This is a genomic window from Helicobacter equorum, from assembly GCF_900198655.1.
In the GTDB taxonomy this organism is placed as follows: Bacteria; Campylobacterota; Campylobacteria; order Campylobacterales; family Helicobacteraceae; genus Helicobacter_F; species Helicobacter_F equorum.
The window spans coordinates 1-51,486 of the sequence record NZ_FZPO01000024.1; the positions used below are offsets into that span (position 1 = coordinate 1).

At 38.5% G+C, this 51,486-nt stretch carries 65 protein-coding genes and 2 tRNA genes; 30 read left to right on the top strand and 37 right to left on the bottom strand.

The window, feature by feature from the left end; all coding sequences use genetic code 11:
- Nucleotides 1-125: 125 nt before the first annotated feature.
- Nucleotides 126-200, top strand: a tRNA-Val gene (locus tag C6H22_RS04810).
- A gap of 22 nt (nucleotides 201-222) precedes the next feature.
- Here the strand turns inward: C6H22_RS04810 and C6H22_RS04815 are convergent.
- The 12 genes from C6H22_RS04815 to C6H22_RS04865 form a co-directional block, all read right to left on the bottom strand.
- Complete coding sequence (locus C6H22_RS04815; RefSeq protein WP_104694204.1) at nucleotides 223-1,509, bottom strand: radical SAM protein; 1,287 nt, start codon at nucleotides 1,507-1,509, stop codon at nucleotides 223-225.
- A 3-nt stretch (nucleotides 1,510-1,512) separates the two neighbouring features.
- The gene (locus C6H22_RS04820) at nucleotides 1,513-2,478 is read right to left on the bottom strand and encodes a glycosyltransferase family 8 protein (RefSeq protein WP_104694205.1); all 966 of its coding nucleotides are present in this window, start codon (nucleotides 2,476-2,478) and stop codon (nucleotides 1,513-1,515) included.
- Complete coding sequence (locus C6H22_RS08630; RefSeq protein WP_158654624.1) at nucleotides 2,475-2,627, bottom strand: hypothetical protein; 153 nt, start codon at nucleotides 2,625-2,627, stop codon at nucleotides 2,475-2,477. The genes C6H22_RS04820 and C6H22_RS08630 overlap by 4 nt, the downstream gene beginning before the upstream one ends.
- 46 nt (nucleotides 2,628-2,673) lie before the next feature.
- Nucleotides 2,674-3,135: a hypothetical protein gene (locus C6H22_RS04825; protein WP_104694206.1), complete on the bottom strand. Its 462-nt coding sequence runs from the start codon at nucleotides 3,133-3,135 to the stop codon at nucleotides 2,674-2,676.
- A 95-nt stretch (nucleotides 3,136-3,230) separates the two neighbouring features.
- Nucleotides 3,231-4,274 carry a cytochrome-c peroxidase gene (locus tag C6H22_RS04830; RefSeq protein WP_104694207.1) on the bottom strand — a complete coding sequence of 348 codons (1,044 nt, stop codon included), beginning with the start codon at nucleotides 4,272-4,274 and terminating at the stop codon, nucleotides 3,231-3,233.
- Between the two features lie 111 nt (nucleotides 4,275-4,385).
- The gene (msrA, locus tag C6H22_RS04835) at nucleotides 4,386-4,889 is read right to left on the bottom strand and encodes a peptide-methionine (S)-S-oxide reductase MsrA (protein ID WP_104694208.1); all 504 of its coding nucleotides are present in this window, start codon (nucleotides 4,887-4,889) and stop codon (nucleotides 4,386-4,388) included.
- Nucleotides 4,886-5,638 carry an ABC transporter ATP-binding protein gene (locus tag C6H22_RS04840; protein ID WP_104694209.1) on the bottom strand — a complete coding sequence of 251 codons (753 nt, stop codon included), beginning with the start codon at nucleotides 5,636-5,638 and terminating at the stop codon, nucleotides 4,886-4,888. The genes msrA and C6H22_RS04840 overlap by 4 nt, the downstream gene beginning before the upstream one ends.
- Nucleotides 5,639-6,739 (bottom strand): MlaE family ABC transporter permease, encoded by a 1,101-nt coding sequence (locus tag C6H22_RS04845; RefSeq protein ID WP_233707047.1) that lies wholly within the window; start codon nucleotides 6,737-6,739, stop codon nucleotides 5,639-5,641.
- Nucleotides 6,736-7,662: a lipid A biosynthesis lauroyl acyltransferase gene (locus C6H22_RS04850; protein ID WP_104694210.1), complete on the bottom strand. Its 927-nt coding sequence runs from the start codon at nucleotides 7,660-7,662 to the stop codon at nucleotides 6,736-6,738. The genes C6H22_RS04845 and C6H22_RS04850 overlap by 4 nt, the downstream gene beginning before the upstream one ends.
- A complete protein-coding gene (waaC, locus tag C6H22_RS04855) occupies nucleotides 7,656-8,732 on the bottom strand; it encodes a lipopolysaccharide heptosyltransferase I (RefSeq protein WP_104694211.1) in 1,077 nt (358 codons plus the stop codon). Before waaC ends, C6H22_RS04850 begins: the two co-directional genes overlap by 7 nt.
- Before the next feature lie 8 nt (nucleotides 8,733-8,740).
- The gene (locus C6H22_RS04860; RefSeq protein ID WP_104694212.1) at nucleotides 8,741-10,213 is read right to left on the bottom strand and encodes a Ppx/GppA phosphatase family protein; all 1,473 of its coding nucleotides are present in this window, start codon (nucleotides 10,211-10,213) and stop codon (nucleotides 8,741-8,743) included.
- Nucleotides 10,213-10,464, bottom strand: coding sequence for a YfhL family 4Fe-4S dicluster ferredoxin (locus tag C6H22_RS04865; RefSeq protein WP_095628275.1), 252 nt, complete (start codon nucleotides 10,462-10,464; stop codon nucleotides 10,213-10,215). Before C6H22_RS04865 ends, C6H22_RS04860 begins: the two co-directional genes overlap by 1 nt.
- A gap of 131 nt (nucleotides 10,465-10,595) precedes the next feature.
- Here C6H22_RS04865 and C6H22_RS04870 point away from each other — a divergent pair, with 131 nt between their 5' ends.
- Nucleotides 10,596-11,651, top strand: coding sequence for a Gfo/Idh/MocA family protein (locus C6H22_RS04870; RefSeq protein ID WP_104694213.1), 1,056 nt, complete (start codon nucleotides 10,596-10,598; stop codon nucleotides 11,649-11,651).
- On the opposite strand, the gene C6H22_RS04875 is transcribed toward C6H22_RS04870, so the two are convergent.
- From C6H22_RS04875 to rplM, 6 genes are all read right to left on the bottom strand, one after another.
- Nucleotides 11,614-12,213 carry a DUF2393 family protein gene (locus C6H22_RS04875; RefSeq protein ID WP_104694214.1) on the bottom strand — a complete coding sequence of 200 codons (600 nt, stop codon included), beginning with the start codon at nucleotides 12,211-12,213 and terminating at the stop codon, nucleotides 11,614-11,616. The genes C6H22_RS04870 and C6H22_RS04875 overlap by 38 nt on opposite strands.
- A gap of 3 nt (nucleotides 12,214-12,216) precedes the next feature.
- Complete coding sequence (gene hisIE / locus C6H22_RS04880) at nucleotides 12,217-12,993, bottom strand: bifunctional phosphoribosyl-AMP cyclohydrolase/phosphoribosyl-ATP diphosphatase HisIE (RefSeq protein ID WP_104694215.1); 777 nt, start codon at nucleotides 12,991-12,993, stop codon at nucleotides 12,217-12,219.
- Nucleotides 12,994-14,109, bottom strand: a complete 1,116-nt coding sequence (locus C6H22_RS04885; protein WP_104694216.1) for a prohibitin family protein — start codon at nucleotides 14,107-14,109, stop codon at nucleotides 12,994-12,996.
- A gap of 11 nt (nucleotides 14,110-14,120) precedes the next feature.
- Nucleotides 14,121-15,044 (bottom strand): branched-chain amino acid transaminase, encoded by a 924-nt coding sequence (locus C6H22_RS04890; protein WP_104694217.1) that lies wholly within the window; start codon nucleotides 15,042-15,044, stop codon nucleotides 14,121-14,123.
- 108 nt (nucleotides 15,045-15,152) lie between these two features.
- Nucleotides 15,153-15,542, bottom strand: a complete 390-nt coding sequence (gene rpsI / locus C6H22_RS04895; protein WP_104694218.1) for a 30S ribosomal protein S9 — start codon at nucleotides 15,540-15,542, stop codon at nucleotides 15,153-15,155.
- Between the two features lie 2 nt (nucleotides 15,543-15,544).
- Nucleotides 15,545-15,988, bottom strand: coding sequence for a 50S ribosomal protein L13 (gene rplM / locus C6H22_RS04900; RefSeq protein ID WP_104694219.1), 444 nt, complete (start codon nucleotides 15,986-15,988; stop codon nucleotides 15,545-15,547).
- A 389-nt stretch (nucleotides 15,989-16,377) separates the two neighbouring features.
- Between rplM and napA the strand changes: the two genes are divergently transcribed.
- From napA to C6H22_RS04930, 6 genes are read left to right on the top strand one after another with little or no spacing between them, the layout of a single operon-like run.
- Complete coding sequence (napA, locus tag C6H22_RS04905; RefSeq protein WP_104694220.1) at nucleotides 16,378-19,164, top strand: nitrate reductase catalytic subunit NapA; 2,787 nt, start codon at nucleotides 16,378-16,380, stop codon at nucleotides 19,162-19,164.
- 4 nt (nucleotides 19,165-19,168) lie between these two features.
- Nucleotides 19,169-19,915: a ferredoxin-type protein NapG gene (gene napG / locus C6H22_RS04910; protein WP_104694221.1), complete on the top strand. Its 747-nt coding sequence runs from the start codon at nucleotides 19,169-19,171 to the stop codon at nucleotides 19,913-19,915.
- Nucleotides 19,915-20,835, top strand: a complete 921-nt coding sequence (gene napH / locus C6H22_RS04915; protein WP_104694222.1) for a quinol dehydrogenase ferredoxin subunit NapH — start codon at nucleotides 19,915-19,917, stop codon at nucleotides 20,833-20,835. The genes napG and napH overlap by 1 nt, the downstream gene beginning before the upstream one ends.
- Nucleotides 20,836-20,843: 8 nt before the next feature.
- Nucleotides 20,844-21,380 carry a nitrate reductase cytochrome c-type subunit gene (locus tag C6H22_RS04920; protein WP_382275704.1) on the top strand — a complete coding sequence of 179 codons (537 nt, stop codon included), beginning with the start codon at nucleotides 20,844-20,846 and terminating at the stop codon, nucleotides 21,378-21,380.
- Nucleotides 21,381-21,385: 5 nt separating this feature from the next.
- Complete coding sequence (locus tag C6H22_RS04925) at nucleotides 21,386-22,351, top strand: WD40 repeat domain-containing protein (RefSeq protein ID WP_104694223.1); 966 nt, start codon at nucleotides 21,386-21,388, stop codon at nucleotides 22,349-22,351.
- Nucleotides 22,348-22,683: a chaperone NapD gene (locus C6H22_RS04930; protein WP_104694224.1), complete on the top strand. Its 336-nt coding sequence runs from the start codon at nucleotides 22,348-22,350 to the stop codon at nucleotides 22,681-22,683. Before C6H22_RS04925 ends, C6H22_RS04930 begins: the two co-directional genes overlap by 4 nt.
- On the opposite strand, the gene C6H22_RS04935 is transcribed toward C6H22_RS04930, so the two are convergent.
- From C6H22_RS04935 to C6H22_RS04955, 5 genes are all read right to left on the bottom strand, one after another.
- On the bottom strand, nucleotides 22,684-23,130 hold the full coding sequence (locus tag C6H22_RS04935; RefSeq protein ID WP_104694225.1) for a MarR family winged helix-turn-helix transcriptional regulator: 447 nt from the start codon (nucleotides 23,128-23,130) through the stop codon (nucleotides 22,684-22,686).
- Nucleotides 23,131-23,249: 119 nt separating this feature from the next.
- A complete protein-coding gene (locus C6H22_RS04940; protein ID WP_104694226.1) occupies nucleotides 23,250-23,633 on the bottom strand; it encodes a winged helix-turn-helix domain-containing protein in 384 nt (127 codons plus the stop codon).
- 22 nt (nucleotides 23,634-23,655) lie between these two features.
- Nucleotides 23,656-24,303 (bottom strand): LutC/YkgG family protein, encoded by a 648-nt coding sequence (locus tag C6H22_RS04945; protein ID WP_104694227.1) that lies wholly within the window; start codon nucleotides 24,301-24,303, stop codon nucleotides 23,656-23,658.
- Complete coding sequence (locus C6H22_RS04950) at nucleotides 24,296-25,738, bottom strand: LutB/LldF family L-lactate oxidation iron-sulfur protein (RefSeq protein WP_104694228.1); 1,443 nt, start codon at nucleotides 25,736-25,738, stop codon at nucleotides 24,296-24,298. Before C6H22_RS04950 ends, C6H22_RS04945 begins: the two co-directional genes overlap by 8 nt.
- A 10-nt stretch (nucleotides 25,739-25,748) precedes the next feature.
- Nucleotides 25,749-26,474, bottom strand: coding sequence for a (Fe-S)-binding protein (locus C6H22_RS04955; protein WP_104694229.1), 726 nt, complete (start codon nucleotides 26,472-26,474; stop codon nucleotides 25,749-25,751).
- Between the two features lie 256 nt (nucleotides 26,475-26,730).
- Here C6H22_RS04955 and C6H22_RS04960 point away from each other — a divergent pair, with 256 nt between their 5' ends.
- The 4 genes from C6H22_RS04960 (at nucleotide 26,731) to C6H22_RS04975 (ending at nucleotide 30,322) form a co-directional block, all read left to right on the top strand.
- Complete coding sequence (locus C6H22_RS04960) at nucleotides 26,731-28,383, top strand: lactate permease LctP family transporter (protein WP_104694230.1); 1,653 nt, start codon at nucleotides 26,731-26,733, stop codon at nucleotides 28,381-28,383.
- A gap of 68 nt (nucleotides 28,384-28,451) precedes the next feature.
- Nucleotides 28,452-28,994 (top strand): phosphatase PAP2 family protein, encoded by a 543-nt coding sequence (locus tag C6H22_RS04965; protein WP_104694231.1) that lies wholly within the window; start codon nucleotides 28,452-28,454, stop codon nucleotides 28,992-28,994.
- A gap of 54 nt (nucleotides 28,995-29,048) precedes the next feature.
- Nucleotides 29,049-29,741 carry an LPP20 family lipoprotein gene (locus tag C6H22_RS04970; protein WP_104694232.1) on the top strand — a complete coding sequence of 231 codons (693 nt, stop codon included), beginning with the start codon at nucleotides 29,049-29,051 and terminating at the stop codon, nucleotides 29,739-29,741.
- 11 nt (nucleotides 29,742-29,752) lie between these two features.
- Nucleotides 29,753-30,322 carry an HP0838 family lipoprotein gene (locus C6H22_RS04975; RefSeq protein WP_104694233.1) on the top strand — a complete coding sequence of 190 codons (570 nt, stop codon included), beginning with the start codon at nucleotides 29,753-29,755 and terminating at the stop codon, nucleotides 30,320-30,322.
- Nucleotides 30,323-30,325: 3 nt separating this feature from the next.
- On the opposite strand, the gene C6H22_RS04980 is transcribed toward C6H22_RS04975, so the two are convergent.
- Nucleotides 30,326-31,531, bottom strand: a complete 1,206-nt coding sequence (locus C6H22_RS04980; RefSeq protein ID WP_104694234.1) for a 2,3,4,5-tetrahydropyridine-2,6-carboxylate N-succinyltransferase — start codon at nucleotides 31,529-31,531, stop codon at nucleotides 30,326-30,328.
- Between the two features lie 337 nt (nucleotides 31,532-31,868).
- On the opposite strand from C6H22_RS04980, the gene ccoN reads away from it, so the two are divergent.
- From ccoN to C6H22_RS05055, 15 genes are all read left to right on the top strand, one after another.
- On the top strand, nucleotides 31,869-33,341 hold the full coding sequence (ccoN, locus tag C6H22_RS04985; RefSeq protein WP_104694235.1) for a cytochrome-c oxidase, cbb3-type subunit I: 1,473 nt from the start codon (nucleotides 31,869-31,871) through the stop codon (nucleotides 33,339-33,341).
- A gap of 15 nt (nucleotides 33,342-33,356) precedes the next feature.
- Complete coding sequence (gene ccoO / locus C6H22_RS04990; RefSeq protein WP_104694236.1) at nucleotides 33,357-34,076, top strand: cytochrome-c oxidase, cbb3-type subunit II; 720 nt, start codon at nucleotides 33,357-33,359, stop codon at nucleotides 34,074-34,076.
- 12 nt (nucleotides 34,077-34,088) lie between these two features.
- Entirely contained in the window at nucleotides 34,089-34,298 is a 210-nt protein-coding gene (locus C6H22_RS04995) for a cytochrome c oxidase, cbb3-type, CcoQ subunit (protein ID WP_104694237.1), read from the top strand.
- Nucleotides 34,299-34,308: 10 nt separating this feature from the next.
- A complete protein-coding gene (gene ccoP / locus C6H22_RS05000; RefSeq protein WP_104694238.1) occupies nucleotides 34,309-35,175 on the top strand; it encodes a cytochrome-c oxidase, cbb3-type subunit III in 867 nt (288 codons plus the stop codon).
- 9 nt (nucleotides 35,176-35,184) lie between these two features.
- Nucleotides 35,185-35,388, top strand: coding sequence for a DUF4006 family protein (locus C6H22_RS05005; RefSeq protein ID WP_104694239.1), 204 nt, complete (start codon nucleotides 35,185-35,187; stop codon nucleotides 35,386-35,388).
- Nucleotides 35,389-35,562: 174 nt separating this feature from the next.
- Nucleotides 35,563-36,159 carry a hypothetical protein gene (locus C6H22_RS05010; RefSeq protein ID WP_104694240.1) on the top strand — a complete coding sequence of 199 codons (597 nt, stop codon included), beginning with the start codon at nucleotides 35,563-35,565 and terminating at the stop codon, nucleotides 36,157-36,159.
- A 7-nt stretch (nucleotides 36,160-36,166) separates the two neighbouring features.
- Nucleotides 36,167-36,742 carry a hypothetical protein gene (locus tag C6H22_RS05015; RefSeq protein WP_104694241.1) on the top strand — a complete coding sequence of 192 codons (576 nt, stop codon included), beginning with the start codon at nucleotides 36,167-36,169 and terminating at the stop codon, nucleotides 36,740-36,742.
- Between the two features lie 8 nt (nucleotides 36,743-36,750).
- Complete coding sequence (locus C6H22_RS05020; protein WP_104694242.1) at nucleotides 36,751-37,035, top strand: hypothetical protein; 285 nt, start codon at nucleotides 36,751-36,753, stop codon at nucleotides 37,033-37,035.
- 2 nt (nucleotides 37,036-37,037) lie between these two features.
- Nucleotides 37,038-37,757, top strand: a complete 720-nt coding sequence (locus C6H22_RS05025; protein WP_104694243.1) for a hypothetical protein — start codon at nucleotides 37,038-37,040, stop codon at nucleotides 37,755-37,757.
- Nucleotides 37,758-37,770: 13 nt separating this feature from the next.
- Nucleotides 37,771-38,127 carry a hypothetical protein gene (locus tag C6H22_RS05030; protein WP_104694244.1) on the top strand — a complete coding sequence of 119 codons (357 nt, stop codon included), beginning with the start codon at nucleotides 37,771-37,773 and terminating at the stop codon, nucleotides 38,125-38,127.
- 66 nt (nucleotides 38,128-38,193) lie between these two features.
- Nucleotides 38,194-38,421: a YdcH family protein gene (locus tag C6H22_RS05035; protein ID WP_104694245.1), complete on the top strand. Its 228-nt coding sequence runs from the start codon at nucleotides 38,194-38,196 to the stop codon at nucleotides 38,419-38,421.
- Nucleotides 38,422-38,438: 17 nt separating this feature from the next.
- A complete protein-coding gene (gene gatC, locus C6H22_RS05040; RefSeq protein ID WP_104694246.1) occupies nucleotides 38,439-38,717 on the top strand; it encodes an Asp-tRNA(Asn)/Glu-tRNA(Gln) amidotransferase subunit GatC in 279 nt (92 codons plus the stop codon).
- Nucleotides 38,714-39,421 carry a uracil-DNA glycosylase gene (ung, locus tag C6H22_RS05045; RefSeq protein ID WP_104694247.1) on the top strand — a complete coding sequence of 236 codons (708 nt, stop codon included), beginning with the start codon at nucleotides 38,714-38,716 and terminating at the stop codon, nucleotides 39,419-39,421. The genes gatC and ung overlap by 4 nt, the downstream gene beginning before the upstream one ends.
- A complete protein-coding gene (locus tag C6H22_RS05050) occupies nucleotides 39,421-39,966 on the top strand; it encodes a tetratricopeptide repeat protein (RefSeq protein WP_104694248.1) in 546 nt (181 codons plus the stop codon). The genes ung and C6H22_RS05050 overlap by 1 nt, the downstream gene beginning before the upstream one ends.
- Before the next feature lie 50 nt (nucleotides 39,967-40,016).
- The gene (locus C6H22_RS05055) at nucleotides 40,017-40,709 is read left to right on the top strand and encodes a triose-phosphate isomerase (protein WP_104694249.1); all 693 of its coding nucleotides are present in this window, start codon (nucleotides 40,017-40,019) and stop codon (nucleotides 40,707-40,709) included.
- Between the two features lie 146 nt (nucleotides 40,710-40,855).
- Here the strand turns inward: C6H22_RS05055 and C6H22_RS05060 are convergent, their stop codons facing one another.
- Genes C6H22_RS05060 through fabD form a run of 4 tightly spaced genes read right to left on the bottom strand, consistent with a single transcriptional unit; the run spans nucleotide 40,856 to nucleotide 43,416 of the window.
- Nucleotides 40,856-41,281, bottom strand: coding sequence for a type II secretion system protein (locus C6H22_RS05060; RefSeq protein WP_104694250.1), 426 nt, complete (start codon nucleotides 41,279-41,281; stop codon nucleotides 40,856-40,858).
- On the bottom strand, nucleotides 41,268-41,774 hold the full coding sequence (locus C6H22_RS05065) for a type II secretion system protein (protein ID WP_233707049.1): 507 nt from the start codon (nucleotides 41,772-41,774) through the stop codon (nucleotides 41,268-41,270). The genes C6H22_RS05060 and C6H22_RS05065 overlap by 14 nt, the downstream gene beginning before the upstream one ends.
- Nucleotides 41,764-42,480 carry a 5'-methylthioadenosine/adenosylhomocysteine nucleosidase gene (locus C6H22_RS05070; protein ID WP_104694251.1) on the bottom strand — a complete coding sequence of 239 codons (717 nt, stop codon included), beginning with the start codon at nucleotides 42,478-42,480 and terminating at the stop codon, nucleotides 41,764-41,766. Before C6H22_RS05070 ends, C6H22_RS05065 begins: the two co-directional genes overlap by 11 nt.
- Before the next feature lie 9 nt (nucleotides 42,481-42,489).
- Complete coding sequence (gene fabD, locus C6H22_RS05075; protein ID WP_104694252.1) at nucleotides 42,490-43,416, bottom strand: ACP S-malonyltransferase; 927 nt, start codon at nucleotides 43,414-43,416, stop codon at nucleotides 42,490-42,492.
- 149 nt (nucleotides 43,417-43,565) lie between these two features.
- On the opposite strand from fabD, the gene C6H22_RS05080 reads away from it, so the two are divergent.
- Both C6H22_RS05080 and C6H22_RS05085 read left to right on the top strand, forming a co-directional pair.
- Nucleotides 43,566-43,656: transfer RNA gene (locus tag C6H22_RS05080), tRNA-Ser, on the top strand.
- A gap of 338 nt (nucleotides 43,657-43,994) precedes the next feature.
- Nucleotides 43,995-44,306, top strand: coding sequence for a TRL-like family protein (locus C6H22_RS05085; protein WP_104694253.1), 312 nt, complete (start codon nucleotides 43,995-43,997; stop codon nucleotides 44,304-44,306).
- An 18-nt stretch (nucleotides 44,307-44,324) separates the two neighbouring features.
- On the opposite strand, the gene C6H22_RS05090 is transcribed toward C6H22_RS05085, so the two are convergent.
- From C6H22_RS05090 to C6H22_RS05125, 9 genes are read right to left on the bottom strand one after another with little or no spacing between them, the layout of a single operon-like run.
- Nucleotides 44,325-45,143, bottom strand: a complete 819-nt coding sequence (locus C6H22_RS05090) for a glycosyltransferase (protein ID WP_267892026.1) — start codon at nucleotides 45,141-45,143, stop codon at nucleotides 44,325-44,327.
- Nucleotides 45,089-45,337 (bottom strand): glycosyltransferase, encoded by a 249-nt coding sequence (locus tag C6H22_RS09010; RefSeq protein WP_267892027.1) that lies wholly within the window; start codon nucleotides 45,335-45,337, stop codon nucleotides 45,089-45,091. Before C6H22_RS09010 ends, C6H22_RS05090 begins: the two co-directional genes overlap by 55 nt.
- A gap of 44 nt (nucleotides 45,338-45,381) precedes the next feature.
- Entirely contained in the window at nucleotides 45,382-46,374 is a 993-nt protein-coding gene (gene pseB / locus C6H22_RS05095) for a UDP-N-acetylglucosamine 4,6-dehydratase (inverting) (protein WP_199769808.1), read from the bottom strand.
- Nucleotides 46,375-46,392: 18 nt separating this feature from the next.
- The gene (gene mrdA / locus C6H22_RS05100; RefSeq protein WP_104694255.1) at nucleotides 46,393-48,174 is read right to left on the bottom strand and encodes a penicillin-binding protein 2; all 1,782 of its coding nucleotides are present in this window, start codon (nucleotides 48,172-48,174) and stop codon (nucleotides 46,393-46,395) included.
- Nucleotides 48,158-48,637: a hypothetical protein gene (locus C6H22_RS05105; RefSeq protein WP_158654626.1), complete on the bottom strand. Its 480-nt coding sequence runs from the start codon at nucleotides 48,635-48,637 to the stop codon at nucleotides 48,158-48,160. The genes mrdA and C6H22_RS05105 overlap by 17 nt, the downstream gene beginning before the upstream one ends.
- On the bottom strand, nucleotides 48,586-49,047 hold the full coding sequence (locus C6H22_RS05110) for an N-acetyltransferase (protein WP_104694257.1): 462 nt from the start codon (nucleotides 49,045-49,047) through the stop codon (nucleotides 48,586-48,588). The genes C6H22_RS05105 and C6H22_RS05110 overlap by 52 nt, the downstream gene beginning before the upstream one ends.
- Before the next feature lie 22 nt (nucleotides 49,048-49,069).
- Nucleotides 49,070-49,567 (bottom strand): RDD family protein, encoded by a 498-nt coding sequence (locus C6H22_RS05115; RefSeq protein WP_104694258.1) that lies wholly within the window; start codon nucleotides 49,565-49,567, stop codon nucleotides 49,070-49,072.
- Nucleotide 49,568: 1 nt separating this feature from the next.
- Nucleotides 49,569-50,180, bottom strand: a complete 612-nt coding sequence (pyrE, locus tag C6H22_RS05120) for an orotate phosphoribosyltransferase (protein ID WP_104694259.1) — start codon at nucleotides 50,178-50,180, stop codon at nucleotides 49,569-49,571.
- 9 nt (nucleotides 50,181-50,189) lie between these two features.
- Nucleotides 50,190-50,876 carry a hypothetical protein gene (locus C6H22_RS05125; protein WP_104694260.1) on the bottom strand — a complete coding sequence of 229 codons (687 nt, stop codon included), beginning with the start codon at nucleotides 50,874-50,876 and terminating at the stop codon, nucleotides 50,190-50,192.
- Nucleotides 50,877-50,969: 93 nt separating this feature from the next.
- Between C6H22_RS05125 and C6H22_RS05130 the strand changes: the two genes are divergently transcribed.
- Nucleotides 50,970-51,476 carry a DUF2147 domain-containing protein gene (locus tag C6H22_RS05130; RefSeq protein WP_233707050.1) on the top strand — a complete coding sequence of 169 codons (507 nt, stop codon included), beginning with the start codon at nucleotides 50,970-50,972 and terminating at the stop codon, nucleotides 51,474-51,476.
- Nucleotides 51,477-51,486 lie beyond the last annotated feature (10 nt).

Sequence of the window (51,486 nt, forward strand, 5' to 3'; positions counted from 1 at the left end):
GGGTGTGATTGTAGCAGAAATTAGCATAAAATGCGTTTTTTGTGCAAAAATATGTGTGAATTGATTAATAATGTTTTTTAAAGGTAAAAGGTGGGATAATTACGCCTCTTTTAGCTATTTTATATGATCGCGTAGCTCAGTGGTAGAGCACTACCTTGACATGGTAGGGGTCGCTGGTTCAAGTCCAGTCGTGATCACCATGGCTTTGGTTTTGCAGTATTATTATTTGTTTGATTCTGGGGTAAGTGGCAAAACCTCTTTTGTTTGTATCGCGATAGGTATGTCTTTTCTGTGCTCCCACATATTTTGGCAATAATCACAGGCTTTAAAATAGTCTTGTGCATAAAATCTCCTAAAATCTGCTTTGCTTGTTTGTGAATCTAGCGTAATAAAATCTCCTTGAAATTCTTCTAATCCTTTTAACCTTGAGAGTGAGCTTGCTATGGGACATATAAAAATATGCCCTATAGCAGGATTTTGCTTAGCTTCAGAGAAGCTCATTGTATGCAGTGGTGCATTGCCATTGAATGATTTATATGTAAAGGATTGCTCCTGCCCCCCCCCCTCATTGCCTTTAGAGGCAAAACTTTCATTACTCATCACACTTACACATGGCATCATGCAAGATCGAAAATTTTTGATAATCCCTGCTGTGTCGCGATTGCGTTTATAGACTCTGCCTGGATCAAACCAAGTGCTTGCGCTGTCTTGCCAAAGAACATGATATCTAACATTATGTTCTTGGAGTTTTTGTATGATTTGAGGTGTTCGAAGCTTGATCTTTAGGTTAGGAGAGACAGAATAATCACTAATACTAACCCAACTTTTATATGACTGACTTAAAATACTTAGTAATTCATCATTTGGTATAATTGTGCCATTGGTAACGATATCAAAGCTTTTAACTTTTGGCTCTTTTTGGAGTGCTTGTGCTACTTTTGCAATGTCTTTAAAAAGTAATGGCTCTCCCCCAATAATACGCACATAAGTGATTGAATCTACGAGATTACAAATTGCTTGCAAGGATTCTAAAATTTTATCGAGGCTACAGGTATAGGCATTTTTGTTCTCAAAATATTGCATAAGATTATTACAAGATTCGCACCGCATCGTGCAACGCGTGGTTAATACAAGTTCAAAATATGGAATATCAACTTTGCCTAAAAGATATCGTAGACTCACATATGGTATGAATAACGCCTCCCTAAGAGGCATAGCTAAAACAAATGCAAGCAAGAATCTGTGTGCAAAAAAAAGTGGTAAGAGATAATATCTTTTTTCACCCTGTATGCGCTTTCTGTAGTTTGCTGTGGCGTAGGATTTGCGAATCTTTGCACGATAGGAATCTGATAGAATCATCTTAGAAACCATTTTTCTTGTTATAAGTGCCACAAGAAAACGCACCTTTTTCTCTGAAAGAAACCGCTTTTTATAATCGATATGAAAAAATTTTTGTGAGATATGTGTGGCATTTCTTTTGATATATCGTTGCCAAGTCATTGTATTCATAATTTATCCTTTAAGAAGATGTTTGAGTTTTCGCAAGAATGGATATAGTCCCGGGATATATGCCTTGGCATATTGACTTAATGTGATATTCAATGAACGCTTGAGATAAGGGTAGAGAATTTGTAGGTAAAACACATTTCTTTGTGCTACACGCCACCAATCTTTATCGTATGGATGTTTATTAAATATTGGCTTACCTTTTTTTGCCCAATTTACCTTTTCCCATGGCTTGTAGCCACCGCATAAATGGACTATCGCAGGATTTTTAAGCGCATCTTGGAATTCTTCGCGACTATATGTACATGGATACACGATTTGATGATTTTTTTCATAAGCTTCTTTTGCATTAAAATCTAGTCGCGAAGGATGGCGCCATATAAAATTCCACTTACAAGGTAGGATATGGATTTCCCCTTTAAATATAAAGTTGATAAAATCTTGATCTGGAAGTTGCATGTAGGTGAAGGTTTGTATATCTTCAAATGGTTTTGTTCTCCATTTAGCAAGATCGATAAGGAGTATACCGGAATTGCAGTATTCTTGTGCATCTACCAAACCATCTCGGACAATATCCACGCCTGCTATATTTATATCACGACTCGCTCCTATTGCTTTGTCGCCTATATCCATCATAAATAACTCTCGAATATCCTTAAGCACGAGTATGTCCGTATCCAAATACACACAGCGTGCAATATGAGAATCCAGCACATCGCCAATTTTTAGGCGAAAATAGGCAGTCCAATTTGGTCCAGATTCCCCCCAAGGGGCAAGATTTTCAAATTCTTTTTGACTTAATGGATGAAAAGCAATAGTGCAAGGATAAATAGCATTAAGTGTAGTTTCTAAAGATTGAAGTTTGTGTTTGGTCTTTTTTTGGAGTGTGTCATGCAAAAGATGAAAAGTAATAGGAAGATTTGGATATCTTGAAGTATTAATTTCATTTGTGGTTAAGGATTTTGTATCTATTTGTGGTTGTGGTTGCCCCCCCCCCTATTAAATGTCTTAGGAGATAGATTCTCAATAATGCTTTGCATGGCTACTGCTGCATATTTAACATAATTGTCATCACACCCAAAAACAATGTGATAACTCGTATCTAGAAAGTTTGTGCGCATAAAAAACCTTTAGGTAAATTTTGTGGCATTATAGCAAATTTATAATTTATATGTGTTTGTGAAATTCTAATTTTTTACTTAGCATAAGGGTATTGTCTGTGTATTTAGCATAGAGTATATATAAGGCATAGATTTCCCCATTGCCTAATCGTGCAAATGGAAAGCGCACATAATATGTATTTTGTTGTTCCTGCGTGGCGGTGGTAAAGTATGCGCGAATCTGCACACCTTTGATTGAGGCAATTTTTAGGGTATTTGTTGCAATTGTTACACTTACATTTGGATATTGTGTGGCTAGTTGTATGTGTAGCGTGTGTGGTTCACTTTTGCATATGAGTGCATATTGTGTTGCATCAAAGGCATAAAAACAATTTGCACTATGAATGTAGAAAGGTTGATATATGTGTGAATCTTGCGTTGCTTGTGGCGTAGATTCTGTATGGGGTTGCAAAACGCTTAGGCTTAATACATGTTGGCTATGTAAAAAGTCCTGTATCGCTTGGTGCATGTATTCCTCTGGTGTATGGATTTTGGTATCAAAATCTCATGAGCTTGATACTTTGAGTTAGGTTCTCCAAACCTTAGAGCTTGGAGATATGAGAATTATTGAAATTCTGGCTTAGGTGTTTTGGCAGTAGAATCTGGAAGCATAGGGTATTCTACCTTTGGTTTGCGTCCTGTAAGGGATTGTAGGAAACTTGCAATTTTTTTTGCTTCTGTGTCATCTATATCTATACCAAGTTGGATACTGCCCATTTCTTTGATAGCATCAGTGAGATTCCAAAACGCACCATTATGAAAATACGGAGCAGTTTGGGCGACATTGCGTAAAGTCGGAGCTTTCACTAATCCATCTTTATTTCCTTTAAACCCACCTAGTGAAGAGAATTGGTAATTTTTTACTACAGCAAATGGTTGCATACTACCGCCGAGATTTATACCGGTATGGCATGTCGCGCAACCTTTGTCCAAAAAGATTGCTAAACCTTCTTTTTGTTCTCTGCTAAGTGCGTTGTTATCGCCATTGAGAAAATCATCAAAAGGCGATGGGGTAATGAGTGTGCGTTCATACACGCCAATTGTTGAGGCAATAAGTTCAAAAGTGATCTTTGTACTTGCACCATAGGCTTTTTTGAATGCATCAACATATTCTGGAATAGAAGTGATACGCTCAACAATAAGATCTTTGGAAGCTGCCATTTCTACAGGATTTTGGATAGGTCCTTGTGCCTGATCAGCAAGATGTGCCGCGCGTCCATCCCAAAACTGAATCTCATTAAAGACACTATTATACACTGTTGGAGAGTTTAGGTGTTGTCCATTGGGTTGCCATTTATGACCAATAGCCGCAGGCACAAGATCCGCACCACCTAAGCCGAGATTATGGCAAGTGTTGCATGAGATGAGATTGCTTTTGGAGAGGCGAGGATCAAAATAAAGCATTTTGCCCAATTCTATTTTTTCTTTGGTGCTTTTGTTGCTTTTGGCATCAGGAGCAGTTTTTTCAATTAGGGCTTGGATTTGAGCTTGTGATTTTGGTATGGCTTGTATGCCATTATCTGTAGCCATTTTGCGTAGTGTTGTATCATTTGGTGTAGCAGCCAAAGCAATAACAATGCTTGCGAGACCTAAACTTAGTTTTTTCATAAAAACTCCTTAACTCTATATTATCCTAATCTTTCTAGCATAAGCAATTTTTATTTAGGATGTGTATTATTGGATAGCCTAGCTTAAGGGATTATAAAAATTGCAGGAAATTTAAGGTTCCATGAGTGCAATTTTGCTTATATCGATATGGCAATAGCCATTAGGGTTTTTGAGCAAATATTTTTGGTGATAAGATTCTGCGGGATAGAAATTTTGCAAGAGCATGACTTCTGTAACGACTTCTTTTGTGTAAAGTGGTGTGATGTATGTGGAGATGAATGTCCGAATCTGTGGCAAAATTTCTGCGTTGTTTGTGTAGATTCCATTGCGATATTGTGTGCCAAAATCATGTGCTTGATAATTGAGTGCCGTTGGATCAACCACGGCAAAAAATCGTCGCAATAGATTCTCTAAGCTTAGCGCCTTGGGGTCATAGATGACATATAGTGCCTCAACTGCATTAGTGCTATGTGAGCAGACTTGCTCATAGCTAGGATTTGGAATGAGTGAGTTCGCGTAGCCTACTTGCGTTTCACATATTCCATTGATGAGATCAAAATATCGTTGTAATCCCCAAAAACAGCCACCAGCTAGGTAAATTTCTTCTCGTGTCATTGTAATATCCTCTTTCCTCGATTGCCAGAAAAAATCTCTGTTTGCATACCACAAGTTCTTAATTCTTCAAGACTGCCACAAAAGGCTATTTTTTTGTTTTCAAGCAAAATAAATCTATCCACGCTATCTCGTATAGAATCTAAATCGTGGGTCACCATAATGATTGTGATATTGAGCATTTCTTTAAGTTGTATAATAAGTGTATCAAAATTTTGGGCACTTTTTGGATCAAGTCCGCTTGTGGGTTCATCAAGAAATAAAATATCAGGGCTTGTGATTAGGGCACGTGCTAAGGCTACACGTTTTTTCATACCGCCACTTAATGCGTATGGATATTTATAAATGTTTTGCAAGGGAAGACCCACGCGATCACACCAAAATGCTGCAATTTCATTGATACTTTTTTGTGGAAGATTTCCGCGTTGTACAAGGGGCATACCGACATTATCTAACACATTCATTGAGCTAAAAAGCGCCCCAAACTGAAACATAACACTACATTTATCTAAAATCATATGGCGCTTAGAATCTTCTAGCTCCCAAATATTGCATCCAAAGATTGTGATTGTGCCACTTAGAGGTTTTTGGAGATAGATCATATTGCGTAAAAGCGTAGATTTACCACTCCCACTCCCGCCTAATATACCAAAGACTTCGCGCTTGTGAATGCTAAAACTAATATCATCGTGTATCGTTACGCCTCGTGTGTATTGTGTAGTGAGATGGCTAACTTCGATAATTTCTGACATTTAGATTCCTAAAGCGGTGGTAAGAAATGAGAATATGGCATTTATCACGATAATCCAAAAGATTGCATTTACAACACTTAGGGTAGTTTGTTTGCCTAGAGATTCTGTATCACCTTGCACTTTTAATCCTCTAAAACACCCTACAAGTCCGATTGCTAAGCCAAAAAATGGTGCTTTGGCGATACCAACCCAAAAATTTGTAATTGCTACATATTCATAAAATCGCTCCCAATATTGTGTGAAGCTTATTCCAGCCTGTAAATTTGTGGCAAGCATTCCAGCAAGTAGACTTATGATATCCGAAAGAAATACTAATAAAGGCATTGTGATAACAAGAGCTAAGATTCTTGGTGTAACAAGAAAATCTATCACACTAAAGCCCATAGTTTTAAGCGCATCATTTTCTTCGTTTAGATTCATAACACCAATTTGCGCACTAAAGCTTGAGGCAGATCGTCCTGCAATAACAAGGGCTAGAATAAATGGTCCTAATTCGCGCAAACAAAGTTTTGCTATTATTTCTACACTCATGATTGGTACACCCATTTTATCTAGCTGTATCACGCCTTGCAGAGCAATAGCATAACTTACGATAAAGCTTGTAGTAAGCACTACAGGCAAAGATTTTAGTCCAGATTCTGAAATGTGGTAAAAAATGGAGGCGATTTTAAAGCGTCGTGGGTTTAGTAAGCTAAGCCCCAAGTAATACAATGCCATACCAAAAAAATGCAAAAAATCTAGTGCGTTTTGGACAAAATCCACCACCCATAACCCTATGCTACTAAAAAAAGCAAACAAAGGAGAGGCTTTGTGCGTGTCTTTGGGCAATGTGATAGAATGATTAAGCGTGGCAACAATTTCTTTGGTGTGATGGTTTAGGTGGGTAAATGTGTAGGTTTTGTGTTCTAAAAGTGAGAGTAGGTAGGCACAAAATGCAAAATCCACAATCGGCTGTGTGCTAAAATCAATTTCTATATGCTGTGCTTTTTGGAGGATTTTTTGGAGGGCGTGTAAGTCTTTTTTGGAAGTTGTATATAGCCACTCTCCACTAAGCATAATGCGTAGAGTAGGTGTGGATTGGAGGATTTGTATAGTATTCATGGGTATTTCTTTTGATACATGTCTGGATAAAATACCTTAAAGCGTTTGTGAAACCAAAACCAACTGCTTGGGCTAGATTCTATGACGCGTTGTGTTATGTGTGCTTGGGCTTGTGTAGCTTCTAGGATATCTTGAGACATATTGTGGGAATTGTTTGCCCTAATTGGTTCATAAAATCTCACTTTATAGCGTGAATAGTCTTTGTTTGGATTAATAAAGACTGGCACAATATTAACACCAAAACGGCGAGAAAGCACGGAGGCGATAGTCGTGTGTGTGGCTCTTTTGCCAAAAAATTCTACTTCGACGCCTTCGTGCAAACTTATATTTTGATCAACAAGGATTCCCACGAGAGCATTTTTTTGCGCATACATTTTAATGAGATGTTTAAACGCGCCTTTTTTATCTATCATACGCACACCATTGTTTTCACGGCGTTTGATAATCATATGGTTGATAGATTCAAATTGTGTAAGCCTCCCAAGGGATGCCATTTGACACATACGATAGCGTGGTGGCAAGATTGTAGCCATTGCCTCCCAATAGCCAAAGTGTGCCGATACAAGCACTGCTCCGCCATCTTTATTAATAGATTCTGTGATGTGGTATTCATCGACAAACTCAAAGCGTTTGGTGTATGTCTGTGGGTTAAGATAGACTACACGAATACTCTCTAATAACACAAAGGCAAAATTTTCATAACAACGGCGAATAATAGCGTGTTTTTCTTCATGGCTAAGTGTCTGCCCGTAGACAAACTCAAGGTTTGCATATGCATCGTTGTATCGGCGTTTATCAAGAATATAAAATATCCAAGCAAGTGCTTTTATATGCCACACAAAACATATATGTGGCATTTTGGCAAGATATAATCCTAAAGCACCACTTAGGAATTCAAGAAGCAAAATGGCAGGTTTTAACATACGATATCCTTGTATTGTATAGCAAGAAGTTGTAAGGCTTGTTGTGCAATATCGCTAGGTGCTATGTTGTTGATCGAAAAGTCTTGTTTGTCGTATGTGGGATTGTCGTTGCCGCTTAAGACAAGGTTATGTTCCCCTAAAAGCTGGAATCTTTTGGCTGGGGTATTGCCATAGAGTGTAATTGACGCCCTTTTTAAAGCCCATGCAAGATGTGTGATCCCTGTGTCTCCCCCAATGACAAGATCCATATGTGCCACAAGGGCTTTGACTTCATCAAGATTGAGGTGATTTAGTGGTGTGATGATGCGTGAATCTTGCAATGTATCTAGGGATTGCATAATCTGTGTAGGCTTATGGGTGTCGGTGTGTGTGAGGAGGAAAATCTGTGCCGATTGTAGGTGTTTGCATAGTATGCTGATGGCTTTGGCAAAAAGTATAGGATCATATGTTTTGGAGGACAAAGAAGATTCTAAAATGCATAATACGTAAGGCTTGCTTTGAAACTTAGCGCTAATATGTGCAAGGGCTTGTGGTGTGTAAGCAAAAGAATGATTTGTATGTGCGATCATATCATGAAGTGTGGGTTGTGATTGGTGTGTGATGTGCAAAAGTTCTTTGGCTTTGTGGAGAAGTAGCGCATTGCGTTTTAGGATATTTTCTTGATATGGGATATGCACACGATGTGTATAAAAAAGTGCACTTAGAGATTCTTTTGCTGATGTAAAGCCAAATCCTATAAAACTATGCTTGTGAATAAATGTTCCTATAAGTGCGGATTTTATAAGTCCTTGCATATCGATAAGCAGGTCAAAGGCTGGGAGTTTTCTAAGTGTTTTGATAAGGTGAAGTTTTTGGCGTAAGGTTTGGTGCTTTAATGTGATGACTTCTAATGAATCTATACAGGGCGAATGTTCTAAAATAGTGCTAAATCGTGAATCTACAAACCAAGTGAGGTGGATTTGGTAGCGTTGTTTGAGAGAGTGCACAAAATCTGCCAAAAATGCCCCACTCACAATACAATCACCCAAGGCTGAGAGGCGGATAATACCTATGCGTAGAGTTTGTACCATTTTGTGCCTTAGTGTATATGGATAGAGAGGTTTGAGATTGGCTTTTGTAAGCGAGATACATTTTCCTTAGCAAGATATAAAGAATGACTAGAGTGAGCATGCAAGGATGTGTGTTTATCGTTTTGTTCCAAGGTTAGGGTTATATGCGTACGCGTGTGTGGGGCTTTTGTAAGACATTGGGCTAATCCCAATATAAAGCTAAGCCACTGAATCTGTGAGAGTGGGGGCAGGGAATGTAGGGTCGGAGGGATTTTTGGAATTTTTTTATCGCTATATTCTATTAACAAAGCAATGAGTTCCCTCTGTGTGTGGGAAAATCCATATTCTAATCCATTGAGTAGGATATATGCACCATGGAGATTTGTTTGATAAAAATTTAAAATAGTGCCAATAGGGCTAAGATATGCCGCGATCCCAAGTATATGACGAAGTTCTGTAGGGCAATTATGTAGCGGAGAGAGTGTATCAAAAAGATCTAGTGCAAGGGATTTTAGTTGGTTTGCATATTTTGTTTGCAACAAAAACCGATCCTGTAAGCTTGCTACAGAAGGATTAAACCCATTAGGAAACTGATAGCATTGGTTGCGTAATAAATCTGCTAAAAACACGCCTTCTCGCACGCCTACACCACTTGTGATAACATTTTTAGCACCCAGATGCTCGACAATACTTGTAAAAATCAGCACGCCACTTGTGATGGTATCGATTCTATCTTGTGGAATATGGAGGTTTTGGAGTTTGTGTGCGGGCGAAGTAATAATTTTTTCAAAAAGTTTTTTGTGCTCTTTAGGACTAAATTCATAGCCATGGATTCTATTAAGTGGATATTGTGTGTGTTTAATGAGCATTTTTGCCACTGCCCTAATTGTCCCACCTATGCCAAATACAGTATCATGCTGGTAGTGTTTTGGGATTTTGGCAAGCTCTTGAATGATATAAGCTCTTGCACTCTCAATGTCATTACGCGTATCAAAAAATAATTCTTTGATACGAATCGTGCCTATATTCAGAGAGATAAGGTCGATAATTTTACCATTTTGGATAAGTGCGCATTCTGTGCTACCACCGCCGATGTCAATGGTAATACCATCTTTTTTATGTACTAAATTTGCACAAGCCACACCTCCATAAAACGCCTCTTTTTGTCCGTCTATGATTTTGATATGGAGATTGCATTCTTTTTTGACACGCGTGAGGAATTCTTTGGCATTTGGGGCATCGCGTATCGCGGAAGTTGCTACGCAAAAAAGCTTAGTAGTTTTATAGCTTTTGGCTATATTCAAAAATTCTTTGAGCGCAAAAAGTGCGCGCTGCATAGGAATCTCTTGAAGCATACCACCGTTTTCATAGCAACCTTCAGAGATTCGCACCTTAGATTTTATTTCGTGGATTAAATGAAATCCAAAGCGACTAGTTTTGCGAAAGATTGCCATCCTCGCAGAGTTAGAACCAATGTCGATGACGCTGGTAACCTTGGCCATTATTCTGACCTTTTGAGTTGCTCGGACTTATAACGGAGTTCTTCAATATTTTCTATGTTATCAGGATCTGGGACTATCGCATCTACTGGACATACTGGGATACAATTTGGCTCATCATAATACCCTATGCATTCTGTGCAACGATCAGGATCTATGACATAAAATGGATCATCTGCATCAATTGCTTCATTTGGGCATTCTTCCCTACACGCATCACAAGCAATGCATTCATCATTAATCATTAAAGCCATTTTTTCTCCTTAAAAAGTGTAAAGAGTGTTTTTAACTAAAAGCCTGTTAATTTTTCCTTAAAATGCCAAAAAAGACAAGTTTATGCAAGGTTTAGTTACAATAAGAATACAATTTAGACGAAGGGCTAGTGATGTTACGATGCGGAGTCGTGGGATATGGATATTGGGGTGTGAATGTTGCGCGCACGCTTAGTGAGCTTAATGGCTTGGAACTATATGCGTTGTGCGAGATAGAATCTGAGCGCGCACACAATGCTCTAGAAGTTTTTCCATCTTTACGAATATATCAAGATTTTGAAGATTTTTTAGGCGATGAAAACATTGAGTGTGTGTTTATCATTACCCCACCACACACACATTTTGCCCTTGCAAAACAAGCTATAGAATCTAAAAAGCATCTTTTTGTTGAGAAGCCACTTTGTATGAATTATGCAGATTCACAAAGGCTTTATGATTTAGCACACAAGCACAATGTTGTGCTTTTTTGCGATCATATATTTTTGCATGCGCCAGCAGTGCAATATCTCAAAACACATATTCATGAGTTTGGTAACATTGTTTCAATTACCGCGCGACGCATTAATTTAGGTTTGTTTCAGAGTGCTACTGATGTCGTATGGGATCTTGCAATCCATGATTTGAGTATCATTGATTATCTTGTGGGGCTTGATGTAAAGCGTGTGAGTGTTTTTAAGCAAAAATATTTACATTATCCAAATGATGCTTTTGCGGTGCTTAACCTTGAACTTAACGATGGTATTGTCGCAATGATTAATGTCTCGTGGCTTTCGCCTATTAAGGTTCGCGAGATGAGCATTGGCGGAAGTAAGCAAACTGCAATCTATGATGAAACACGCGTAGATAAGCTTAGAATCTATACAAGCGGTGTGGTGCTTGAAGAGAATCTACAAACCGATACCTTGCACCAAGCGATGGTAAAATATCGTTTAGGCGAGGTGCAAACACCACATCTTTCTAGGGAATTAGCCTTACACAGAAGTATCAAAGCATTTGCACATTTGGTGTATGCAAAGAGTTATATGATACAACAAGCAAGTGATATAACTTCTTGTTGCACGGATATAAGCACAAGTGAATCTATGATGCCATCATGGGGAGAAGCAGAATATCGCGATCATACACTGCGTGTTATGGCTGTGTTGGAGCGTTTGGAGTGTGCGTATTAGGTTGTGTGTCGTGTGTTTTGTGCAAAAGTTTGTTTAATCCATTGCTATTGTGGCAGTCGATGTAGAGTGTGTAATCAAAAGGTGGAGTGGGCGTAAAATCATCAAAGATAAGTTGAAATCCATCGCTTTGATTTGGTTGGAGTTGCAGAGGAATGGTTTGCTTATAATGCTTTTTTGGATACACGCGACTAAGAGGTTTTAAAAACCCATCGTGTAAAATATCCACGCTAACTTCGCATGTAATAAATGGCGCAAAGCCTGTGTTTGTAACTTTGGCTTGGAGAAAAAACGCGTTGATATATTCAAGGCGTTTGCTTTGCAAGATGTGTATGTCTGTTTTGTAAAGAAAGTGTTGCATACAAAATTGCAACAAAAATGGCGCACTCACAAAGAGCATAAAACTGAGAAAAAAGAAAAATTTTGAGAAAAATCTGCGTCCTCTTAGTAATAATCCGAGCATAAAAAAAAGAACAAAAATAATAAACAATGCACCCATAAGTCCAATTTCATAAAATGCAAAGGTATCAAAAAAATTTTGTATAAGTGTTATGTAATCTTGCATGATTTAGCTTTGGCGAGAGTTTTTCTCCTCTATCCCGCTTATTCCTTCTCTTCTTTGGAGTTCTTGATAGATTCTATCAGGACTAATGCCATAGAGCCCAAGCCCAACGAGCGTGTGATAGATTAAGTCACTGCATTCATAAATAATCTCTTCTTCCTTAGCGTCTTTGAGTGCAAAAGTGAATTCCCCAGCTTCTTCAATGATTTTTTTACAAATGGTGTTGATTCCTTTGGCATACAATGAGGCAGTATAAGAGGTTTTTGGGTTATCTCCACGTTTTTGCAAAATGGTGTGATATAGTGAATCAATAATCCCATAAAGCTTTGTCGTATCTATGATCGGTGTGTGTTCTTGCAAGTCTGTAGAATCTAGTGAATTTAAGGTTGTAAAAAAGCAACTTTTTGCTCCCGTATGACACGCCACACCCACTTGCCGTACCATAAAAAGCAAGGTATCGCGATCACAATCAAGCTTTATAGATTCTATATGTTGGTAATGTCCGCTTTGTTCTCCCTTTTCCCAAATACGTTGTTTGGATCGTGAGAAATAATGTGCTATTTTGCTTGTAAGACTTAGACTTAATGATTCTTGGTTGCTATAGGCTAACATTAAAACAGATTGATCATCTATACTTTGGACAATCGTAGGAATTAGGGGCGATTTTTTCCAATCAATGGCATTAAGAATTTGTGAGAGTGAGGCGCTATGAACTTGGTTTAGATTTTTGGAATCTTGTGGGGTATTTGTTATGGGTTGCAAACTCTGCGTAGTGGGTTTCATCTATTGTGCGCCCACTGTGCTTTGTCGTTTGCTTTTAGAATCCACCCAAATATTTGGCACAGAACCACCTGGTGCTAGAAAAATTTGTGCATTCGTATTTTCTTTGAGTGCTTCGTTAAATTTACCTTGGACTTCGATTTGTCGCAAATCTAAAAGGCGTTGGCTTAGGCTATCGGCAATAAGTTTGTTAGCTTGAGATTGTGCTTTGGCTTCGATTGTGATTGCATCTGCCACACCTTGTGCTTTTACACGATTTGCATCCGCCTCACCTTTGGCAAGTGCAGCTACTTTCTCGGCTTCTTGCTTTGCTCTATCGACTTCATATCGTACTCTTTCGGCTTCTTGTCTCGCGACTTGGACTTGCTCAATTTGAGCCTTGATTTTTTCTGGCAACACAATTTCGCGTAGCTGCACAGAAGTAAGGGTTACAGGGTCATTTTTAAACTTACGAATCTCCGTTTCCATATTGATGGCAATTTCTTTGGCAATATCATCACGCTTGGTTGGCAATTCTTCTGCCGGATAGCGCCCTACGACACTTCGCACTACATCACGCACGACAGGGTTGATGATCTTTTGCTCCCATGAGATTCCATACACGGCGATAGTTAGTGGAGCATTAACATCATTTAGCTGATATTGGACAGTAAGTTCGATAGAAACCGTAAGTCCTCTTGAATCTAGCACGCTAATAGCATCGTTTCTAAAAATACCTTGGTTTTTGGCTATGGCACCCATATCTTCTGTGCGTGAAAAGTTTATTGTTCGCACACGCGTATCAACAATAATCACTTCTTGAAAAAATGGGATAAAAAAATGCAAACCAGGTTGTAGTGGTGTAGGTTCATATTTACCTGTAGTCACTTTGATCCCAACTTCACCGGAATTAATAATAACAAATGGGCGTTCAATGATAAGGATTAAGACAATGGCTACTAAGATAAGCAGAATGGTGAGTTTTTTGCCACTAGGTAAAAAATTACCAATATTGTCAAAATTATTTCCACCACTAAAAGGCGGTTTATTGTTATTATCGTTGCGTTTTGGTTCAGGGCGCTTGTTCTCATTCATTTGTGCGCGTTTGTTTTTGAGGTGTTCGTTAAGATCAATTGGCATAAGAATCCTTTTTAGATAAATGTGAGATATTTTCTGTATTTTTGACTTTTGCCTTGTACGATAGCAAAAAATTCCTCTTGGAGTCTCTTGGTGATAGGACCAGCTTTACCCTCACCAATTACGCGCCAATCTAACTCTCGAATAGGTGTAATTTCTGCAGCTGTTCCAGTAAAAAACGCTTCATTAGCAATATACACTTCATCGCGAGAGATTCTGCGTCGTTGTAGTGGAATGCCAAGATCTTTAGCAAGTTCCACAACGGTGGCTTGTGTGATAGATTCTAGACTATTGTCATGTGGAGGAGTGATGAGCACACCATCACGCACGATAAAAAAGCACTCGCCGCTTCCTTCGGCTATGAATCCATTATCATCAAGGAGTAATGCTTCCTCGCACCCTGCGCTTATGGCTTCATATTTTGCCATTTGAGAATTAAGGTAGCCACCAGCAGATTTTGCTTTACCCATATGAGATTTTGTAGAGCTACGCGTAAAGGAGCTTGTTTTGACCTTGATACCATATTTGAGTGCATCATCACCCAAATACGCACCCCATTCCCAAGCAGCAATAGCGACATTTACCGGCGCGTGGACATGATAAAGTCCCATGACGCCATAGCCTAAATAGATAAGTGGTCGGATATATACATTAGCTTTGTAGTCATCTTTATTAGCACGCAAAAGCTCAATTTGCGCATTTTCAAGTTCTGTTTGTGTATAAGGGCTTTTGATGCACACAATCTTTGCTGAATCTAGAAGACGTCTTGTGTGATCTTGCAAACGAAAAATTGCTAAACCTTCTGGCGTCATGTAAGCCCTTGTGCCTTCAAACACAGCATTTCCATAATGCAGAGTGTGTGTTAGGATATGTGTAGTAGCTTCTGCCCAAGGGATTAGCTTACCATCTTTCCAAATATATTGCGCTTCTTTTAGCATCATAAGCTCCTAAGTTTGAAATCAAATCACTATAGCATTTAGATACAAATGCTAAGGAATGTGCCCAATGTTACACACAGAATCCAAAAATCCAAAAGATAAGTAATCTTATCGTTTAGAGAATTGTGGTGATCTTCTTGCCTTTTTCTTACCATATTTTTTACGTTCTACCACTCTAGAATCTCTAGTGAGCAAACCTTTTGGCTTCAAAATCGCACGGAATGCAATGTCATAACTGTTAAGTGCCTTTGAGATACCATGTCGCAATGCTTCAGCTTGTGCAGAATACCCACCACCTAGAGTGTGAGCGATAATATCTACAGATTTTTCTTGTTTTGTCAAGATAAGTGGTTGCATAACTTTCATTTTGATTGCTTCGTGCCCACCAAGCCAATCATTAAGGCTTTGTCCATTGATAGTAAGCTTGCCACTACCATTTTGTAGCCATACTTTTGCGACTGCTGTTTTTCTTTTTCCTGTTGCATATACCTTTGCCATGATTATTTTCCTTTAGCTACTTTGGTTGATTTGCTAACTTGAGCGTTATGAGGGTGCTCACTGCCTTTGTAGATCTTGAGTTTTTTTAACATCGCTCTACCAAGTTTTGTTTTTGGGAGCATACCACGCACCGCAAGGTGAAAAAGTTTTTCTGGAGATTTTTGTAGCATTTCTTCAAGTGTTTTGCTTTTTGTGCTACCAAAATAGCCAGAATGTGTGAAATATTCTTTATCCTTGAGCTTCATACCAGTAAATTTTACCTCTGTGGCATTGATGATCACAACAAAATCACCACAATCAACATTTGGCGTGAAACAAGGTTTATGTTTCCCTCGGAGAAGTGTGGCTGCTTGTGTGATAAGACGACCAAAGACTTGATCCTTTGCATCAAGCACAACCCATTGACGATTGATATCATCTCGTGCTGCTATTTTTGTAAGTTCCATAGTAGAGTCCTTGCTAACTTAAGTGTTTTAGAGGTATTATTATAAGAGCTTTATAATTAAATATAACTTAAATTAATGTATTTATAAGCTTAAATATCATGAAGCAATATGGTAGCAAATAGTATATATTATTTAATATAGTTTTAAGCTCTCTGGCTTTGTGTTATAATGTTTTTGTTTTATTAAGATTTTAAGAAAAGCTTGTGGTTCTTAAAAGAAGATTCCATAAATCATAACCTTTGGATACTATAAAAAGGGACTTTATGTAAGGACTTCCTTGAAAGAATCTAGCTTCATCAAGATTAAGGAGGTGGAGACAAACGATTTTAGTTGAATATGCCTTTTGTTTTAATTTTGCTGAAATTATAGCTTTGTTTAGAGGAGGAAATATGCAAACAAATGTAAGCCGTCGTAGTTTTATAAAAAGCGCAGCAATTGCTTCAGCTGCTTCCGCTGCTGGATTGGGTGTGCCAAGCACATTGTTAGCAGAATCTAACACCGCTCAAAAATCTTGGAAATGGGACAAGGCGGTATGTAGATTCTGTGGAACTGGGTGTGGGATCATGGTTGCTACCAAAGATGGGCAGATTGTTGCTGTCAAGGGAGATCCAGAAGCACCTGTCAATAGAGGTATAAACTGCATTAAAGGATATTTTTGTGCCAAGATTATGTATGGGCAAGATCGTCTTACGCAGCCTCTTTTGCGCGTAAATGCAAAAGGTGAATTTGATAAAAAAGGAAAGTTTGCTCCAGTAAGTTGGAAACGAGCTTTTGATGAAATGGAAAAGCAATTTAGAAAGGCGTATGAGGAGATCGGACCAACAGGTGTGGCTATTTTGGGTAGTGGGCAATACACTGTGCAAGAGGGTTATGCCTCTGTTAAGTTGATGAAAGCAGGTTTTAGATCCAATAATATTGACCCTAACGCAAGACATTGTATGGCAAGTGCAGTGGTAGGATTTATGCAAACTTTTGGTGTAGATGAGCCATCGGGTTGTTATGATGATATTGAGCTTACTGATACAATTGTAACTTGGGGCGCAAATATGGCAGAAATGCACCCTATTTTGTGGAGTCGCGTAACAGATCGTAAGCTCTCAAACCCTAATAAAGTAAGGATTATCAATCTCTCTACTTTTACAAATAGGACTTCAGATATTGCAGATATCGAGATTATTTTTAAGCCACAAACCGATCTAGCGATTTGGAATTTCATCGCGCGTGAGATTGTGTATAACAAACCAGAATCTATTGACAAGGAATTTGTCAAAAATTACTGCACCTTTAGCACAGGATATGTGAATATTGGTTATGGTATGCGTGATAATCCTAATCACAAAAGCTTTTCCTCTCAAGAAAAGGAAATTGTAGCCAAACAAGTGAGTAAAGTGCTTAGCGACAATGAGGGCATTACACTACAATATCTAGGACTTAAAGCCGGTGATACGCTCACAAACGATAAAGCAAAAGAAGCCGATATACATTGGGAAATTGGTTTTGATGATTTCAAAAAAGCTCTAGATCCTTATACACTTGATTTTGTAGCCCAGCTTGCTAAGGGTGATGAATCTGAAAGCCTTGATTCGTTTAAAGCAAAACTCCAACAGCTTGCAGATTATTACACACAACAAGATAGAAAGGTAGTAAGTTTTTGGACTATGGGCTTTAACCAACATCAAAGAGGCACTTGGGTGAATGAGCAAAGCTATATGGTGCATATGTTGCTTGGCAAACAAGCTAAGCCCGGTAGTGGTGCATTTTCACTCACAGGACAACCTAGTGCATGTGGAACGGCGCGTGAAGTAGGGACATTCTCTCATAGATTACCTGCGGATATGGTCGTAGCAAATCCAAAGCACCGAGAGATGTCTGAAAAAATATGGAATCTTCCTGCGGGGACGCTTAATGGTAAGCCAGGCTATCCATTCTTGGATGTTATGCGAGCGCTAGAGGATCAAAAAGTAAAATGGGTGTGGGTGCAAGTCAATAACCCGTGGCAAAACACTGCAAATGCTAATCACTGGATTAAAGCAGCACGAGAGCTTGATAACTTTATTGTTGTGAGTGATAGTTATCCGGGTATTAGTGCTAAAGTCGCTGATCTCATTTTGCCTTCGGCAATGATTTATGAAAAATGGGGTGCTTATGGTAACGCCGAGAGACGCACACAGCATTGGAAACAACAAGTGTTGCCACAAGGTAATGCAATGAGTGATACTTGGCAGGTGTTGGAGTTTTCAAAACGCTTCAAACTTAAAGAAGTGTGGGGTAAAGAATATGAGGATTTGGGGCTTAAGAATGTATTGCCAGAAGTGCAAGCATTGGGGTATAGTGAAGATTCTACACTTTTTGATGTGCTATTTGCTAATACTAGAGCCAAAAAGTTTAGCAGCAAAGATTCTATGCTTACAAATGGGCTTAATTCTGAAGTCTTTGGAGATAGCCGAAATGTCGTTGGTAGCGATGATAAGGTTTTTGCAGGCTATGATTTCTTTGTGCAAAAATATTTGTGGGAAGAATACAGACTCTTTGGTCTTGGACATGGGCACGATTTAGCAGAATTTGATGTGTATCATAAGGTGCGTGGATTGCGTTGGCCTGTGGTTGATGGCAAAGAAACACAATGGCGTTTCAATGCCAAATACGATCCATATGCCCGTAAATATGGTAATGGCAAGGACTTTGCGTTTTATGGTAATAAGGAAGCCTCGCTTTTTCAAGGTGATTTGAGCAAGCCCGGTAGTGAGAAAAAACCTATCACAAATAGGGCAAAAATATTTTTCCGTCCGTATATGGATCCTTGCGAAATGCCAGATAAAGAATATCCTATGTGGCTCTCAACTGGTAGGGTGCTTGAGCATTGGCATAGTGGGACTATGACTATGAGGGTGCCGGAGTTGTTCCGTGCTGTGCCTGAAGCGCTTTGCTATATGAATGAAGATGACACCAAGGATAAGGGTTTTAAGGCAGGTGATCATGTGTGGGTAGAATCTCGTAGAGGCAAAGTAAAAGCACGCGTGGATATAAATGGTAGAAACAGACCGCCAAAAGGCTTGGTGTATGTGCCTTGGTTTGATGAAAATGTTTTTATCAATAAGGTGTGTCTTGATGCTACTTGCCCACTTTCTAAGCAAACAGATTTTAAAAAGTGTGCTGTGAAGGTGTATAAGGCGTAGTCTTATGGATTTGCAACGTAGAAAGGCTGTGGGTTCTATTTTACAGACAATGGGGCTTGTGGCTATGGGTGGCTTGGTGTGGAGTGCATATGTCTTTGAATCTAAGGCGAATCCTTTGGGATTTTATCCACCTGGTGCGCGTGATAACTTTGTAAGTACATGTATAAAATGTGGGCTTTGCGTGGAGGCTTGTCCGTATTATACGCTTAAGCTTTCTCAAGAGGGTTTGAAAGGCTTGCCAATTTTTGTGCCGCGTGAGATTCCATGTTTTATGTGTGCGGATATTCCTTGTGTGAGGGCATGTCCTACAGAAGCGCTTGATAAGAATCTTGTCAGCACAAATGGCGCACTTGATATTACAAAGGCACGCATGGGCGTAGCGGTGGTTGATACACTAAATTGCATTGCATATGCTGGGATTCAGTGCGATGCATGTTATCGCGCATGTCCTTTGATAGATAAGGCAATTTATCTTGAATATAAGGCTAATGAACGCACAGGTAAGCATTCTATGATTTTGCCTATGGTGGCAAATGATGTATGCACAGGATGTGGGAAATGTGAGAAAGCCTGTGTGACAGCCATTGCATCTATTCGGGTTTTGCCTAGAGATTCTGTGTTAGGAAAAATGGGAACAAACTATATTAAAGGTTGGGAGGAGAGTGATGAAATGCGCTTAGAATCTGCACCGACTAAAAAGCCCCAAAATAGCAAAAAGCAAAATCTTGATTATCTCAATGGAGAACTATAATGTGGTTGAAAAAACATAGATTTTTGCTATTGCGTAGATTCACACAAATAGGAATCTTGAACTTGTTTTTTGTGGCAAATTGCTCATTTGTCTTTATCGATGGCACCAAACATTTTGTAATACAGGGGGATCTTAGCGCATTTGAGAGTGGTGAGAGAAATCTTGCTATAGCGCACAACAAGCACGATATGTTACCCTTTGGGATTTTAGAGGGGAATTTGAGTGGATCAAAAATTTTAGAAACTATCCCCATGAGTGATCCTTTGGCATTTTTACAAATCTTTTTAGCTGGTGGAGCTATTAGTATGGATTTGTTGTTTGGTGTGCTTGTGGTGATGTTGGTGTATGGATTGTTTTTGGGTCGTGGATATTGTGCGTTCGTCTGTCCTATCAATATGGTAAGTGATTTAGCAAACTTTTTGCGCACAAAACTACACATCGAAAATATAAGATTTTTGGCAATTTCACGCAAGGCAAAATTTGGAATTTTGTTTTTAAGTCTTTTACTTTCTCTTGTCTTTGGGGTCTTGGCATGGGAGAGTATTAGTCCTATTTCTATGTTGCATCGCGGTGTTGTGTTTGGTATGGGTGTAGGATTTTTTGGGGTTTTGGGTGTATTTTTGTTTGATTTGTTTGTTCTAAAAAATGGCTTTTGTGGACATATATGCCCTCTAGGTGCAGTGTATGGACTAATTGGATCAAAGGCTATGTTGAGAATTAGGCATAATGTGCAAAATTGCACCAAATGTATGGATTGTGTAAGAATCTGTCCAGAAAATCAAGTCTTGCGTATGGTTGGCAAATATAGTGCACCGGTATCTGATATGGCGTGTATCAAATGCGGTCGTTGTGTTGAAGTATGCAACGATAATGCACTAGGTTTTAGTATTTTAGATTATCAAAAAGGAGAGAAAAAATGAAAACAGCGTTGGTATACAAAGCAATAGCAGTGGCTTTTGGCATAAGTATGTTGTTTGTGGGTTGTGGTGAAAGTAAGGGCGATAAGCAAACAACGGGTATTGATGAGACACAGATAGGATTGCGTACAGCACCACTTGAAAGCGAAAGTGTGAATCTTGTCGATTATACATTTGGCACCAAAGTAGCCGGAGAGAGCGAGAAAATTGAGCGATCTTTTGAAAATGCACCACCTCTTATTCCGCATGATATAGAGGGTATGCTTCCTATCACACAACAAGATAACACATGTCTTGGTTGCCATGATAGAGAAATAGCTGAAGGTGTAGGTGCTACTCCGGTGCCAACATCTCATATCTATGATTTGCGTACAATGAAGCAAGTAGAGAGTGGTGTAGCTGATGCGCGTTATAATTGCACACAATGTCATGTACCACAAGCACAAACAAAACCTTTGGTGGAAAACACTTTTAGTCCAGAATTTAGTAGTGAGTCTCAAAAACACCAATCAAATTTACTTGATGTGTTAAATCAGGGAGTGAAATAGATTTCGTGAAGTTGCTAAGATATGTCCTCATAGTGTGCGTTATGTGCGTGAGTATATATGCCAAAGTGTCGCCCTCACGCATTGTAGATACACACACAGAGATAACTTCCATGCAACAAAGCAATGGGAAATTGTATGTTTGCACTTCACAAGGCGAGGTGCAAGTGTATGCGCTTGATACTTTGAAGTTCTTACAACGCATAAATATACCTAGCTATACAGATTTGTTTGGTTTTGTATTTCGCCCAAAGGTGTTTAACACCGATGTCAATATTAATGGAGAGATTCTTATCGTTGCAGCAGGGGTGAATGGAAGTCGGAGTCTGTATATATATGCCAATGAGAATCTACAGGTTTTGTTGGATGGTATGAGTATTGCCAAGGCATTATGGATTACTCAAACTCAAGTGCTTGTGGCACTCATGAGTCATGAGGTTTTGCTTTTTGACACACAGCAAAAAAAGATTATCTATCAAACGCAAGTTACGCAGGCAAGTTTTAGTGATATGGTGTATAATGCACATGATCATGTCGTATATACCACTGGAGAATCTGGCGTAGTGTATGCGATAGATCCAAGTAATGGCAAGATTTTAGGGCATTATGATATGATTAACAAGGATAAAATTTTTGCCCTTAGTTTTGGAGGGGATAGCCTTGTGGGTGCTGGACAAGACAAGCGACTTAGTATTTATAGATTCCAAAATGGTAGTAAGCTATTAGATTCTGCAATGGTGCGATCAGAATTTTTGATTTATGTTACAGGAATAGATACAAGGGGCGAATATATCGGTTATATGAGTGATGAAAATGGCAGTGTGCAGATCCTGCGTGCCAAAGATAAAAAGCCTCTTGTGTTATTAGAGGGTATTTCTGGGGTTGTAAATAGCATTATCTTTTATGGAGCAAATGTATTTGTGAGTTGTGATGATAACAAGATTTATGTGTTTAATTTACAAGGAGTATTATGAATATTTCAAGCATAATAGTGCGTGCAAATCGCGATGACTGGGAGAATCTATTACAAGAAGTTGGCAAAATTGCATATAGTGAAGTAGCGCTAGAGGACAAAGAAAAGGGAGTTATCATCGTAACCATAGAGGCTCCTGATACAAACTCAGACATACAATCGTTAAAGCAAATAAGTGCTTTAAAGGGGGTGCTTAGCGCGGATATGCACCTAAGCTATACGCAGGATTTAGAGGAATGCAAACTCGATATTAATGAAATTGCTGAACTCATTGACACAAAGCCTATTGCTGAAGTGAGATATTCTGGAGATGTCAATAATCTTTTGAAATAATTATTTATGTGCGAGAGTATGCGTGGTGCTATCTATGGAATAGAAAAATTTCGCAAGGAGCTTATGTAGTGTCGTGAATTCCTTATCGCTAAGGGTGTGTAGTAATTCTCTTTCGTGCTGAAGCGTTGCAGAAAAGATTTTTTTAGCTTGTTTTTTGCCTTCTGGAGTGATTATTATGAGATTTTCTTTGCGATTAGTGGGGTTTTTTTGTCTTTGTAATAATCCCCTTTGTTCGAGATCATCAATGAAAAATCGAGTTGTATTTTTGTCAATTTCCATGATGTTGGCAATTTCTGTTTGGGAAAGTTGGGTATCCATCGCAATAAAAAGTATACCCACCTCTCTGCCATCAGTAAAACCAAATTGTGTTAAAACCATTTCTCTAAAATGAGTTTTTGCAGTATATACAAGTTTTTGACAAAGAAAAAAGATTGATTCCTCAAACATTCAATAAGCCCTTTTTATGATAGTAAAACAAAATTTTAGTATAAAAATATTATTTTACTATAAATTATGTAATGGAAATTAAGATATGAGAGTCTGGCTCTTGTGTCGTGTGACTAGTATTATGGTATCTTGAGGTTTTGTGCAAGTTTTTGGATGCGTTCATTGAGCTCATCAAAATCTTTTGCGCCATCAAGGTAGGTAAAAAACTCATTTTTTAGAATCTGCAGATTTTTAAACGTATCTATGGCTTTTTGCCCTTCTTGTGTAATTTGTGTGCCACTATCTTTGCCTCCACCCGCATTTGAAATGACTAGGGGATTTGGTGCGGAGAGTTTGTTGGCTATGTCTATACTATCCCATGCTGCCTTATAGCTCATTTTCATTTGCTTTGCAGCTTTGGCTATCGAACCACTGGCTTTGATACGCTCAAGTAATTCGATTCTGCCAACTCCTAGATAATTTTTAGAATCTTTTGTGATCCAAAATCGAGAATCTATCTTCATACCCAACCTTCCGCACTAATTTTTAGTATAACACCACATACACCACGCGTGGTCCATGCACACCAAACACCGTTTGTAACTCAATATCAGCAGTGCGCGAAGGACCTGCAACAAAGATAATGTTTGTTGGTAAAATCTCGCTTCCGCTGCGATTTTTCTCATATGTCTTGATACATTCAATACCGGCATAGAGATTCTCTACTATATGATCTTTTTTGAGTAGATAAATGCAATTATTAGTGATAAGTGAAGAAAGTCTAGGGGCTTGTGGATTAGCGCTTAGTCCTACAATGCCTAGATTTGCCACACCACATCGTGCTTCCACGATAGAAGTATCAATTCCAAATAATTCCCCACGCATAGAATCTACGCTTTGTGTGTATGGGATAAATTTGGCTTCCATACCCTTAAAGTCTAATGACACATCAGTGTTATACAGCACTTCTTTAGCCTTGACTTCTCCAAGGGTTTCTGCGATTGTAGATTCTAGAGTATCCAGACTAGATTCACGCACGATAGCCTTATTATTGCTTTGATTAAGCTTGTATTCTTCTAAAAGTTCCTTATGCGTGTAATTCATAGGGTTAGCATACTGCACCTTTGGGCTTGGGATATGTGTATTATTTTTAAGAGAATCTCGCACACGCCCTAAGATATCTGCCTTACTCATAGATTACTCCTTGCATTTGAGATACTTTTTTGTGAAGATTGCCATTGATTTTTGGGAATTCACGATACTTCACCCAATTTTTTAGCAATGGCACAAAAGGTGCAAATACCTTGCCAAGTGGTGCAAAGATATTTGCCATAGTAAGCACAAATCGCCATTTATTAGGGCTTGTCGCTAAAGTAGCAAATTGACTCATTGCTTTGATTTCAACGGGATTTTGTGTGCTTGAATCTGTGCCTACCACACTTTTTCGCCCTTGCCCTACGCGCTCACTTCGCAAATCTCTAATAAGTTCTGCAAGAGGGATTTTCACAGGGCATACTTCAGAGCATCGCCCACATAATGAGCATAAATCTAGCATAGGACTAAATTTATTTAAGCCAAAAAGTTGAGGTGAAATCACCTCACCAATAGGACCAGGATAGGTGCTAAGATAAGCGTGTCCGCCGATTTTATCATATACAGGGCAGTGATTAAGGCAAGTGCCACATCGAATACAACTTAGTGCGCGGTAATAATGCGAATCGCTAAGCATTTGTGAGCGATTGTTATCAAGCAAAATAATATGCACTTCTTGTGGTCCATCAAGTTCGCCTTTTTTGCGAGGGGAAGTGATGATATTGTTATAACAAGTTACTGCCGCACCTGTAGCAGAAGGAATAAGCAAAGCATTAAGCGTAGAGGCATCTTCAAAGCTTTCAATCACTTTTTCAATCCCACAAAACGCAATATGAATATCACAAGCCGTGGTGCTCATACGCCCATTTCCCTCATTTTCTAAAAGCCAAATTGCCCCCTCATTGGCGATGGCAAAATTCACACCGCTAAGTCCGAGTTTAAATTCTTGAAATTCTCTGCGTAAATGTGCGCGCGCAATTTCATTGAGCTTTTCAGGTTCAGATTCAAGCGGAGCACCGAGTTTTTGATGAAAAATTTCACCAATTTGATAGCGATTTTTGTGGATAGCAGGTGCGACGATATGCACAGGTGGTTCGTCAATGAGTTGAATAATAATCTCACCCAAATCCGTCTCAATAGGTTCTAATCCTTTGGCTTTGAGAAAAGCATTGAGGTGCGTTTCTTCACTCGCCATAGACTTACCTTTAAGAATCTTAGTGATATGATTTTTTTGCATGACCTCAAGCACGATATTATTGGCTTCCTCACTATTTTTTGCCCAATGCACGATAAAGCCATTTTTACGCGCATTAGATTCAAAAGTTTCTAGCAATAAATCAAGCTTGGAGAGATTTTTTTGTTTAATCTCTTTACCTTTTTCTCGCAATGCTTCCCAATCCAAAAAACGCGTAGAAATAAGCTTTTTGCGATTGCTTTTTAGTGTATCCATAACATTTAGAAGGTTTTTGCGTAATTGTGCATCTTCAAGTTTGGTATGTATCACATCGTGGTATTGTTGTTTGATACTTGCACCCATTCTCGTCTCCTTATAGTCCGATTCGTTTTGCAAGGAAGTCATATAAATGCATTGGTTTGATATCTACGCCTTGCTTTTTCATCGCACCAGAAATATTGAGCAAACACCCAGAATCTGCACTCAAAAGATATTCTACACCCCTTGATGTTATATCTTGCACCTTTTGAGTAACCATAGCATTAGAAATTTCAGGTTCTTTAACGCTAAAAGTCCCGCCAAATCCGCAACATTCTTCTTCGCGTTCTAGCTCAATTAATTCCACATTGCTAAGGCTTCTTATAAGATTTTTTGCAGAATTAATACATTTTGCTACGCGTAATGCGTGGCAGTTGCTATGCCAAGTTACTTTAGTAGGCATTCCTTTGTCTTCATAGCGCACTTTTAAGACATTATCTAAAAATTCGCTTAACTCATAGATTCTACTACTAAAGTCTTTTGCTTGAGATTCATAGGGCGTGCCCTCAAAAAGCTCGATATAATCTACTTTCATCATTCCTGCGCACGATCCACTTGGTAAAATAATAGGCTCACTGCCCTTAAAGAGATTCATGTTATAGAGGGCAACTTTTTTAGTTTCTTCATAATATCCGGAGTTAAAGCTAGGTTGCCCACAACAGGTTTGATCTTTTTTAAATATTACTTCAATGCCTTCTTTTTGTAAGAGTTTTATGCTATTAACGCAAGTATCAGCAAAAGCTGTTGCACCAATACAAGTCGAGAAAAAATATACTTTCAAAATTTGCTCCTTGCTTTGGATTATTATTTAAAATTTTGTGTGTGTATGCTATCTCAATCCTGCTTAATTAATTAGGAATAGAGTATTTTCCTTGTGAAATTTATTAAGCTTTGTTACAAAATTACATTTTTTGGCAGATTTTCTTGGTTTTTTGGCATATTGGCATATTGCTTTTAGAAAAAACTTGTTAGACTATCCCACTTGAGCAGTATCTGTAGATAATGTTTTGTGAGATCTGATTTATATGGAGGTTTTTATGGAAACTCAAGTTGTTGAGTGGGCACAAAATTATAATCCACTGAATAATATGTGGCTTAGTGCGCTTGTAGCATTTTTGCCTATCGCGATGTTTTTTGTTTCGCTTGTTGTGTTTAAGACAAAGGGACATACAGCAGGGTTTTTGACCGTTGTATTGGCAGCTATTCTCGCGGTGTTTGTGTTTGGTATGCCTTTTAATAAAATGCTTTGGAGTTTTGTGTATGGAGGGCTTTATGGAGTATGGCCTATCGCTTGGATTATTGTTGCAGCGATTTTCCTCTACAAGCTCACAGTAAAATCAGGTTACTTTGATATTTTGCGTGAATCTATTATTGCTATCACACCCGATCAAAGATTGCAGGTAATTTTGATTGGTTTTTGTTTTGGTGCATTTTTGGAGGGTGCGATTGGTTTTGGCGGTCCTGTGGCTATTACTGCAGCATTACTTGTGGGTATGGGTTTAAGACCGCTATATGCAGCTGGATTATGTTTAATCGCAAACACGGCACCTGTCGCTTTTGGTGCGGTAGGGATTCCAATTATCGCTATGGCGGGTGTTGTTGGAATACCTGCGATTGAGATTTCTTCTGTCGCTGGACATATGCTTCCGCCTCTTTCTTTGTTTGTGCCTTTTTTTCTAGTCTTTTTGATGAATGGTATTAAGGGCGTGAAAGAAACTTGGCCGGCACTTTTTGTTGCAGGCTTTAGCTTTGCCCTCGTGCAATATCTCACTGCCACACATCTTGGACCAGAGTTGCCAGATATTGCTTCAGCGGTTGTTTCTATTGCAGCTACAACAATCTTTTTGAAATTTTGGCAACCAAAAAATACTTTTAAATTCGATACAGAAGTAGGTGGCAAACAAACATTGGAAGCAAAGACATATTCTGCAACACAAATCGCTCTTGCGTGGACACCTTTTGTTATTTTGATTGCAATGATTATCGTTTGGACACAAGGTTGGTTTAAAGATGCTTTAGCTTTTACAACTGTGAAGTTTAGTTTTGATGGGCTGAATGGATTGACTCAAATGCCTCCAGCCGTTAATCAAGCCAAAGTAGTCAATGCTGTGTTTTCATTACCATTTGTCTTAAATGCAGGGACTTCAATTTTCATCACTGCTCTTATTACTATGGTGTTATTAAAAGTAAAGGTTTCTACTGCAATAACAACATTTGGCGAAACATTGCGTGAAATGAAATTTGCACTTTTAACTATTACATTAGTGGTAGGTTTTGCATATGTTTCAAATTATAGCGGATTGTCTGCAACTCTTGCTTTAGCTTTGGCGGAAACAGGAAATGCCTTTGCATTTTTCTCACCTATCGTAGGTTGGCTTGGTGTATTCCTCACAGGTAGCGATACGAGTTCTAACTTGCTCTTTGGGACATTGCAACAACTCACTGCTAGACAATTGGGCTTACCAGAAGTCTTATTTCTTGCAGCGAACTCTGTGGGTGGTGTCGTAGGGAAAATGATTTCTCCACAAAGTATTGCTATTGCGTGTGCGGCAGTGGGATTAGTGGGTAAAGAATCTGATCTCTTTAGATTCACAATCAAATACTCTATTATCCTTGTGATAGGTATTGGTATCTTCACATACGCTCTTGCATTTTGGATACCTTGGGCAATTCCTATGGCACAGGTGTAGTGTGATTGCAAGATATGTGTGTAGTGAGGTTTTGTAGGCGATGCACACAAATAGGAGTGCTAAGTCTTATGCTTAGCTCATCCTTTTTGTTTCTACAAGCAAAAAGTGGGCTTGAAGTTTTTGGCGATGTAATGCAAGTATTGCCCTTTATCACGATGGCTTATAGCTATGCTATAGACGATTTTGATGGCGTGAAACAACAGGCACTAGGTTCTGCAGTAACTTTTGCTAGCACACATGTCATTAAACAAGGTTTTGTCATTCTTTCGCGATCAGATTCTGAACTTGCGAGTATTTCTCAGCGTCCCAATAATGGCAGTTATAATGGTTTTCCTTCTGGACATACTTCCTTTGCATTTTCTGCTGTAGGGTTTGCACATAAACGCTATGGTTGGAAATTTTCTGTGCCATTAGGCGTTGTAGCCACACTTACGGGTGCTTCTCGTGTGTATGCACAACGCCATACGACAGAACAAGTTGTTGCGGGTGCTATTTTGGGATTTTTTGTTTCATACGCATTTGCCAAAAAGCTCGAAACTCACGATACTACCCTTGTTGCTGGCATTACTCCTCATAACGGTTATACACTCAATATATGTAAGCATTTTTAAAAGTTGGAATATTTTTTGCTGCTCCAAGCTAAAATTACATCAAAGGAATCAAAGATGAAAAAGAAAATGCTTAGAGGATCTATTGTGGCAGTTGTTGCTTTGGCAATAAATGGTTGTGATTTGCTTGATGTCCCAGGTGGTAGTAGTTCTGCAAATAATGGATTGATACCACCTAGTGCACAACCAAATTATGCGCCAATTCAAGCACCTACATATCCTCCAATGCCAGGATACAACACCAATCCAAATTTAGTTGCAAGACCTACTATTGCCCAACCGCAACGTGTTAATACGATGGTTATTGATAAAGTTGAGGTTTCTGGTGCTCAAGATCGTGATCCAAAATTTGAACGAGATGAAGTTATCACACCTAAGCAGTCAGAAGCTCTTATACCAAATTCACCAATGCTTACAGAAAATAATATTATAGAGCTTAATGCTGTGGGTATGGGGATACCACCTGAAAATACTGTTTCGCCAGGTCAAGCTATGGCACTTGCTAAGCGTGCAGCGATTGTCGATGCGTATAGACAAATTGGTGAGAAAATGTATGGTATCCGTTTGAATGCACAAGATACAGTTAAAGATATGATCGTGCAAAACTCAACTGTTAAAACTAAAGTCCAAGCATTAATCCGCAATGCGGAAATTAATGAGAGTATTTGGAAAGATGGCGTTATGCAAGTAAGTATGCAACTCAAACTTGATGGGAGAATTTGGCACAAAGTGCTCTCTGGCGGTAAATAAATACGTATCCTATGCATATAAGATTCTCACATTTTCTTTGTATTCTCTTGGCTCTGTGCTTTAGTGCTTGTGCAGAGCTTACCGATAGTTTTGGCACGCTCTTTGGCACAGGGGAGCAAAAAGCTTCTCAAGAACAAGAAGAGGTTGTGCATCCTACAAAATTTAAAATTCTTGAGATTCAATCTCCACAGATTTCTTTTTATGATTTTGCCACTATCACATATAAGAAACAAAGCACAAAACTTGCGCTTTATAAACTTGGGAAGGTTATTGGAGATATTACGATTAATTCATCATCAATTTGCTTTAATAATGATTGTTTGGGTAAATGGAATGCGGCAAAAAACTTTTTTGGCGCAGTGAGTTATGGAGATTTGTTTGAAGATATTATTTTTGCTCGTGATATCTTTGATGGCGAGGGTAAGGGCATAGCCCCAAATGGAGCTATGGTCCAATGGTTTGTAAAATCAGGGCAAGAGATTTATTATGAACGTAGCGATTCCTATACGCTTTTTCACAATAGGAGTAATGGTGTCATTGTCGGCATACAAAGCTATAGCGTCAAGAGCAAGAAAAAATAAATCTTAGTGTAATGCGGTATTAAGCTCAATTTTTCTATTACTTCTAAATGCTATCATTTTTCCTGTATTAGAATCTTGTCTAAAGTGGATTCCATGTCTACCCGAAAGATCTCTACCTTTATAAAGCCCATTTGGGTGTATGTTAAAATCTGTGTTGATTTGTGCTATTTTTTCTGCTTCTGCCTTGGAGATTTCAAAAATAGTGCCAGCTAATACAGCAATACCACCATCTACAATGCACCCGTCGCCTAAACTAATACCTGTAGAGCTATTCACACCAAGGAGGCAGTTTTTACCAATACTAATGGGATCAGAATTACCACCACTTAACACACCTAAAATACTTGCACCACCACCAATATCACTACCTTCATCCACAATCACGCTTGATGAGATTCTACCTTCATTCATGCACGCACCCATTGCACCAGCATTGAAATTCACATAACTTGCTCCAGGCATTTGTGTATAACCGCCTGTGCCCAGATACGCACCAAAACGAGTTTTTGCTGTGTCAAGGAGGCGGATATTGCCGTATTGTGGAATGACTTGCATTAAATAGCGCGGGAATTTATCGACAAAATCAATAGTTGGAAATTTATTCTTAAGTTTTAAAGAAATTTCTTTTTTTCGTAGCCACTCTAGTTCATAAGGTTTATTGCCACTCCACGCAACATTGGTGAGAAGTCCAAAGATTCCATCAAGATTTAGGCTGCGTAATGGTGCCTTACCAAGAGAGAGAGCCAAGAGTTTCATATAAGCACTCTCTACGCTTTGACACATAGAATCTGCATACAACACACAAAATCTATATTTTGCCTCTCCATTGCAAGTGTTTAGCTTATTTTTCTTAGCAATTTTAAGAAGTTCTAAAATAACTTGAATGTTTTTGTGTGTTTGATCATTGCTAAGCGCTTCATGCAAAAACGGATCATACAGCTCCAAAGCTTTGTGTAAAAATGTTTCGTTGATACCATACACAGATTCATTTTCGTTTTGCGAAATAAGTGAATCTGCTTGTTGGGCTACATAAGAAAGCACGGCATAAGTTCCTAGATTCTCACCTTGCCAGTTTAGCAGTGGGTAGGTTGCACAAAGGACCTTTTGTGAATATTTGCCTATATCCACGCGCGCAATCCCAAACCCTAATGGTTGTCTATAACTTGGATCTCTTTGGAATGCATCTACAAAGTTTTTAAATTTTTCCATATTATTATCTCCTTTTTGATTATGTAGTTGCGAGTTATGCTTATTGCAAAAATCTCGCATTGTAGCAAAAAATATACAAAATGGGGTTAAAAGTTTACAATTAGATATTACGAGAGAGTCTAAGCATATGCTTTAACATTATGGATAGTATGGATAGTATTTTTGAATACATCAAAGTGAAAGTGTATGGAGATAGAGTAAAAAATGAGTAAAAATGTAATATCCATAATAAGTTCTTAGACAATAATTTACTTTGCATTTATATTTAATAGAGGCTTAATATTGAAGCTTGTACAATCTATAGATGTTTAGGATACCAAAATTTTAAGGAGTGGACATGCAGAATAATACTAGTCTTGCTTTAGAATATGACTATAGCATAGCGAAGTTATTCGTGTTTTCTGTGTTAGCATTTGGGTTTGTTGGGTTGCTTCTTGGCGTAATTGCTGCTTTCCAACTTGCAATTCCAGAACTCAATCATCTCGCATCAGAATATGGGACTTTTGGGAGAATAAGACCATTGCACACAAATGGAATTATTTATGGTTTTACCTTGAGTGGTATTTGGGCATCTTGGTATTATTTGGGGCAAAGAGTGCTAAAAATTAGTTACCTTGAGCATCCATTTTTGCGTGCTGTTGGGTTGTTACACTTTTGGCTTTATATTGTGCTTATGGTTTTGGCAGTGATTACGCTGTTTGGAGGCTTGACACAATCCAAAGAATATTCAGAGCTTATTTGGCCTCTTGATATTTTAGTTGTTGTAGTGTGGGTGCTTTGGGGTATTAGTCTTTTTGGTAGTATGGGTGTGAGAAGAGAAAAGGTTATTTATATCTCTTTGTGGTACTTTATAGCGACATTTGTCGGTATTTCTGCTCTTTATATCTTTAATAACCTTGCTGTTCCTACAGGTTTGGTAGCTGGAGTAGGTAGCTGGTGGCATTCTATCTCGCTTTATGGTGGGACAAATGATGCGATGGTACAATGGTGGTGGGGACATAATGCTGTGGCATTTGTCTTTACTTCAGGTATCATTGGGCTTATTTATTACTTCTTGCCAAAAGAATCTGGTCAAAGAATCTTCTCATATAAGCTTACGCTTTTTTCATTTTGGGGCTTGATGTTTGTGTATATTTGGGCTGGTGGACACCACCTTATTTATTCTACAACGCCAGATTGGATTCAGACATTAGGATCAGTGTTTTCTGTAATTTTGATTTTGCCTTCTTGGGGAACAGCGATCAATATGCTTCTTACAATGCGCGGGGAATGGAATCAGATTAAAGAATCTCCAATGATAAAATTCCTTATCCTTGCTTCTACATTTTATATGCTTACAACACTAGAAGGACCTATTCAATCTATTCGATCGGTAAATGCTTTGGCACACTTTACAGATTGGATCATTGGGCATGTGCATGATGCAGCGCTTGGTTGGGTAGGATTTATGGTTATTGTAGCTGTGTATCATATGGTGTCTAGAATCTTTAAGCGTGAAATTTATTCCAAAAAGCTTATGGATGCACAATTTTGGGTGATGACTACTGGTATTATCCTATATTTTTCAAGTATGTGGATTGCAGGTATCACGCAAGGTATGATGTGGAGAGCTACAAGTGAATATGGAAGCTTGATTTATAGCTTTATTGATACCGTGCGCGATATTGTGCCATATTACTATATTCGTGCAATTGGTGGATTACTCTATTTGATTGGTTTTGTTGTATTCCTTTATAATGTATTTATGACTATTTCTTCAGGTAGAGTGCTTGACAAAGAACCTGCCAATGCTACACCTATGGCAGCTTAAGTAAGGAGGTAGGCTATGTTTAATTTTTTGGAAAGAAACCCATTCTTTTTTACACTCGCTTTTTTTGCTGTGTTTTCGATTGCTGGGCTTGTGGAGATTCTGCCTGGGTTTGCTAAAACAGCGCGCCCAATTGAGGGATTGCAACCATATAGTTTGCTTGAAACTGCTGGGAGACAAGTATATATTGCAGAGGGTTGCTATAACTGCCATTCTCAGCTTGTGCGCCCATTCAAGGCGGAAACAGATCGTTATGGTGCTTTTAGTTTGAGTGGTGAATATGCGTATGATAGACCATTCCTTTGGGGATCTAAGAGAACAGGGCCAGACTTGCATAGAATCGGTGATCGAAGCTCTACTGACTGGCATGATGGGCATATGTGGGAGCCTACTTCTCGTGTAGCAGGATCTATTATGCCTTCATACAAACATCTTTATACAAAAAATGTAGATTTTGAAACCGCGTTTGCTGAAGCCTACACACAAAAAGTGGTATTTAATGTGCCTTATGATGTGGAAGGTGGTGTGCAAATTGGTGCAGATGAGTATGTAAAAGGCGATGTTAATACGCTTGCAAAAGCTAGAGAACTTTTTATGCAGGAAGCAAAGGTAGTTGTTGATGAAATGGTTAATCAAGATGTCAAGGTAGCCTTTGAAAGAGGTGAGGTTAAAGAAATAGTAGCTCTTATCGCTTATATGAATAGTTTGAGCCAAAAACGCCGATCGCCATTGCAGTAAGGAAGTGCTACAATGCTTGGGTTTGTAAGAGAATACGCAGGTGTGCTGTATATGATTGGCACACTTGGACTTGTAGTGTTTTTGTATAGCTATGCATATCATATGTATTCCGCACAACGAAAAGGTGAGAGGGATTATGAAAAGTATGCTGATTTGGCTTTGCATGATGGCTTAAATGATGAGCTTATTGAGCCACATGAGAATGCAATAAACAATAAGTAAGGAGGAATTTATGCAATGGTTTGATTTATCAGATAGTGTAAATGCTTTAGCGTTGCTAGGGGCAATAGTCATCTTGATATTGACTGTGTTTATTACGGGTTTATATCTCAAAAAAATTAAAGACGCTAAACAAAGTGATGGTGAACAGCTTGATCATAATTGGGATGGTATAGGTGAGTTTGCGAATAATATTCCTGTTGGTTGGGTGGCATGTTTTGGTGCTGTGATACTTTGGGGATTTTGGTATTTTTTCTTGGGGTATCCACTCAAATCTTTTTCACAGATCGGAGAATACAACAAAGAGGTGCAAAAATATAATGCTGCCTATGCTGAAAAATGGGAAGGCTTAGATGCTACTCAGCTTAAAGATATGGGGCTTAATATATTCCAAGTGCAATGCGCTCAATGCCATGGACCAGAAGCCGATGGTATGGATGGTAAGGCACAGAATCTCGTTAATTGGGGTAAAGAAGAAGGTGTGATTGATGTTATCAAACATGGTAGCAAGGGATTGGGATACCTTATGGATGAAATGGCGCCTGTAGATGTAAGCGATGAAGAAGCTAGAGCAATCGCAGCTTATGTCATGAAAGAATTCTCCGCCAAAAAAGAAACAAAATACCCACTAGAAGTAGAAAAAGGCAAAGAACTTTTTGAGGTTAATTGTGCTGCATGTCATGGTGATGATGGAAAAGGTATGGAAGGCACAGCCTTAGATTTAACTACTTATGGTTCAACATCATTGTTGCATAAAGTGCTAAATCATGGTAAAAGAGGGAATATTGGGATTATGCCTTCATTTGAGTATGCAAACTTTGCACCAGCCCAAGAAGAAGCATTGAACGCATACATTCAGTCTTTAAGTATCCAAGAATAAGGAGGCGATATGAATAGATTATTTGGTATCAATGGGATTGCGGGACTTTTGATAGCAGTTGTTGTATTGCTTAGCCTTGTTGGGATTTTTGGCACTTGTGCTGTTAAGATTCAACAAAAACAGGCGACAAATTTTTACAAGATAGAATCTCAGAATAGCATTGAACAAAATGTCAAAGATGCTTCTGTGTATTACAAAAATGCAAAGGAGTAGCCAATGAAGCTTACACTTATGGAAAAAGTACTTGCCACACTTATTGTGATCACTATTTTGACAGCTATTGCTATGCCTTTTATTCCTGATCTTTTTTTGCACCTCGTGTAAATGAGAATCTTTGCACTTTGTCTTATGTCTCTTGGGCTTTTGATAGCCAAAGGGACTCTGTCTGTGCAATTTGTTCAGGATAATGATCGTGTGCTTGTGCCAAAGACAAAGGAGTTTATTGATAGATTAGGTACAGAGCTTTTAGAAAAAACAGGATTTTTGCTTAAGGTGGTTGTAGTGGAAGATAGCCAGCATACTATTAGCACTTTAGACAAAGACCTTGATATACCAACAAACTCTCTAGATTCTGTAGTAGCACGTGAAATGTATAAGCAATATTTACAAAAGAGTGCACCACACACACCTTATGCGATGATTGTGATGTATGTCAAAGACAAGAAAATCGATTTTGTGTTAAGTGATAGAGATGTGTTTGATAAAAAGCTTGAAGAGCGTGTGTATTTTGAGTATATGGTTCCCTTACTCCCAAAGGGCAACGACAATCCTACACATCCACAAATTTCAGCCATTTTATTTAATGGTTATAGCGAAGCCGCGGATCTTATTGCACAACATTATGGCGAGAGTTTAGCGTTAAATGTTCCTCGTGATGAGAGTGGGGGTAGGGAGTTTGTCAAAATAAGTATACTTCTTATGTTTAGTATATTGTTTGGTGTGGTGATATTTGTGTATGTAACATCAAAATTTTTCAAAAAATGAGGTTGTGATGAAAAAAAATTATTGGCCTGTGGCGATTGTTGGTATTATTGTATTTGGTGCCTTGATTATTAGTGTGGGAGTGGTTATTGCCATAAAAAATCCTGCGATAGATGAGGAAATGTATGGCGGCAAAAAACGCGACATTGATGAAAGAATTAATAGCATTTTGCAAGAACAAAGCGAGTTTGAATCTAGTGCAAAAGTTTTTTTGCAAATGGGAGAAGAAAATTTTGTATTGCAAACGCCTTATCGTATCAAAGCACCAAAAAAATCTTTCGTCCCGCCAAAGTTTGAGTTGCCCTTATCGTTGCATCTTGAGATACAATCGCCCATATATATCCATTCTGTAAAACTCATTATCACAAGTTTTATGCAAGATGTGCCAGATAGCAACCCTATAGCTTTTAGCACAAAAAATGCACAAATATATACGCCAGATAGTTCTCTAGCTTTTTTCAAAGATGGACGCTATAAACTCCGCTTTGAGATTCAATACTCCCAAAATCGTGATACCCCACTTACAAAAACCGCTTATTTTGAGCAAGAGATTTTTTATACCTCCCATATTGATCACGCCAATTAAGGCTATCGATGAGAGGCGCTTTTGTGATGATAGAATGTGTATTAGGGCTTGTGTTGTGTGCATTAGCACTTGGCATTGTCTTTAGCTTTCAGCATTTTATGAGTCATAGACTAGCGCTTTTGCACACACAATTAAGCAGTGGTGCGGATATGTTACATATTCTCTCCACCACGCCAGAGCCCGCACAACTCTCCACTAATACATATATTTATGAGGTTTATCATTACACATATCACAAAGATACATTATTGCCTTACACGCTTCATTATTTTAGACCACTCTCTGTGCAATAAATATGCGTTGGCGAGCTTTTGTTGCTTTTGAAATGCTATGGAGCATCGTCATTTTCGGGATTATCGGTGTTACATGTGCAAGTGTAGCATTGCATTTTACGCGTTTTTTGGTGGATAGTTCTGCACAAAAAGCGTTAGATTCTCACATTGCACTTTTGCGGATTCAAAATCTATTATCCCAAAGTGTAGATTTACACCTAAGCTCATCAAGTGCAAACTTTTTGCTTGTGGATATGGAGCGATTTTTGGGTTATGGAGATAAGAGTTTTGCAAATGCACGATTTTTTCACGATACGCTTTTGCCACGAGTCCCTATAGAGATTTTTAGTGTGCAGGGTGATGAAATTGTTTTTAGCACGTCTCTTGATAGCACAGGTTTTGTGCCAAATCAAAATCTTGTGCTTGTGTGTCAGAGTGTAGCAGATTCAGAGGATTTTGTAGAATCTCTTTTCAAAGTTGTGAGCGTGGGTAATGATAGACTAAAGGTAGATTCTGCACCTTCACCCTTGTGCCGTGCAGTCTTACCATTACAACAAAAGCGTGTAGAGATTGCCTATCATCACGATACGCTTTGGCTTAATCAAGAGGTGTTACTAGAAAATGTGCGAGAGTTTGGTATATGGTATTTGCCAGATAATAAGTTTGTAGGGTTTAGATTCTGTATGCAACGGCGATGTTTTGAAGGTGGAAGCTTTGTGGGTGTAAAAACCACATTCTTATAAGCGGATAGATTCTATGTATAAGGCGTTTTGTAGTTTTTATGCGGTGTTTTTGTTGGCGTTTGTATCGATGTGTATAGGCACTATCATAGCGCTTTCACCAAATGCTCCATTTTCGCATATCCACGCTTATACCCAGCTCCAACTTTATGCTAAAAGTATGTATGAGATGCATATTCTTTGTATCAAGTCTTTTGATGTGGTGCGTTGTCAAGACATAGCATTTAACCCACAAGCGCATTATCACATACAGGGACATATTACGCCATTTGGAGATTCAATGTTACTTCTTGATGTGAGTGCACAAGTGCGTAATCCTATCACTTCCTTGCAACAAAGCGTTATTCATAGACATATCCTTATGAAAAAATAGTTTTTTAATTATCTCTTTTGCAAAATTGTTTTACAATAACGCATTTATTTGTAAAAAGGAGTGTATATGTTTCACGAATATCGAGAGGAAGTTACCCAGCTAAAAACACACGATGCGCATTTTGCAAAGATTTTTGAAGAGCATAATGAGTTAGATGATAGAATTAAGCGTATAGAAAATGGTGAGGAATTACTTTCAGATATGGAGCTTGAAGTATTAAAAAAACAAAAGCTACATTTCAAAGATGAAGCATATGCAATGATTCTCAAATACTGCAAAGAACACGCAAAGTAAGCCTACAAGGTAAGTGTATGCATATTGATGATACGACTTTAGCCAAACTACAGAGACTTGGTAATATTAAAGTTGATGAAGATAAGTATGATGAAATCAGGGCCCAACTCGAGGAGATTTTGGGTTTTGTAGAAAATCTTAATAGTCTTGAGCTTGCACAAAATTCGTCATCTAATCATCTTAAAACACCATTGCGTGATGATGAAGTGGTAGATTCTCATATAGCACATGATGTGTTGGGTTGTGCACCAAAAGTGCAAGAAGGCTTTTTTATTGTCCCTAAAATCATTGAATGAATCTAGATTCTATCAAGCTTCCACAAGAATGGAAAGAATTACTCAAAGACGATCTCCAAAGCCAATATTTTGAAAACATCGCTAAGGCGTATCGCGCCCAGATCCAAAGTGGTAAGATTCTCTATCCTCCGCCACGACTTTTGTTTCATGCTTTTAATGCGACACTCCCTCAAGATGTGCGTGTTGTGATCCTTGGACAAGACCCTTATCACGGCAGTGTTGCGGTGCGCGATGGAAATACAATCGTGCAGATTCCACAGGCTATGGGCTTGTCGTTTTCTGTACCTATGCCTTTGCCACCCCCACCATCGCTCAAAAATATTTATGCAGAACTTTCACGAACTATGGATTTTGTCCCACCAATGCATGGGGATTTGAGTGCGTGGGCAAAGCGTGGCGTGTTATTGCTTAATAGTATTTTAAGTGTGCAGGCAAATAATCCAGCGTCACACAAGAATCTTGGTTGGCAACGATTTAGTGATGCCGTGATTGCTAAGTTATCTATGCAATACACAGGCATTGTGTTTTTGTTGTGGGGGAATTACGCTAAAGCAAAAGCTACGCTTATTGATAGCACTAAGCATTGTGTGATCACAGCACCCCACCCAAGCCCACTTGCAAAAGGATTCGTAGGGAGTGATTGTTTTGTCAAGGCAGACGCATATCTCAAAGCACAGGGCAAGAGCATTGATTGGAGTTTGTGATGACTCGTGTAATGTGGAGTATGATTTTTTGTGTTGTACATTTATGGAGCGTGCCATTTTTGGAGCAAATACAGGCATATTTTTTGTATAAACAACATGCTTATCCACAAGCCTTGCGTATGTATGAATCTCTTTATACACAACAAAAACTTTGTCATAATGCCTACAATCTCGCAAATGTATATTACAAAATGGGTGTTTATGCAAGTGCGATTTCTTTGTATCAAGAGGGTTTGGAATTGCCTTGCAAAGATGAATATTACGCCCTTTTGTGGCATAATTTGGGGAATGCACTTTTTGAACTTGGTCGCTATGTGGAGGCGTATCATGCGTTTGAAAACGCCCTAAGATTTGCATCAAATACGCATACACAACGCAATCTTACTATAACACGCGAACTTTTAGAGCATGAAAAATCTATTGCTAAAATTATTACCAAACCAAAAGCCACAGATTCTCAAGAGTTTGAAAATACAACGCCTCTCATTATGCCACAAATTGCCACACCAAAGGATTTGGCAGATACACACTTAAAGCCTTGGTAAGGCATAAAATGGCATAATTGTGGCATTTAGACACGATACAAAGGATTTTTATGGCTATTTTTGCAGCAAACTTTAAATGTAATCTCACACGCGGACAGACACAGACATATCTAACAGAGCTTGATAGCTATGCCTCAAAAAACCATACAAAAGATGATATTTTTGTGTTTCCCAATCAAGTAGCACTTCTACCTAATGCTTATACATGTGTGCGTGTAGGTGCGCAAAATGCGTATTGTGCAGAAAATGGAGGTTTTACGGGAGAGATAGGCGCACAGCAGCTAAAGGAATTTGGGATAGATTCTATTATTATTGGGCATAGTGAAAGACGCACGATTTTTGGTGAATCTCAAGCGTTTGTCGCACAAAAGTGCGCCTATTTTGCTAAGGCGGGATTTACGATTATTTATTGCATAGGTGAAGATCTTAGCGTGCGACAAAATAGGGGCGTGGAGAAGTTTTTGCGCGAAGAGTTTGTGGGGATTGATACGCAATATGAGAATCTTATCGTGGCATATGAGCCTATTTGGGCTATTGGCACTGGCGTGAGTGCCAAGTTAGAGGATATAACACAAACACACGAGTTTTTGCGAGAATTTCTTGATAAACCGCTTTTATATGGTGGGAGTGTGAATGAAACAAATGCAGGGGAAATTTTGCGTGTGCCAAATGTTGATGGCGTTTTGGTAGGAAGCGCGAGTTTGGAAGTTTCACGTTTTTGTAAGATTATAGAATCTCTGTAACCTCATAGGTAAATTTATCATAATATTGTGCTTAGATTCTGTTGTTATAAGAGAATCTAAGTATATAAATCGTGATTATCTTAGGGTAAAAGGGTGTTTATACCCTTGTTTTTCCGCAAACTCATATAGCACATAATGTGAGTACTTTATTTTTCCAAGATCCGATTAAAAAACTCCTTGCATAGTGGCGTGTTGTAATGGCAAAAGATTTTTGGGTTTTGGGTTAGGTCATTTGGCTCTATGCTAAAGGCGATGCTTTCACTCCCCACTTTTGCATAAAGCATAGGATGTGCATAGCTAAAACCACACGGGATATTTGGGGTATGTAGGTTATGGAGAATCATAGAGGCTTGGAATGCAAGATTTTGCGGTGGTAGAGAATTCAAAAATCCACGCATATATAGGGTATGTAAGCGTTCTTGCGCGACAAAAAGTTTGGTACGTAGATTCTGTAGGCAAACCTTTTGTGTGTTAAATGTTATGACTTTGAGTGCGCCTATGCTTAAAATTCCTACAATAACGATGACAAGGATAAGTTCTAAGGTGCTAAACGCACTCCTAAAAGATGACATTTGAAGTATTAAGCGGAATTGTTTTACCACCATTTGGGTGTCTAGCAAAGAGCTTTTCGCAAAGTGTTGAATCCGCTTTTTGTGTAACACTAAAGTTAAGCATAGCATTTGCGATACTTAGTTGGACACAGGCATTTTGTGTATCTGGTGTAGAATTTTTACCTAGCACTATGGCATTTCCTTGCAAGACCCAACGCGATGGACTAAGCCCTGCAAGAGTAAAAATTTGAGAAAGCGTGAGGGTTTTTGGATCAAGGTTTTGGGAAAATACCTCACGCTGAATGGTGCTAATGGCATTGTTTATGTCATTTTCTATTGCCACAACTTGTGCATCTATGCGCGTGAGTGAGAATCTAGGAATAGCAATGGCAGCTAAGATTCCCAAAATTACGATGACAAACACAAGCTCTAGCATACTAAATGCACCGCGCATATTTTTACATTGTATGCACATAAAAGTCTGATTATCGTGTATATGCAACTTAGATAGCAAGTTTATACCCCAATCCTTTAAGCATTTGTAAAGTGAATTGTGCGCTTGTTTTGGCAGCAGATTCCAAAAACTCATCAAAGCTCACATCGGCGTTGCCATCGGCACTATCGCTAATTGATCGAAAAATGCAAAATGGCACACCAAAGGCATCACATACTACTGCAACACTCGCTCCTTCCATTTCTACACAATCTGCACCAAATGTATCAATAATCCATTGTTTTTTGGATTCACTAGCGATAAATTGATCACCCGAAGCGATCACGCCAACCTTGAGTTCTTTGCCTATGAGTTTGGCGACTTTATGTGCTAGGCTATTGAGTGTAGAATCTGCCTCGATAAAGGTTTTACTCTCAGGGATAAATCCTAGTGGATGCCCAAATGCACTGATATCCACATCGTGTTGGCAAAGTTTGGAAGCTATGAGTAAATCACCGACTTTAAGGTCTTTTGCCAATCCACCAGCTACACCACTAAAAATAATTTTTTCACACCCAAAGTGTGTAATCATTGTAGTGGCAGTGATAGTTGCATGCACCTTGCCAATTTTGCTATAAGCGATGTATATTTCATCTGTAGCGACACGCACTTTATAATAGGTATTGCCTCCAAGTTGTTCTTGTGTGATAGGGTATTGCAACGCTTCTAGACTTTGGATAAGAGGCGTGATTTCTTCTAGCATTGCACCGATGATAGCGACTTTCATACAAGCTCCTTATAGCATTTGTAGTGTTTCTTTGAGTGTGTCAAGATTATTGACATTGTATGTAGGTTTTTGGCTTAGGCGTTTATTTAAGCCTTTTAGGACATTACCATTACCAAATTCTATATATCCATCTACTTGTGAATCTATTTTGAGAATAGATTGTTTATAGAGCACGGGCGATACAAGTTGTTTGCTTAGAAGTTCTTTTGCTTCCTGTTTGCTTTGGTAGGTTTGTAATGTTGCATTTGAGAGGATAGGAGTTGATGAATCGCCACTTAGATGCTCTTCTAAGAGTGCGCCAAATTCATGTAAGATTGGTTCTAGCATAGGACAATGACTTGCTACAGACATAGGCAAAAGCAATGCTCGCTTTGCTCCTAACGCTTTGATATTAGATTCACATGCACTTAAATCACTTTTTGTTCCTGCAAGCACTACTTGCCCATCGCCGTTGTAATTCGCACACCACACTTTTTTGCCATTTTGTTGTGCGGTTTGGCAAAATTCCTCTAAAGCTTTGTCTTCAACGCCCACAACCACCATCATTCCTGCATCTTGTCCTTCACAAGCCTTTGCCATAAGCGCACCGCGTGTATGCACGAGTTTCATGCCATTACCAAACTCTGCACCATTGGCAACAATAAATGCACTTACTTCACCAAGCGAATGTCCAAAGGCAAGACTTGGCATTAATGGATGCTCTTGTTGCAAGATATGGTGTGCTATGTAGCTTATGAGAAAGATTGCTGGTTGTGTGTATTGCGTGAGGCTGAGGTTAGGGTTGTCGTTAAAGAGTAGATCTTTGATATCGATTTTTATCGCTTCACTAGCTTCTTCAAATAATTCTTTGGCAAGAGTAAAATTTTCATAAAATTCCTTACCCATACCTATACTTTGACTACCTTGACCAGGAAATATAAACGCATATCGTTTCATCGAAGTCCTTTGTGTTTGATTTGTGTCACATTTTCGATCATAGAGGGATTTTAGCATATTTCTTACTAAGATTTGCTAAAAGCATGTTAAGCCTTGTTTTATGTTTTTTGGGCTACAATCCCAAATCCTTTTATCACTTTAGATTTGTTGGACCGGTGGGTGAGTTGGCTGAAACCACATCCCTGCTAAGGATGCGTAGCCGCAAGGTTACCGAGGGTTCGAATCCCTCCCTGTCCGCCATTCATAATTCTTTCACACAAAATCTCTAGAATTTTTCGCACTTTTTAAATTTTTCTTGATATGAGTCATTATTCGGAATCGATATTATTTAAAATAATAATGGTTATTAATTTTTTATAAATAAAATTATTCTATAATATCACCCAAATAAAAATTTCTGCCAACTACAAGATGCCATAGGTTGGGCGGGTGGGTATGCGCATCTTTTCTCCCTTATTTGTTGTTGTATTCCTCTTAGATTCTCCAAGCTTTTGGAGATGAGAGGGGTATTAGGAAAAATCTTATAAAACTATTTTTTGGTAGAATATCCATTTTTTAGAAAACATTGAAGGAGTTTTATGAAAAGTGTATTAGCAAGTTTAAGTGTAGCGAGTATCTTGTTGGTATTTTCTGGTTGTGCGACGACTACTCCTATTGGCGCGATTTTTACAGATGTCACACTACCTTTGAATGCAACTTCAGCAAATAGTGCGATAAAAAAAGGCGAAGCAACTTGCACAAGCATTTTGAGTCTTGTGGCTACTGGTGATTGTTCGATACAGACAGCAGCACAAAATGGAAATATCCAAACTATTAGATCTGTAGAGAATAAAGCTTATAGTGTGCTTGGGATATATAGCGTTTATACAACAATTGTGTGGGGTAATTAATTGTTGCACATACTTTATCTAGATAGTGTGTGAATCTAAGTAGCTAGATTCTTGTATGTCTTCTATAAAATAACGCGGTCTATGCTTAGATTCTGTATAGATTTTACCTATATATTCCCCTATGATTCCTAAACTTAGTAGTTGCACGCCACTAAAGAAACTAAAAGGAATGATAGTGGATGCCCAACCCCACAAGGCATTATCGGTAAATACCTTGACATATAGTGCATAAACACCAAGTCCAAGAGAGAGTATAAAAAATATAAATCCCAGTATGCTTACTAGTCGCAGGGGCATAATACTAAAACTTGTGATTCCATTCCATGCAAAAGAAAGCATTTTGCGTAGGGGGTATTTGGATTCTCCTATATTCCTTGGCTTGACATCAAAAAACACATATGCTTTAGAGAAGCCTATATTGTCGATGATACCTCGCAAAAAGAGATTGGATTCTTTATGATTTAAAAGTGCATTTAATGCTTTTTGACTCAATAGTCTGTAGTCCGCATGGTTTTTGGTAACTTTCACTCCCATAAGATTCATAAGTTTATAAAATCCAAGTGCAGTATATTTTTTAAATATAGTGTCAGTGTTGCGGTCATTTCGAATACCCATTACTATGTCCGCACCATTTTTGTATTTTTGTATAAACTCATCAAGTTTTTGTTCATCTTGTTGCAAATCACAATCAATACTTATAGCGCAATCACATCGTGTGCTTGCATATTCTAATCCTGCTAAAAGCGCGTTTTGATGCCCTTTGTTGGTGGAGAGTTTAAGCGCTATAGTTTGTGGAGAATGGCAAGTGCTACAAAATCTGTTTCGGGGGGGGGGCAATTATGCAATAGTGTATTTAGCACTTTCCAAGTTTGATCTTTGCTTCCATCATCGACAAATACAATAGCGCTTGTTGGTGCGATGAGGTTGTGTGCAATCATTGATTGAATCTTGTTGCATAGCACTCGATAGGTTTTTGGTAACACAAGCTCTTCATTATAACAAGGCACGATGAGATAGAGTATAGGATTCATGGATTTCCTTTGTGTTGTTTGTGGGTATTATACATTTTTGTGCTTTAGAGACTCTGTAAATATTGCTGCAAATCATTTTGGCTAAGCCATTGTGTGTTAGTATTACTAGCGTATTCAAACTCTGCTTGGATAAGTTTTCCAGAGAGATTATTTGCGGTGCGTGTGTAGTCTATGGGTGATTGAAAATTGATTGTTGGCATAAGCGTGTAGAAATCTTCAAACTCTACACATAAACGCGCATCATCTTTTGGAATCATCACTTCATGGAGCTTTTCGCCTGGGCGTATGCCCACAACTTTAAGCGGTAGCGTCGGTGCGAGAGTGTGCGCGAGGTCGGCTATTTTCATACTCGGGATTTTTGGCACAAAAATTTCTCCACCATGCATACGATCTAGACTTTGCAGCACAAAATCCACACCAGAATTTAATGTGATAAAAAATCGTGTCATACGCATATCCGTGATAGGTAATTCTTTGGCGCCAGATTCTATAAGCTTGGTAAAAAATGGTATGACAGAACCTCTTGATCCCATAACATTACCATAGCGCACCACACTAAATTTAGACTTTGAGCTACCTTTGAAATTATTTGCTGCGATAAAAAGTTTGTCAGAACAAAGCTTAGTCGCACCATAAAGATTAATAGGGTTTGCAGCTTTATCCGTGCTAAGGGCTATGATATGGGTTACATTATTATGCAAGGCAGCGGTGATGACATTGCTTGCACCATCGATATTGGTTTTGATACATTCCATAGGGTTATATTCTGCGATAGGCACATGTTTTAGGGCAGCTGCATGGATACATATATCTATGCCATTTAACGCAGTTTCTAGGCGTCTGTAGTCACGCACATCACCGATAAAAAATCGCATTCGTTTATCGCTAATGCTTTGTTCCATTTCATATTGTTTGAGCTCATCGCGACTATAGACAACGATTTTTTTGGGATTGTAGCGTTGGAGGATTGTTTGAATAAACTTTTTACCAAAACTGCCAGTCCCTCCTGTTATAAGGATATTTTTACTTTCAAGTATGTGTGCCATATTATCTCCTTAGCGTATGTAACCTAAATCATAGAGTTTATTGACAATATTGACAAGTATTGGACCACCACTTCCACCACTACCGCCGTGCTCTAGCATAATTGTAATGGCGTATTTAGGGTTATTGTATGGGACAAATGCCGTAATCCATGCGTGTGATCGCTCAAAATATTCCATTTCATGCTCTTTAATTCTTGTTTTCATATCTTGAGGGATTCCAGTAACTTGTGCCGTGCCGGTTTTACACGCAATAGGGACTTTAGCTCCGCGTGTTCGCCAATAGGCTGTCCCACCATCAGCGGAATTACACACTTGATACATACCTTTGCGTAATACTCCTAGTTTTTGTTTTTGGATAGCGCTTAAGATATCTTTTGTTGGGTATTGTATGGGCGTTTGATTGAAAGATTTAGCAAAATGTGGTGTCACAAGCTTTCCTGAAGCAATAAGTGCAGTATAGCGCGCAACTTGCATCGGTGTAACAAGAAAATATCCCTGTCCGATAGAAGTATTAATCAAATCTCCCATAACCCAATTTTCACCTCTTGCTTTAAGCTTCCATTCAGGTGTTGGAATTACACCAGATTTTTCATGCGGAATATCCACTCCTGTCTTTTTCCCAAACCCCATTTGACTAAGCACCGTAGAAATATTGCTAATCCCAACAATCATAGAGAGTTTATAAAAATACACATCCACCGAGCTTTTAATGGCTTTAAATAAATCCGCACTACCATGCCCGCATTTCCAATCGCGATATTTTCTCCCTCCTAGCTCGATAAAACACGGCGTTTCGATAGTGGTGTTTTCTGTGATATTACCAAACTCCAAAAATGCCAAGCCCATTGCCATTTTGACAACTGATCCTGGTGGATATTGCCCTGCGATTAATTTATTGACAAGCGGATAGTGAGGATTTTCTAAGAGACTGCGCCATTTTTGTGTGCTAATGCCTCCGATAAAATCATTAAGGTTATACTCCGGATAGCTTCCTGCCGTGAGAATCTCACCATTATGCACATCAAGCACGATTACCGCACCTTCTTTTTGTGAGAATTCTGAATCGATAAGTTCTTGGAGGCGGAGGTCTAATGTAAGCGTGAGATTATTTTGTATGAGTGGTTTTGGATCTTCTAGCACTCTCACTTCTCTATGTAGGGCATTTATTTGTGTTTTTTTGTAGCTTGGTTCGCCTTGAAGGAAGTCATTATATTGCGATTCTATACCCATTTTGCCAATTATTTTCGTATAAAAAGAGAGTGGATTTTGTGTCATATCTTTTTGATTTGCTTTGGACACATAACCGACAATATGCGAAGCGGAGTATTCGTTGGGATAAAATCTCTTGCTTGTTGGTATGATGATAATATAAGGACTTTGCTTGAGATATGTATAAGAGTGTCGAATTTCACGATATGTCAAGAAATCTACAACAACGATAGGTGAGTGATTATATGAGGTGTTGGCATTGGTATAGGTTTTTGTGAGTTTTTGAGAATCTAGAGAGGGAAAGTAGTGTGTGAGAAGTTGGATTTGTTCTTGGAGCGTTGCGCTTTTTAGGCGTGGTGTGATAGCAATAGCAAACCCTAATTCATTAATAGCCAAAGGCTCATGATTCCTATCAAGAATCTGTCCGCGTGCAGGCATCAGCACATCAACTTTTGTGGCATTTTTTTGTGCATATTTTGTGTAGTATTCATGGTTGATGCTTGTAATTACCCAAAGGCGTAACAAGATAATAAGCCACACAAAGATAAAAAAGCCTATGGTAATTTTAAATCGTATATTCATAGATATTTACCAAAACGATTTCAAATAAACAATAATATACAAGCACGATAGGATTGATATCCAATGTAGTGTGAGTGATAAAACTTATGCAAACAAGCGCTATATACACACCAACATATGTAAGTATGACTTGCGCTATGTGTATGACATGCTTTACATTAAAGTGTGCAAGCCACGCAATGACTATATAGTGCAACACCACAAATAAGACAAATAAGAGCCATAGTGGCATAGCATAAAAGATTTCTACAACAAACATAATGGCAATAATGATACAAAACTGCCAAAAATCCTCTTTTTGGTCATAATACCTAAAGAGCAAAAATAACACACCAAGCAATGGAGGCAAATACACAAACATACTTGCTAGACATTCATACACAAAGAGTCCTAGCAAAAGAAGAATATTTTTTAAACTTTGGCTATAAGAGCTATCTCGTCGCATATTGGAAAGTGTTTGCATTTGATACAATCCGCCCATATTTTGTGGTTTGGTAAAAGTTTTTTATCTATTATAACAAATCCTAGCTTTTGAAAAAGCTTCTCTTTGTAGGTTAGGACTAAAACTTCTTGTAAGCCCAAATCACGAGCTTCTTGCTTGATAGATTCTATCAATGCACTGGCTATGCCTTTGTTTCTGTGATTTTCTTTAACAATAAGTGATCGCAATTCTCCAAGGGTTGAAGAATACACATATAGCGCACAAAATCCCACAATATCACCATTATCACGCACGATATGATAAGATCTGATTGCATTTGCCATTTCATCTTCACTGCGTTCTAAAATGACACCACGCCTTACTTCATCGCTTACCAAAGCACGCATTTGTGGTATGTCTTTGATTGTAGGTTTTTCTATCAAATATGCCATATTATTTCCTTTGTAGATTCTGTTAGTGTTTTTTGGCTGTGGGTTTTTGGATTATTTGCGTATGGCATACAAGATCGTAAAATGTTTTACGATCTTGTCGAAAATATGCAATACACACGCCTATAATACTTGCCATACCAATAATCCACAATATATAGCGCAAAAATGCTATCCCAAATGAAACTTTTTGGTTTTGTTCATCTTGTGCTACAAGTTGCAAACCTACATACCGATAACCGGGGGTTTGCCCATTAGTTGCAATAAAAAGCGAGAGAATAATCCCAAAACTCACCACGCAAACAAAAATCACACTTTGATTTCCCAAAAATGCCTCTTTGGATCCCAAGATAAAGTATGCTATATACAAAATAGGCATATTAATCATAAACATATCCGTAATAAATGCAATGATACGCTCCCATAAAAAAAATGGCATTTTATGTGTTTTTTGGGCTTTGGTTGTAGTATGGTGTTTAGTTTGTTTGGTAGTGCGCCAACGAGGTTTTGTGTGTTTTTTCACGCTAGTTTCCTCTGCTACCAGGCTTTATAGCAGGTAGTGCACCTTCTTTGCATAATGGACAATCTTGTGGTGCGTACATATCGAATACAAAATCTTCTAACGCAAAAAGTGGAATAGATTCTGGAAGTTTTGCTTCACTTTTTCGCTCAAGCTTTGATCCTACCCTTTGACAGAATCCACGATTAGCAAGTCCTGCAAATGCTACAATATTTGCCCCTAAGGCTTCTAGGCATTGTGCAGATTCTAGAGCCGAACCACCTGTGGTGATAATATCTTCGCATACAAGGACTTTTTCACTTTTTTTTACCTCAAAACCGCGGCGTAATGTCATCTTTCCCTCTACGCGTTCTGTAAAGATAAATCTCACCCCAAGCGCACGAGCCAACTCATAACCAGCCAAGATTCCTCCAAGAGCAGGAGAGCACACACAATCTAGCTGAATGCCATATTTTGTGATTTGTTGGGCAAGAGCTGTGGCTAATTCCTGTGCTATGGCTGGATTTTCTAGCACTTTGGCTGATTGAAGATAAAAGGCAGAGTGATTGCCACTACTTAATAAAAAATGCCCTTGTAGTAGGGCTTTTGCATTTGTGTAGTATGCTTTGATATTCATAGATTCTCCTTAAAAACGCAAAGAATATTGCAAGAAGTTTATCGTCGGTCCATACTCTAGCGTATAATCTAGCGCATCAAGACCGATAAAAATTTCATTAAATTTGTAGTTAAAGATCGGTCCAAATCCTATGGTGGGGAAAAAACCTACTTTTTTGCTTCGGTTTAGTGTTGGGTTGGCAACTTGTGAGGTGCGTGCGACATCATTGATGCCAAAACTCACAAGCCTAGCTTTGAATCCAAAATAAGGATTGACATATGCGCGGTATTCTGCCGAGATTCCCATACGATAGATTTGAAAAAGGTTTGGTGTATTTGCACTGATATTTAAGTCCGTGCCAAAGTTATTGGCAAATCGATCAAAAAACAAAAAAATGCGCAAGGAATTATCTTTTTGCACGACAAAATTATACCCCGCTTCTGCGCCTATAATATACCCAATCTCACCCCTTGGATTATATGTCATTCCTGCACTTAAACCAAGATAGAATTTTGATCGTGGATCTTTTTGCTTTGGTTCAGGAATACCGGCAACTTTATTAAGAAGGCTTTGGTGTGTTTTTTGGACTTCTTGTAGGATTTCCTCTTGAGGCTTGAGATCGTCTTCATACCGAATCTCTGTGCGTTTTCCCCATAATGCCACATTAGAGAAGCATATATATAGACAACACAAAAGGGTAAAGCCTCTTGTTTTCAAGCATAATCCTTGTTTATAAGTGTTTTTATAAGCACTATTGTAGCAATTTCTGATATACTTTAGCTTAAGACTAAGTATCTTTTAAGGATTAATATGTGGAGAATATATAGTGTTGTGTTAGTCATATATATGGCGTGTATGTTTGGTTGGAGTTATGCAGCAGAAGGATTAACAGGGTTTTATAAAACACATGTAGGATCTGATGGGCGACAAGCCATTGTAGAGTTTTTTTATAAAGATGGTAAATATTATGCCTATGGTTTTGCAAATGTTGATGGTAGTCCACCCAAAAAAGATAGTAATAACAAAAATCCTGCATTGCGAGATCGATACGATAGAGGCACGATTTTTGTGTATGGCTTGGAAGGAGAAGGGGAAAAATATGAGGGTGGCAAGGTATATGATTTTCATAATGGTGAGATTTATTATGCCAGAGTGCGTTTAAAAGGCGATATGCTTACATTACATGGGAGTATAGATAAGTCAGGAATGATAGGTGTGGATAAAGTTTGGACAAGGCTTAGTAATGAGGAAGTGCGTCCATATTTGCATCTAAAACCATCTATGCAAGATGTCCTAAAAACATTAAAGGATTGGTAACAATAGCTTG

What these genes read in the sequence shown, in the direction of transcription:
- C6H22_RS04815 (WP_104694204.1), bottom strand. Translation starts at nt 1,509, where the DNA reads ATGAATACAATGACTTGGCAACGATATATCAAAAGAAATGCCACACAT.
- C6H22_RS08630 (WP_158654624.1), bottom strand. Translation starts at nt 2,627, where the DNA reads ATGCGCACAAACTTTCTAGATACGAGTTATCACATTGTTTTTGGGTGT.
- C6H22_RS04825 (WP_104694206.1), bottom strand. Translation starts at nt 3,135, where the DNA reads ATGCACCAAGCGATACAGGACTTTTTACATAGCCAACATGTATTAAGC.
- C6H22_RS04830 (WP_104694207.1), bottom strand. Translation starts at nt 4,274, where the DNA reads ATGAAAAAACTAAGTTTAGGTCTCGCAAGCATTGTTATTGCTTTGGCT.
- msrA (WP_104694208.1), bottom strand. Translation starts at nt 4,889, where the DNA reads ATGACACGAGAAGAAATTTACCTAGCTGGTGGCTGTTTTTGGGGATTA.
- C6H22_RS04840 (WP_104694209.1), bottom strand. Translation starts at nt 5,638, where the DNA reads ATGTCAGAAATTATCGAAGTTAGCCATCTCACTACACAATACACACGA.
- C6H22_RS04845 (WP_233707047.1), bottom strand. Translation starts at nt 6,739, where the DNA reads ATGAATACTATACAAATCCTCCAATCCACACCTACTCTACGCATTATG.
- C6H22_RS04850 (WP_104694210.1), bottom strand. Translation starts at nt 7,662, where the DNA reads ATGTTAAAACCTGCCATTTTGCTTCTTGAATTCCTAAGTGGTGCTTTA.
- waaC (WP_104694211.1), bottom strand. Translation starts at nt 8,732, where the DNA reads ATGGTACAAACTCTACGCATAGGTATTATCCGCCTCTCAGCCTTGGGT.
- C6H22_RS04860 (WP_104694212.1), bottom strand. Translation starts at nt 10,213, where the DNA reads ATGGCCAAGGTTACCAGCGTCATCGACATTGGTTCTAACTCTGCGAGG.
- C6H22_RS04865 (WP_095628275.1), bottom strand. Translation starts at nt 10,464, where the DNA reads ATGGCTTTAATGATTAATGATGAATGCATTGCTTGTGATGCGTGTAGG.
- C6H22_RS04870 (WP_104694213.1), top strand. Translation starts at nt 10,596, where the DNA reads ATGTTACGATGCGGAGTCGTGGGATATGGATATTGGGGTGTGAATGTT.
- C6H22_RS04875 (WP_104694214.1), bottom strand. Translation starts at nt 12,213, where the DNA reads ATGCAAGATTACATAACACTTATACAAAATTTTTTTGATACCTTTGCA.
- hisIE (WP_104694215.1), bottom strand. Translation starts at nt 12,993, where the DNA reads ATGAAACCCACTACGCAGAGTTTGCAACCCATAACAAATACCCCACAA.
- C6H22_RS04885 (WP_104694216.1), bottom strand. Translation starts at nt 14,109, where the DNA reads ATGCCAATTGATCTTAACGAACACCTCAAAAACAAACGCGCACAAATG.
- C6H22_RS04890 (WP_104694217.1), bottom strand. Translation starts at nt 15,044, where the DNA reads ATGCTAAAAGAAGCGCAATATATTTGGAAAGATGGTAAGCTAATCCCT.
- rpsI (WP_104694218.1), bottom strand. Translation starts at nt 15,542, where the DNA reads ATGGCAAAGGTATATGCAACAGGAAAAAGAAAAACAGCAGTCGCAAAA.
- rplM (WP_104694219.1), bottom strand. Translation starts at nt 15,988, where the DNA reads ATGGAACTTACAAAAATAGCAGCACGAGATGATATCAATCGTCAATGG.
- napA (WP_104694220.1), top strand. Translation starts at nt 16,378, where the DNA reads ATGCAAACAAATGTAAGCCGTCGTAGTTTTATAAAAAGCGCAGCAATT.
- napG (WP_104694221.1), top strand. Translation starts at nt 19,169, where the DNA reads ATGGATTTGCAACGTAGAAAGGCTGTGGGTTCTATTTTACAGACAATG.
- napH (WP_104694222.1), top strand. Translation starts at nt 19,915, where the DNA reads ATGTGGTTGAAAAAACATAGATTTTTGCTATTGCGTAGATTCACACAA.
- C6H22_RS04930 (WP_104694224.1), top strand. Translation starts at nt 22,348, where the DNA reads ATGAATATTTCAAGCATAATAGTGCGTGCAAATCGCGATGACTGGGAG.
- C6H22_RS04935 (WP_104694225.1), bottom strand. Translation starts at nt 23,130, where the DNA reads ATGTTTGAGGAATCAATCTTTTTTCTTTGTCAAAAACTTGTATATACT.
- C6H22_RS04940 (WP_104694226.1), bottom strand. Translation starts at nt 23,633, where the DNA reads ATGAAGATAGATTCTCGATTTTGGATCACAAAAGATTCTAAAAATTAT.
- C6H22_RS04945 (WP_104694227.1), bottom strand. Translation starts at nt 24,303, where the DNA reads ATGAGTAAGGCAGATATCTTAGGGCGTGTGCGAGATTCTCTTAAAAAT.
- C6H22_RS04950 (WP_104694228.1), bottom strand. Translation starts at nt 25,738, where the DNA reads ATGGGTGCAAGTATCAAACAACAATACCACGATGTGATACATACCAAA.
- C6H22_RS04960 (WP_104694230.1), top strand. Translation starts at nt 26,731, where the DNA reads ATGGAAACTCAAGTTGTTGAGTGGGCACAAAATTATAATCCACTGAAT.
- C6H22_RS04965 (WP_104694231.1), top strand. Translation starts at nt 28,452, where the DNA reads ATGCTTAGCTCATCCTTTTTGTTTCTACAAGCAAAAAGTGGGCTTGAA.
- C6H22_RS04970 (WP_104694232.1), top strand. Translation starts at nt 29,049, where the DNA reads ATGAAAAAGAAAATGCTTAGAGGATCTATTGTGGCAGTTGTTGCTTTG.
- C6H22_RS04975 (WP_104694233.1), top strand. Translation starts at nt 29,753, where the DNA reads ATGCATATAAGATTCTCACATTTTCTTTGTATTCTCTTGGCTCTGTGC.
- C6H22_RS04980 (WP_104694234.1), bottom strand. Translation starts at nt 31,531, where the DNA reads ATGGAAAAATTTAAAAACTTTGTAGATGCATTCCAAAGAGATCCAAGT.
- ccoN (WP_104694235.1), top strand. Translation starts at nt 31,869, where the DNA reads ATGCAGAATAATACTAGTCTTGCTTTAGAATATGACTATAGCATAGCG.
- ccoO (WP_104694236.1), top strand. Translation starts at nt 33,357, where the DNA reads ATGTTTAATTTTTTGGAAAGAAACCCATTCTTTTTTACACTCGCTTTT.
- C6H22_RS04995 (WP_104694237.1), top strand. Translation starts at nt 34,089, where the DNA reads ATGCTTGGGTTTGTAAGAGAATACGCAGGTGTGCTGTATATGATTGGC.
- ccoP (WP_104694238.1), top strand. Translation starts at nt 34,309, where the DNA reads ATGCAATGGTTTGATTTATCAGATAGTGTAAATGCTTTAGCGTTGCTA.
- C6H22_RS05005 (WP_104694239.1), top strand. Translation starts at nt 35,185, where the DNA reads ATGAATAGATTATTTGGTATCAATGGGATTGCGGGACTTTTGATAGCA.
- C6H22_RS05015 (WP_104694241.1), top strand. Translation starts at nt 36,167, where the DNA reads ATGAAAAAAAATTATTGGCCTGTGGCGATTGTTGGTATTATTGTATTT.
- C6H22_RS05020 (WP_104694242.1), top strand. Translation starts at nt 36,751, where the DNA reads ATGAGAGGCGCTTTTGTGATGATAGAATGTGTATTAGGGCTTGTGTTG.
- C6H22_RS05025 (WP_104694243.1), top strand. Translation starts at nt 37,038, where the DNA reads ATGCGTTGGCGAGCTTTTGTTGCTTTTGAAATGCTATGGAGCATCGTC.
- C6H22_RS05030 (WP_104694244.1), top strand. Translation starts at nt 37,771, where the DNA reads ATGTATAAGGCGTTTTGTAGTTTTTATGCGGTGTTTTTGTTGGCGTTT.
- C6H22_RS05035 (WP_104694245.1), top strand. Translation starts at nt 38,194, where the DNA reads ATGTTTCACGAATATCGAGAGGAAGTTACCCAGCTAAAAACACACGAT.
- gatC (WP_104694246.1), top strand. Translation starts at nt 38,439, where the DNA reads ATGCATATTGATGATACGACTTTAGCCAAACTACAGAGACTTGGTAAT.
- ung (WP_104694247.1), top strand. Translation starts at nt 38,714, where the DNA reads ATGAATCTAGATTCTATCAAGCTTCCACAAGAATGGAAAGAATTACTC.
- C6H22_RS05050 (WP_104694248.1), top strand. Translation starts at nt 39,421, where the DNA reads ATGACTCGTGTAATGTGGAGTATGATTTTTTGTGTTGTACATTTATGG.
- C6H22_RS05055 (WP_104694249.1), top strand. Translation starts at nt 40,017, where the DNA reads ATGGCTATTTTTGCAGCAAACTTTAAATGTAATCTCACACGCGGACAG.
- C6H22_RS05060 (WP_104694250.1), bottom strand. Translation starts at nt 41,281, where the DNA reads ATGTCATCTTTTAGGAGTGCGTTTAGCACCTTAGAACTTATCCTTGTC.
- C6H22_RS05070 (WP_104694251.1), bottom strand. Translation starts at nt 42,480, where the DNA reads ATGAAAGTCGCTATCATCGGTGCAATGCTAGAAGAAATCACGCCTCTT.
- fabD (WP_104694252.1), bottom strand. Translation starts at nt 43,416, where the DNA reads ATGAAACGATATGCGTTTATATTTCCTGGTCAAGGTAGTCAAAGTATA.
- C6H22_RS05085 (WP_104694253.1), top strand. Translation starts at nt 43,995, where the DNA reads ATGAAAAGTGTATTAGCAAGTTTAAGTGTAGCGAGTATCTTGTTGGTA.
- C6H22_RS09010 (WP_267892027.1), bottom strand. Translation starts at nt 45,337, where the DNA reads ATGAATCCTATACTCTATCTCATCGTGCCTTGTTATAATGAAGAGCTT.
- mrdA (WP_104694255.1), bottom strand. Translation starts at nt 48,174, where the DNA reads ATGAATATACGATTTAAAATTACCATAGGCTTTTTTATCTTTGTGTGG.
- C6H22_RS05105 (WP_158654626.1), bottom strand. Translation starts at nt 48,637, where the DNA reads ATGCAAACACTTTCCAATATGCGACGAGATAGCTCTTATAGCCAAAGT.
- C6H22_RS05110 (WP_104694257.1), bottom strand. Translation starts at nt 49,047, where the DNA reads ATGGCATATTTGATAGAAAAACCTACAATCAAAGACATACCACAAATG.
- pyrE (WP_104694259.1), bottom strand. Translation starts at nt 50,180, where the DNA reads ATGAATATCAAAGCATACTACACAAATGCAAAAGCCCTACTACAAGGG.
- C6H22_RS05130 (WP_233707050.1), top strand. Translation starts at nt 50,970, where the DNA reads ATGTGGAGAATATATAGTGTTGTGTTAGTCATATATATGGCGTGTATG.